Annotated in this window: 48 protein-coding genes and 2 tRNA genes (2 of these 50 only partly in view); 24 read left to right on the plus strand and 26 right to left on the minus strand. The window is 64.2% G+C overall.

From position 1 onward, the window contains the following. Nucleotides 1-87, plus strand: the final stretch of a protein-coding gene (locus tag AC5QPF_RS28885; protein ID WP_494961005.1) for an Abi family protein. The gene continues 651 nt to the left of window position 1, outside the view; the window shows 87 of its 738 coding nt (coding positions 652-738); the start codon falls outside the window, past its left edge; the stop codon is at nt 85-87. A 264-nt stretch (nt 88-351) separates the two neighbouring features. On the opposite strand, the gene AC5QPF_RS28890 is transcribed toward AC5QPF_RS28885, so the two are convergent. The 3 genes from AC5QPF_RS28890 to AC5QPF_RS28900 form a co-directional block, all read right to left on the minus strand. Next, complete coding sequence (locus AC5QPF_RS28890; protein WP_494961006.1) at nt 352-1,359, minus strand: AI-2E family transporter; 1,008 nt, start codon at nt 1,357-1,359, stop codon at nt 352-354. Nucleotides 1,360-1,483: 124 nt separating this feature from the next. Further along, complete coding sequence (locus tag AC5QPF_RS28895) at nt 1,484-1,768, minus strand: PsiF family protein (RefSeq protein ID WP_494961007.1); 285 nt, start codon at nt 1,766-1,768, stop codon at nt 1,484-1,486. Nucleotides 1,769-1,847: 79 nt separating this feature from the next. Then, entirely contained in the window at nt 1,848-2,738 is an 891-nt protein-coding gene (locus tag AC5QPF_RS28900) for an alpha/beta fold hydrolase (protein WP_494961008.1), read from the minus strand. Between the two features lie 132 nt (nt 2,739-2,870). Between AC5QPF_RS28900 and osmE the strand changes: the two genes are divergently transcribed. Both osmE and AC5QPF_RS28910 read left to right on the plus strand, forming a co-directional pair. After that, nucleotides 2,871-3,209 carry an osmotically-inducible lipoprotein OsmE gene (gene osmE, locus AC5QPF_RS28905; protein WP_494961009.1) on the plus strand — a complete coding sequence of 113 codons (339 nt, stop codon included), beginning with the start codon at nt 2,871-2,873 and terminating at the stop codon, nt 3,207-3,209. A gap of 92 nt (nt 3,210-3,301) precedes the next feature. Next, the gene (locus tag AC5QPF_RS28910) at nt 3,302-3,832 is read left to right on the plus strand and encodes a ferritin-like domain-containing protein (RefSeq protein ID WP_494961010.1); all 531 of its coding nucleotides are present in this window, start codon (nt 3,302-3,304) and stop codon (nt 3,830-3,832) included. Nucleotides 3,833-3,889: 57 nt separating this feature from the next. Here AC5QPF_RS28910 and AC5QPF_RS28915 read toward each other — a convergent pair whose 3' ends face one another. After that, the gene (locus tag AC5QPF_RS28915; protein ID WP_494961011.1) at nt 3,890-5,959 is read right to left on the minus strand and encodes an AsmA family protein; all 2,070 of its coding nucleotides are present in this window, start codon (nt 5,957-5,959) and stop codon (nt 3,890-3,892) included. A gap of 341 nt (nt 5,960-6,300) precedes the next feature. On the opposite strand from AC5QPF_RS28915, the gene AC5QPF_RS28920 reads away from it, so the two are divergent. The 3 genes from AC5QPF_RS28920 (at nt 6,301) to AC5QPF_RS28930 (ending at nt 8,780) form a co-directional block, all read left to right on the plus strand. Continuing rightward, nucleotides 6,301-6,849, plus strand: a complete 549-nt coding sequence (locus tag AC5QPF_RS28920; RefSeq protein ID WP_494961012.1) for a phage infection protein — start codon at nt 6,301-6,303, stop codon at nt 6,847-6,849. A gap of 132 nt (nt 6,850-6,981) precedes the next feature. Next, the gene (locus tag AC5QPF_RS28925; protein WP_494961013.1) at nt 6,982-7,611 is read left to right on the plus strand and encodes a TetR family transcriptional regulator; all 630 of its coding nucleotides are present in this window, start codon (nt 6,982-6,984) and stop codon (nt 7,609-7,611) included. Nucleotides 7,612-7,679: 68 nt separating this feature from the next. Beyond that, nucleotides 7,680-8,780: an AGE family epimerase/isomerase gene (locus tag AC5QPF_RS28930; RefSeq protein WP_494961014.1), complete on the plus strand. Its 1,101-nt coding sequence runs from the start codon at nt 7,680-7,682 to the stop codon at nt 8,778-8,780. Between the two features lie 94 nt (nt 8,781-8,874). Here AC5QPF_RS28930 and AC5QPF_RS28935 read toward each other — a convergent pair whose 3' ends face one another. From AC5QPF_RS28935 to AC5QPF_RS28965, 7 genes are all read right to left on the minus strand, one after another. Then, nucleotides 8,875-9,645 (minus strand): SDR family NAD(P)-dependent oxidoreductase, encoded by a 771-nt coding sequence (locus tag AC5QPF_RS28935; RefSeq protein ID WP_494961015.1) that lies wholly within the window; start codon nt 9,643-9,645, stop codon nt 8,875-8,877. Nucleotides 9,646-10,316: 671 nt separating this feature from the next. Continuing rightward, the gene (locus AC5QPF_RS28940; RefSeq protein ID WP_494961016.1) at nt 10,317-10,646 is read right to left on the minus strand and encodes a hypothetical protein; all 330 of its coding nucleotides are present in this window, start codon (nt 10,644-10,646) and stop codon (nt 10,317-10,319) included. Between the two features lie 181 nt (nt 10,647-10,827). Then, complete coding sequence (locus AC5QPF_RS28945; protein ID WP_494961017.1) at nt 10,828-11,544, minus strand: ATP-binding cassette domain-containing protein; 717 nt, start codon at nt 11,542-11,544, stop codon at nt 10,828-10,830. Further along, the gene (locus AC5QPF_RS28950; RefSeq protein WP_494961018.1) at nt 11,541-12,416 is read right to left on the minus strand and encodes an ATP-binding cassette domain-containing protein; all 876 of its coding nucleotides are present in this window, start codon (nt 12,414-12,416) and stop codon (nt 11,541-11,543) included. Before AC5QPF_RS28950 ends, AC5QPF_RS28945 begins: the two co-directional genes overlap by 4 nt. Further along, complete coding sequence (gene livM, locus AC5QPF_RS28955) at nt 12,413-13,702, minus strand: high-affinity branched-chain amino acid ABC transporter permease LivM (RefSeq protein ID WP_494961019.1); 1,290 nt, start codon at nt 13,700-13,702, stop codon at nt 12,413-12,415. The genes AC5QPF_RS28950 and livM overlap by 4 nt, the downstream gene beginning before the upstream one ends. A 2-nt stretch (nt 13,703-13,704) precedes the next feature. After that, a complete protein-coding gene (locus AC5QPF_RS28960) occupies nt 13,705-14,619 on the minus strand; it encodes an ABC transporter permease subunit (protein ID WP_494961020.1) in 915 nt (304 codons plus the stop codon). A gap of 160 nt (nt 14,620-14,779) precedes the next feature. Continuing rightward, entirely contained in the window at nt 14,780-15,916 is a 1,137-nt protein-coding gene (locus AC5QPF_RS28965) for a branched-chain amino acid ABC transporter substrate-binding protein (protein WP_458979340.1), read from the minus strand. A 461-nt stretch (nt 15,917-16,377) separates the two neighbouring features. Between AC5QPF_RS28965 and pncB the strand changes: the two genes are divergently transcribed. Both pncB and nadE read left to right on the plus strand, forming a co-directional pair. Beyond that, complete coding sequence (pncB, locus tag AC5QPF_RS28970; RefSeq protein WP_494961021.1) at nt 16,378-17,583, plus strand: nicotinate phosphoribosyltransferase; 1,206 nt, start codon at nt 16,378-16,380, stop codon at nt 17,581-17,583. Nucleotides 17,584-17,586: 3 nt separating this feature from the next. Then, nucleotides 17,587-18,414 carry an NAD(+) synthase gene (nadE, locus tag AC5QPF_RS28975; protein WP_494961022.1) on the plus strand — a complete coding sequence of 276 codons (828 nt, stop codon included), beginning with the start codon at nt 17,587-17,589 and terminating at the stop codon, nt 18,412-18,414. An 87-nt stretch (nt 18,415-18,501) separates the two neighbouring features. On the opposite strand, the gene azu is transcribed toward nadE, so the two are convergent. Continuing rightward, nucleotides 18,502-18,948 (minus strand): azurin, encoded by a 447-nt coding sequence (gene azu / locus AC5QPF_RS28980; RefSeq protein ID WP_494961023.1) that lies wholly within the window; start codon nt 18,946-18,948, stop codon nt 18,502-18,504. A gap of 350 nt (nt 18,949-19,298) precedes the next feature. Here azu and AC5QPF_RS28985 point away from each other — a divergent pair, with 350 nt between their 5' ends. Then, complete coding sequence (locus AC5QPF_RS28985; protein WP_494961024.1) at nt 19,299-19,886, plus strand: cytokinin riboside 5'-monophosphate phosphoribohydrolase; 588 nt, start codon at nt 19,299-19,301, stop codon at nt 19,884-19,886. Here AC5QPF_RS28985 and AC5QPF_RS28990 read toward each other — a convergent pair. From AC5QPF_RS28990 to rnr, 10 genes are all read right to left on the minus strand, one after another. Continuing rightward, on the minus strand, nt 19,871-20,773 hold the full coding sequence (locus tag AC5QPF_RS28990; RefSeq protein ID WP_494961025.1) for a transglutaminase N-terminal domain-containing protein: 903 nt from the start codon (nt 20,771-20,773) through the stop codon (nt 19,871-19,873). The two genes, AC5QPF_RS28985 and AC5QPF_RS28990, sit on opposite strands and share 16 nt — an antisense overlap. Beyond that, nucleotides 20,773-23,238 (minus strand): circularly permuted type 2 ATP-grasp protein, encoded by a 2,466-nt coding sequence (locus tag AC5QPF_RS28995; RefSeq protein WP_494961026.1) that lies wholly within the window; start codon nt 23,236-23,238, stop codon nt 20,773-20,775. Before AC5QPF_RS28995 ends, AC5QPF_RS28990 begins: the two co-directional genes overlap by 1 nt. Nucleotides 23,239-23,474: 236 nt before the next feature. Continuing rightward, complete coding sequence (locus tag AC5QPF_RS29000; RefSeq protein WP_494961027.1) at nt 23,475-25,781, minus strand: YgiQ family radical SAM protein; 2,307 nt, start codon at nt 25,779-25,781, stop codon at nt 23,475-23,477. A 106-nt stretch (nt 25,782-25,887) separates the two neighbouring features. Beyond that, nucleotides 25,888-27,285: a replicative DNA helicase gene (gene dnaB, locus AC5QPF_RS29005; RefSeq protein ID WP_330078048.1), complete on the minus strand. Its 1,398-nt coding sequence runs from the start codon at nt 27,283-27,285 to the stop codon at nt 25,888-25,890. Nucleotides 27,286-27,398: 113 nt separating this feature from the next. Next, nucleotides 27,399-27,845: a 50S ribosomal protein L9 gene (gene rplI / locus AC5QPF_RS29010; RefSeq protein ID WP_330078047.1), complete on the minus strand. Its 447-nt coding sequence runs from the start codon at nt 27,843-27,845 to the stop codon at nt 27,399-27,401. 21 nt (nt 27,846-27,866) lie between these two features. Beyond that, nucleotides 27,867-28,763, minus strand: coding sequence for a hypothetical protein (locus tag AC5QPF_RS29015; RefSeq protein ID WP_494961028.1), 897 nt, complete (start codon nt 28,761-28,763; stop codon nt 27,867-27,869). Nucleotides 28,764-28,799: 36 nt separating this feature from the next. Beyond that, nucleotides 28,800-29,030, minus strand: coding sequence for a 30S ribosomal protein S18 (gene rpsR, locus AC5QPF_RS29020; RefSeq protein WP_009403887.1), 231 nt, complete (start codon nt 29,028-29,030; stop codon nt 28,800-28,802). Nucleotides 29,031-29,058: 28 nt separating this feature from the next. Beyond that, nucleotides 29,059-29,484: a 30S ribosomal protein S6 gene (gene rpsF / locus AC5QPF_RS29025; protein ID WP_009403888.1), complete on the minus strand. Its 426-nt coding sequence runs from the start codon at nt 29,482-29,484 to the stop codon at nt 29,059-29,061. Between the two features lie 293 nt (nt 29,485-29,777). Then, nucleotides 29,778-30,524, minus strand: a complete 747-nt coding sequence (gene rlmB / locus AC5QPF_RS29030) for a 23S rRNA (guanosine(2251)-2'-O)-methyltransferase RlmB (protein WP_494961029.1) — start codon at nt 30,522-30,524, stop codon at nt 29,778-29,780. Next, nucleotides 30,521-33,133, minus strand: a complete 2,613-nt coding sequence (gene rnr, locus AC5QPF_RS29035) for a ribonuclease R (RefSeq protein WP_494961030.1) — start codon at nt 33,131-33,133, stop codon at nt 30,521-30,523. Before rnr ends, rlmB begins: the two co-directional genes overlap by 4 nt. A gap of 280 nt (nt 33,134-33,413) precedes the next feature. On the opposite strand from rnr, the gene AC5QPF_RS29040 reads away from it, so the two are divergent. Both AC5QPF_RS29040 and AC5QPF_RS29045 read left to right on the plus strand, forming a co-directional pair. Further along, nucleotides 33,414-33,500, plus strand: a tRNA-Leu gene (locus AC5QPF_RS29040). Nucleotides 33,501-33,576: 76 nt separating this feature from the next. Beyond that, nucleotides 33,577-33,663: transfer RNA gene (locus tag AC5QPF_RS29045), tRNA-Leu, on the plus strand. A gap of 109 nt (nt 33,664-33,772) precedes the next feature. Here AC5QPF_RS29045 and AC5QPF_RS29050 read toward each other — a convergent pair. From AC5QPF_RS29050 to AC5QPF_RS29065, 4 genes are all read right to left on the minus strand, one after another. Then, a complete protein-coding gene (locus AC5QPF_RS29050) occupies nt 33,773-35,266 on the minus strand; it encodes a surface lipoprotein assembly modifier (protein ID WP_494961031.1) in 1,494 nt (497 codons plus the stop codon). A 75-nt stretch (nt 35,267-35,341) separates the two neighbouring features. Further along, nucleotides 35,342-36,025 carry a Slam-dependent surface lipoprotein gene (locus tag AC5QPF_RS29055; RefSeq protein WP_494961032.1) on the minus strand — a complete coding sequence of 228 codons (684 nt, stop codon included), beginning with the start codon at nt 36,023-36,025 and terminating at the stop codon, nt 35,342-35,344. Nucleotides 36,026-36,223: 198 nt separating this feature from the next. Continuing rightward, nucleotides 36,224-39,340 (minus strand): TonB-dependent receptor domain-containing protein, encoded by a 3,117-nt coding sequence (locus tag AC5QPF_RS29060; protein WP_494961033.1) that lies wholly within the window; start codon nt 39,338-39,340, stop codon nt 36,224-36,226. A 173-nt stretch (nt 39,341-39,513) separates the two neighbouring features. Then, nucleotides 39,514-40,476: a helix-turn-helix domain-containing protein gene (locus AC5QPF_RS29065; RefSeq protein ID WP_494961034.1), complete on the minus strand. Its 963-nt coding sequence runs from the start codon at nt 40,474-40,476 to the stop codon at nt 39,514-39,516. Between the two features lie 158 nt (nt 40,477-40,634). Between AC5QPF_RS29065 and AC5QPF_RS29070 the strand changes: the two genes are divergently transcribed. The 13 genes from AC5QPF_RS29070 to AC5QPF_RS29130 form a co-directional block, all read left to right on the plus strand. Then, nucleotides 40,635-41,681, plus strand: a complete 1,047-nt coding sequence (locus AC5QPF_RS29070; RefSeq protein WP_494961035.1) for a methyltransferase domain-containing protein — start codon at nt 40,635-40,637, stop codon at nt 41,679-41,681. 4 nt (nt 41,682-41,685) lie between these two features. Then, a complete protein-coding gene (locus tag AC5QPF_RS29075) occupies nt 41,686-42,966 on the plus strand; it encodes an MFS transporter (protein WP_494961036.1) in 1,281 nt (426 codons plus the stop codon). Next, on the plus strand, nt 42,963-45,335 hold the full coding sequence (locus AC5QPF_RS29080; protein WP_494961037.1) for a decarboxylase: 2,373 nt from the start codon (nt 42,963-42,965) through the stop codon (nt 45,333-45,335). The genes AC5QPF_RS29075 and AC5QPF_RS29080 overlap by 4 nt, the downstream gene beginning before the upstream one ends. Beyond that, complete coding sequence (gene pigE, locus AC5QPF_RS29085; RefSeq protein WP_494961038.1) at nt 45,335-47,854, plus strand: prodigiosin MAP biosynthesis aminotransferase PigE; 2,520 nt, start codon at nt 45,335-45,337, stop codon at nt 47,852-47,854. Before AC5QPF_RS29080 ends, pigE begins: the two co-directional genes overlap by 1 nt. Nucleotides 47,855-48,030: 176 nt before the next feature. Next, nucleotides 48,031-49,203, plus strand: coding sequence for a molybdopterin-synthase adenylyltransferase MoeB (gene moeB, locus AC5QPF_RS29090; protein WP_494961039.1), 1,173 nt, complete (start codon nt 48,031-48,033; stop codon nt 49,201-49,203). 10 nt (nt 49,204-49,213) lie between these two features. Further along, the gene (locus AC5QPF_RS29095) at nt 49,214-49,624 is read left to right on the plus strand and encodes a Mov34/MPN/PAD-1 family protein (RefSeq protein WP_494961040.1); all 411 of its coding nucleotides are present in this window, start codon (nt 49,214-49,216) and stop codon (nt 49,622-49,624) included. A 23-nt stretch (nt 49,625-49,647) separates the two neighbouring features. Further along, a complete protein-coding gene (locus AC5QPF_RS29100; RefSeq protein WP_494961041.1) occupies nt 49,648-49,920 on the plus strand; it encodes a MoaD family protein in 273 nt (90 codons plus the stop codon). An 82-nt stretch (nt 49,921-50,002) separates the two neighbouring features. Next, complete coding sequence (locus AC5QPF_RS29105) at nt 50,003-51,802, plus strand: CoA transferase (RefSeq protein WP_494961042.1); 1,800 nt, start codon at nt 50,003-50,005, stop codon at nt 51,800-51,802. Next, entirely contained in the window at nt 51,799-53,448 is a 1,650-nt protein-coding gene (locus tag AC5QPF_RS29110) for an AMP-binding protein (protein WP_494961043.1), read from the plus strand. The genes AC5QPF_RS29105 and AC5QPF_RS29110 overlap by 4 nt, the downstream gene beginning before the upstream one ends. Before the next feature lie 3 nt (nt 53,449-53,451). Next, nucleotides 53,452-54,645: an acyl-CoA dehydrogenase family protein gene (locus tag AC5QPF_RS29115; protein WP_494961044.1), complete on the plus strand. Its 1,194-nt coding sequence runs from the start codon at nt 53,452-53,454 to the stop codon at nt 54,643-54,645. Then, on the plus strand, nt 54,642-55,820 hold the full coding sequence (locus AC5QPF_RS29120) for an MFS transporter (protein WP_494961045.1): 1,179 nt from the start codon (nt 54,642-54,644) through the stop codon (nt 55,818-55,820). The genes AC5QPF_RS29115 and AC5QPF_RS29120 overlap by 4 nt, the downstream gene beginning before the upstream one ends. Further along, nucleotides 55,804-56,862 carry a glucuronyl hydrolase gene (locus AC5QPF_RS29125; RefSeq protein WP_494961046.1) on the plus strand — a complete coding sequence of 353 codons (1,059 nt, stop codon included), beginning with the start codon at nt 55,804-55,806 and terminating at the stop codon, nt 56,860-56,862. The genes AC5QPF_RS29120 and AC5QPF_RS29125 overlap by 17 nt, the downstream gene beginning before the upstream one ends. A 149-nt stretch (nt 56,863-57,011) precedes the next feature. After that, nucleotides 57,012-57,435: the 5' end (the start) of an extracellular solute-binding protein gene (locus AC5QPF_RS29130; RefSeq protein WP_494961047.1), read on the plus strand. 590 nt of this gene lie beyond the right edge of the window; only the first 424 of its 1,014 coding nucleotides appear in the window; the start codon lies at nt 57,012-57,014; the stop codon falls past the right edge of the window.

Consider the following 57,435-nt stretch of genomic DNA (forward strand, 5'->3'; position numbering starts at 1 on the left):
ATGGCGCTGCCTGGACCGCTACTGCAGTCGTGGCTCCATACCCTGACCACAATTCGCAATATCTGCGCCCATCACGCTCGTTTGTAGAATCGCGAGCTGGGCATTCGGCCTGAACTACCGCGAACAATTTCCTTTCCGTGGCCACAGCACTTGCGTCAACCGGGCTCCCACGCCCGCGTTTTTACCGTCCTGTGTATCCTCAATCTGCTGATGCGTCAGGTCAGTCCGCATGCCAGTTGGGATCGCCGCCTCCAGGAACTACTGAACGAATTTCCCGAAGCCGACCTGCAAGCGATGGGCTTTCCGATCGGATGGAGCGACGATCCTTTCTGGAGGTAGCCGAAGCTCGGGTCAGACCAGCTCCACCCGCTTCAACTCACTCTTCAAATACGCGTAATAGATCGGCCCCGCCACCACCCCTGGCAGCCCGAACGCCGCCTCGAACACCAGCATCGCCAGCAACAGCTCCCACGACTTGGCACTGATCTGCCCGCCGACGATCCGCGCGTTGAGGAAGTACTCGACCTTGTGGATGACGATCAGGTAGCCCAGCGCCGCCGCCGCCACCCAGATCGACATCGACAGGCCGACGATGGTGATCAGGGTGTTGGACATCAGGTTGCCGATCACCGGCAGCAGGCCGAGCAGGAAGGTCAGCACGATAAGCGTCTTGGTCAGCGGCAGGTGCACGCCGAACAGCGGCAGCACTACGGCCAGGAACACCCCGGTGAACGCCGTGTTGAGCAGGGAAATCTTGATCTGCGCGAAGACGATGTTGCGAAACGCCTGGACCAGCAGCGACAGCCGCTCGAACAGCGCCGCCGCCAATGGCTTGCGTCGGGAAATGTCGGGAATGCGCTGCAAGGCGACGATGGCGCCGAGGATCATGCCGATCAGCAGGGTGACGAACATGTGCGCCGCGCCCTTGCCCACCAGCTGCAACTCGCCCAGGTGGGTCTTGAGCCAGTCGCCGATGGCCACCTTGAACTCGGCGGCACTGGCCGGCAGGTAGGCGTCGACGAACGGCGGCAACTGGCCACGGGCCTGGTCCACCAGGACCATGAAGCGGTCCAGGGAGGCCCCGGGGTTTTCCGCCTCGTGCAACAGGAAGCTGATGGCGCCGGCAAAGATCAGGGTCAGGGTGCTGACCACCAGGGTGCCCAGCAACGCCACCGCCAGCCAGCGCGCGCGCGGCCCGGCAATCACGTGCTGCAACTTCGGCGTGAGCATGTTCACCAGCTCGAACACCAGCAACCCGGCCAGCAGGCTGGGCAGCAGCTTGAGCGGCAGTACCAGCAACAAGCCGGCGAATATGATGATCCAACTGGCCAGCACGATCTGACGCTGGGTAAAAGTCATACAACCTCAGACAGCCAAGACGACAAAGGCGGCAGTCTGCCAGCGTTCGGCGCACAGGCATAGGGGCGGGCGTCGCCGGACGACGAGCCATTGCGCCAGGGCAATGGCCCGGGCCCGGCGGCGATCATTTTTTCTTCAGGCAGTCGCTCATGAAGGTCTTGCGCTCATCGCCCTTGAGCGCCTTGGTGGTGGCGTCGGCGTTGCAGGTCTTCATCTTGTCCTGCTGGGTGGCGGCGGGCTTGGCTTTCAGGCAGTCGCTCATGAACGCCTTGCGTTCGTCGCCCTTGAGCGCCTTGGTGGTAGCGTCGGCGTTGCAGGTCTTCATCTTCTCCTGCTGGGCGGTGGCCGCGAATCCTTGTGAAGCCATCAGCAAGCCCAGCACCAACAACGGCACATGCAGCATCTTCATGACGTTTCTCCTGAGCGCTGCGTGGATGGGCAGCGGTCACCGGAGTTTAGACAAGATTTCTTACATCCTTGCCCGCAGCTCAACAGCCGGCAGCCTTGAGGCGCGCGGCGTGTTCGGTGAACAGCTTGACCGGTTGCGCGCCCTTGCCCACGGCACCGAGGGACTGGTTGACGATATCCAGGTGGTCGAGGGGGAAGTCGTCGCCGATCACCTGGCCCAAGTGCGAGCTGAAACGGCCGACCATGCCGTCGCACTGGCCCGTTTCATGGACGAAGGTGCGGGCGAACAGGCGACAGAAGCGGTTGCTGCCGTCCAGGCGGTTGAGGCCGCGGTCGGTGATGCCCGGCTTGAGCACGCCGGACCAGGAGTAATAGCGCACCCCGTTGACCTCGGCCGGGCCTTCGCCACCCCAGGTGTCGGGCAGGCCCTGTGGATAAAGCTGGTTGAAGGCCGCCACGCCGGTGCGGGTCAGGGACAGGTGCGAGGCATGCACGTCGATGGGTAGCATCGGCCCTTTCCAGCCGGTTTCCAGCCAGCCCATCAGCAGCGCCAGGCCATGCAGCAGGGCCTTGAGCAGCCGTGCGCGAGGCGTGTGGCCGGGGAATTCCCGTTCGAAATAGTCCGCCAGCTCCGAACCGTGATTGGGCCCGGCGATGGAGGTGACCGAGGCCACCCAGTCCGGGCGTTTCGCCGCCACGTAGCGGGCGGTCAGCGCGCCTTGGCTGTGGCCGAGCAGGTTGACCTTGTCGGCGCCGGTGCGCTGACGCAGTTCTTCGACAATGCGCAGCAACTGTTCGCCACGCACTTCTGTGCTGTGCAGCGGCGATACCTGCACCGGATACACCTGCGCCCCGCCCCGACGTAGCGCGGCGATGATGCCGAACCAGTAGGGATAGAGCACCAGGCGCACGAAACCGAGCATGCCCGGCACCAACACCAGCGGATAACGAGTGGCAAGCGCTTGCGACATGGGAGCCCCCGGTCCATGGACGAGCCATCACCCTACAAGCGAAACGATGGCATCCGCAATCGAACTCCCGCTGCCGCTTGCGGTTCCAAATCCGTACCGGGCCATGACGGCCCACTACGAGAGAGTACGACCATGTACAAGCACGCCTTGGTAGCTCTTCTGGCCAGCGCCACCCTGATCGGTTGCAGCAGCAACCCGGAAAACCCCGTGGACTACGTCACCTATCGCGACCAGCCGCTGGTCAAGCAGGTCGAGAAAGGCATGACCATGCAGAAAGTCATCGCCATCGGCGGCAGCCCTTCGACGGTGATCGACCTGCCCCACGGCGGCACCTGCAACAACTACATCCTCAACAAGGAAGGCGCGCAGCAGCCCTACTATGTGCGTTTCGACGCCACCGGGCATGTCGACGACAAGGGCTTCAAGACCTGCGAGCAGCGTGAGAAAGACGATCACGCGGTACGCGGCTGATAAAACTTTCCAGCCGCTTCGCCACTCGTACCTGATGTAGCGACCGCGCCGGCAGAGCGCGGCGCCCCCCGTTTTCCAGCCTGGAGACTGTCATGAGCAACGTTACGTTGACCGATGTGAAGACCCTGCGCGAACGCGCGCGCCAGCATGTGGACCAAGGCGCGGTGACCGAAGGCTACAGCGCAGACCGTGAAACCATCCTGCGCCTGCTTAACGAGTCGCTGGCCACCGAATGGGTGTGCACCCTGCGCTACAAGCGCCACTACTACATGGCCAGCGGGATCAAGGCCAGCGTCGCCGCGGCGGAGTTTCTCGAACATGCCAACCAGGAACAGGAGCATGCCGACAAGCTGGCCGAGCGCATCGTGCAACTGGGCGGCGAGCCGGACCTGAACCCGGACAACCTGAGCAAGAACTCCCACGCGCAGTACGTGGCCGGGAAGGATCTGAAGGAGATGGTCCTGGAGGACCTGGTGGCCGAGCGGATCGCCATTGATAGCTATCGAGAGATCGTGCGCTTCATTGGCGACAGTGATCCGACTACCCGGCGAATCTTCGAGGACATCCTGGCTCAGGAAGAAGAGCATGCGGACGACATGGCGGATCTGTTGAAAGGACTCTGATTTCTCGATTGCCCTTGCTGGCCCTATCGCGGGTGAACCCGCGAGAGGGCCCTCGGATCATTTCACTGTCTTGGGTGCCTTCCCGGCCCGCATCTGCTCCAGCAACGGCGTACACCGATTCGGCTCATCCCCGCTGCTCGGTGCGATCAACGCCAGCAACCCAGCCGCCGGCCCCGCCACTACACCCAAAGCCACCATCCCCGCCCCACGCAACGCCAGCGGCACCGCCTGCACGCCAGCCGACGGCTTGGCGAACGAGCCACGCACATACAGCGGCGAGCGCAGGGAGAACAGACGCAGCCCCTTGGATTCAGGGTTGATCTTCAGGTCCAGTTGCTCGGTGGCGAAGTTGGCCGTGCCGGTCACGTAGATCACCGCATTCTCGGTATCGAACACAAACAACCGGGTGCTGGCCAGACCATCCTTGATCCCGACATCAGTCGCCGCGCAGTTGATCTTCACCTCGTTGTCGCCGAACAGCTTGCCGACCACGTAGTTGCCCACGTTCAACCCGGCAATCTCCATCAGACTGCGACTCACCGCGCCATCATTGATCAGCAGCTTCAGGTCGCCATTGGACGTGCCCAGCAACGCCGCGATCGAATTGCCGCGCCCGCTCAGGTCGGCATCGCCGTTGAGCGCGCCGAAGCTGGTCTTCATCGGCTCGAAGGTCGGGAACAACTGCTTGAGCTTCAGGTCGCGCGCGCTGAAGCGCACTCGGCCCTGCATCGGCGCGCTGCGGCCGTCGAGACGTACCAGCATGTCCAGCTTGCCACCGGCGACGCCGAAGGACAGCGGCTCCAGGCGCAACAGGCCGTCTTCGAGGAACACATGGCTGTTGAGGTCGGTGAACGGCAGTTCCTGGGTCTGCACGATGCGCTTGCCGGCGAAAGTGACATCGGCATCCATTGCCCGCCAGCGCTCGGTGCGGAACTCTTCCACCGGCAGGACCTTGTCCCCCGGTTGTTTCGCCGCACCGCCACGAGCCTTCTGCTGGGCATTGGAGTCGGCGCCGATCAGCGGCGCAAGGTCCTTGAACAGCAACTGGTTGGACACCAGCCTGCCGGTCAGCTTCGGCCGTGGCTGGCTTGCCGTGAAAGCAAGGTCGCCATGGATGTCGCTGTCGCCGATCTTGCCGTTGAAGCCTTCGTAACTGAACAGCGCGCCGCCTGGCTCGCGCAGCTTGGCGATCAGGTGGCCGTCAGTCTGGTACGGCGGGGTGTCCGGCAGGGTCACGCCGGTCAGCGGGTAGAGATTGCCCAGGCTGGCGCCAGAGAGTTTCAGCCGCAGGTCGAGGGCGCCAAGGTTGCGCGGGTCGGTCAGGGTGCCGGCGACGAGGGCGCGGGTCTTGGCGATGCTGACGTCGATCTGGACCGGGAACGGCTGGGTGGCGTCCTGCAGGGCCAGCAGGCCGCCGATCTTGCCTTCGCCGGTCAGGGCCTGCTCTTTGTAGGTGCCCTTGGCCTTGAAGCCGAAGGCATAGTCCTGGGCAGTGCCGTGCTCCTTCGCGGTCTTCTCGGCGGCGCTCTTGCCGACGATATCGCTGAACGGGATCGGCTTGCCCAGCGGGTCGACCAGCACCTGGACGTTTGTCTTCAGGGTGGCGTCATCGAAGGCTACCTGGCCCTTGTCGAAACCGATGGCACCAATATCCATGACCCACTTCGACGGCTCGGCCTGTTCTTCCTTGGGCCCGAAGTCGAACGTCCAGTTGGCCCGGCCATCGGCCAGGCGCTTGAGGCTGGCGGTGGGCAGCTTGAGGTCGATGCGCGGAATGACGATGCGTTGCGCCAGCAGCGGCAGCGGCGAGAGGCGGAAGTCTACCTGCTGCAGACCAACCATCTGCGGTTCCTTCAACCAGTCCGGGTTGCCCAGGGTGAGGTCCTCGGCAGTGAAGTGCGGCCACGGCACCCAAGCCCGCCAGCCCCCTTCCTCCGGCTCGCGACGCCAGTGCACGGCAAGGTTGCCGTTGATGGCGAAGGGCCGATGCAGGGCTTGCGACACCTTGTCGTTGAGGAAGGGCTTGGCCCGGTTCCAGTCGAAGGTGACGATGAAGATCACCAGCAACGCCAGCACCAGCACAAGGCTGGCGAGGGTCCAGGTGATGATTTTGGCGGGGCGCGTCATTGCACGATTCTCCAGTGACAGCAAGGCAAGGCAGCGTGCGTGAGCCACGCACTTGTACTTGGGACTGACGAAATGCCGAGGGGTTTTACTCGATCCGTCCTGTTGCGGGGATTTTTCCTGACGTCTTCGTCAGTTTTCCCATCGATCCGACGCGATGTTTCCAATCGAAACAGCCCGCAATTCCGACCAAGGCGCTCAGGAAAGGCCCGCGCTAGAGCGGCTGGCGGAATGTATCAATCCCGTTGATTGTTACCATTATCTTTATGAACTTTTCTATCCAATTTCCAAGAGTAGCATTGGCTTCGTACCCACTTTCCCACGCTCCACGAGGAGAACGAACCATGAAACGCCAACTGCTGCTTAGCCTGACCCTGTCCATCCTGGCCGCCAACGCCTTCGCCCTGCCGGCCGCCGACCAACACCTGTCCGCCGAAGCCCGTTCCAGCTCGGCCACCGTTTCCCAGCCGCTGAACACCCTGGCTGAAGGTGGTTCGGACCGCGCCATCGAACGTGCCAACCGTGTAGCCGAAGGCGGTTCCGATCGTGCCATCGAACGCGCCAACCGCGTTGCCGAAGGCGGTTCCGACCGTGCCATCGAACGTGCCAACCGCGTTGCCGAAGGCGGTTCCGACCGTGCCATCGAACGTGCCAACCGCGTTGCCGAAGGCGGTTCCGACCGTGCCATCGAACGTGCCAACCGCGTCGCCGAAGGCGGTTCCGACCGTGCCATCGAACGTGCCAACCGCGTCGCCGAAGGCGGTTCCGACCGTGCCATCGAACGTGCCAACCGCGTCGCCGAAGGCGGTTCCGACCGTGCCATCGAACGTGCCAACCGCGTCGCCGAAGGCGGTTCCGACCGTGCCATCGAACAAGCCCAACGGGTGAGCTGATGCCTATGCGCCAAAACAACAGCTACCCGTGCGCAACCCCTTCCCCTCCGAGGCCCGGTCAACTGACCGGGCTTTGTTTTTCCGGCCCCGGCCTTTAGAGTGCAGGCCTGTTTCACACGAACCGTACCTGCCATGCTGCCGCGCGCCGAACAGAAGCAACAGACCCGCCACGCCCTGCTGGATGCCGCCCGCCAACTGATGGAAAGCGGTCGCGGATTCGGCAGCATCAGCCTGCGCGAGGTGGCCCGCACCGCCGGCATCGTGCCCACCGGTTTCTACCGTCACTTCGAAGACATGGACCAACTGGGCCTTGCCCTGGTCCGCGAAGTCAACGAAACCTTCCGCCAGACCATCCGCATGGTCCGCCACAACGAATTCGAACTGGGTGGCATCACCGACGCCTCGGTGCGCATATTCCTCGACGTGGTCGCGGCCAACCGCGCGCAGTTCCTGTTCCTCGCCCGCGAGCAGTACGGTGGCTCGCAGCCGGTGCGCCAGGCCATCGCCCGTCTGCGCGAAGGCATCAGTTCCGACCTTGCCGCCGACCTCGGGCGCATGCGCCGCTGGCAGCATCTGGACGCCGATGCCCTGGCGGTGATGGCCGATCTGGTGGTGAAGACAGTATTTGCCACCCTGCCCGAGCTGATTGACGCCTCGGAACTGGCCCCCGGGCAGTTGAGCGCCCAGGCCAAGATCACCCAGCAACTGCGCTTCATCTTCGTCGGCGCACGGCACTGGCAGGGCCTCGGCAACCCGGGCTGATCCCGGCGCCACGGGGAAATTTCCTGCTACCATGCGCGCCAACGCAACGACCGCGACGAACCTTTTCCATGTCTGAACTCTCCCCTGTCCAGCCCGCCCTGCTCGCTGAAGTCCAGCACCACTTCGACCGGTGCATCGTGCCGCTGTGGCAAGGTCCTGGCTGGAACCCGGACATGGCCCTGCCGTTCGAGGCCCTCGATCCCGCCCATAAGCCACTGCCAGTGCAGCGCTACCGCGCCATGGCCTGTGCGCGCCAGCTCTATCTGTTCAGCAGCCGCATCGAGCAACCCGGCGCCAGCGAGCGTGCTGCGGCGCTGTTCCGCGCGCTGCAGCGGCACTTCCACGATGCCGAGCACGGTGGCTGGTTCTACAGCATCGACGCCGACGGCAAGCCGCTGGACCGGCGCAAGGACCTCTACACCCACGCCTTCATCATCTTCGCCTGCGCCCACTACTGGGCGAAGTCCCGTGACAGCCTGGTGGAATCGACCCTGAACGCCGCCCTCAGCGTAGTCGCCGAACGCTTCGCCACGGCCGATGGACTGTACGAGGCCAGCCTCGACGAGGATTGGGCAGACCTCGGCAGCGGCCCGTTGCAGAACCCGCTGATGCACCTCGCCGAAGCCTTCCTTGCCACGCTCGCGGTGCGCGAGGACGACGAGGCAAGCGATGCGCTGGTCGCCTTGAGCGAAGCCATGCAGGAGCACTTTATCGACCCGCAGCACGGGGTGATGCTGGAGAAACCGCGCGGGGCTGTGGATAACTGGTTCGAGCCGGGGCATCAGTTCGAATGGTTCTATCTACTGGAGACCTCACCGCTGCTCAAGGGCACGGCGCTGCATGGCTCGCTGGAACGGGCCTTCGGCTTTGCCGAGGAACGCGGAGTGAAGGATGGGGCGGTGCTGGCGATGCTCGATCCACAGGGAAATGTGCGTGATGCGACGCAGCGGATCTGGGCGCAAGCGGAGTATCTGCGGGCGTTGACGCTGCGGGCGGATGGGGCGGCAAGAATCCCCGCGCAGCTAGCGGTGTTGCGCAAGCAGTTCCTGCATGAAGGTGGCTGGTATGAGTGCCGGGATACCGAGGGAAAAGTGAGTCGCAGCGATATGCCGTCGACTACGCCTTATCACCTGGCGACCTGTCTGGAAGGACTGCAGCGCCTGGACTGACGCTATCGCTGGCAAGCCAGATCCCACAGGGGTTGCGGTGTACGCGGTCCTTGTGGGCAAGCTGGCGTGCCAGCGATGAGGCCTTAACGGGCAATCAGTCCTTCTTGCCGGACCTGTCGATCGAGAACCCTGCCCAATCCTGGCTCACCGGCATCAATTCCAGGTTGTTGATGTTGATATGCGCCGGCTGGTTCAGCACCCAGAACACCGTCTCGGCGATATCCTGCGGCTGGATCGGCTCCGCTCCCGCGTAGGTCGCGTCATAGCGGCCCTGGTCGCCACCAAAGCGCACCAGCGAGAACTCGCTCTCGCACAGCCCCGGCTCGATATTGGTCACCCGCACCCCGGTGCCGCGCAGGTCGCAGCGCAGGCTCAGGGAGAACTGCCCGACGAAGGCCTTGGTGCCGCCATACACATGGCTGCCCGGATACGGATAGTTGCCCGCCACCGAACCGACGTTGAGGATGGTCGCGCCACGCCCGTGGGCGATCAGCCGCGGCAGCAGCAGGCGGGTGCTGTACATCAGGCCCTTGATGTTGGTGTCGACCATGGTGTCCCAATCATCCAGGTCGCACTTCTGCGCAGGATCGGCGCCCAGGGCCAGGCCGGCGTTGTTGATCAGCCCGCGCAGGGTGGTGAAGGCCGGCGGCAGGTTAGCCAGCGCCTGTTCCATGGCTTTGCGGTCGCGCACATCCAGGACCAGGCCGTGCACCTCGGTCTTCTGCGCCAGCTCCGCGCACAGCGCGTCCAGCCGCTCCTTGCGGCGACCGGTCAGTACCAGCGACCAGCCCGCCTCGGCGAAACGACGGGCACAGGCTTCACCGAAGCCGGAAGTGGCACCGGTAATGAATACGGTGGAAGTCATGGAATTCTCCTTGGGTAGGCTTGCCCACAGGCAAGAGGACGGCAGGCCTTGCAGCATGCCCGGCGCACGGTGGCGCGGCAAGCGTTTGCGCACCTGTACAAAAAACGATCAATCCTCGCAACGCCTTGATCCATAAGGCTCAGCGTCAAGTATGCGCACCTTATCCACAAGGCTTTCCACGCCGATTGGGGGCAACTGTATAACTTTGCCGGTCGAGTTATTCACAGCCCGCCGCGCCCTACGCTGCGGTTTTTCCTTGACGACAGCGCGCTCCGGCCCGTTCGTCACGCAGCAACGCACTGGGGATAATTGCGGTACTGGCGCAAAGCCTGTAATTCCGCTGCCTGCCCGGGTCTTTCCAAGGCTTTCCCACAGATTTATCCACAGGCTCTGACGATGCATTGAAATGCGCTTCATTGCACAACTTCAAACTTGACAAACAGCCAGGGCGCAGCTTTTGAAGTTGCTGTTCAAATTTCGAACAGACGCCTGAAAGCCTTGTAGATAAAGGCCTCCAGCTAAGTACCACCAACTTACCCACAATCGCTTCCACATGAACCGTGGACAACTTCACCTCTATGCAAAACAACTGCTTGCAGTGACTTTCTGCCGCATCGCAAGCAGCTCTTGCGCTAACTTTTCCACATTCCTGTGGACAACCACGTGCGGGGTCATTGCACCTTGCGATTGGTGTCTTCGAGACGTCGCTGCAGCTCGCCGATCTGCCGTGACTGTTCGTCGACGGTCCGGCGCAGTTCCTGCAGGTCGCTGGCGTTCTGGTTGAGGGTGTCGCGCATCTTCTTCAGGTCGGCCACGCTGACCCCGGAGTCGTGCAGGGTGTGGCTCATGCCGGATTCGCGGTGGATCGCGGCGAGGTTGTCGGAAGACGAGGCGGAAGAGTCGATCTGGACCTTGGCGGCTTCCTCGGCCTGGGCGGTCAAGCTGCCGAACAGCAGGCCGCAGACGAGGAATGCCGGGGTGTACAGGGTACGGAGGGACATCGCATGGGTTCCTTGTGCAGCGTCGAAACGGTACACGGGGTACGACTGTCCGGGTTTGGCTTGAGTTCCTCGCAGACTGTAATGGCCTCATCGCCGGCAACGCCGGCTCCCACAAGGTTCAGCGGTGTCCGCAATTCCTGTGGGAGCCGGCGTTGCCGGCGATGAGGCCATCAAGAACAACTCAGTGCCCGCCGAGATAGGCGTTACGCACCTCCTCATTCACCAGCAACTCCTGCCCCGTCCCGGTCATGCGGATCTGCCCGTTGACCATCACATAGGCCCGGTCCGACAGCTTCAGCGCATGGTTGGCGTTCTGCTCGACGAGGAAGATGGTCATGCCGCTCTTCGCCAGCTCCCGCAGGGTCGAAAAGATCTGTTTGACCACGATCGGCGCCAGGCCCAGCGACGGTTCGTCCAGCAACAGCAGCTTGGGCCGGCTCATCAGCGCACGGGCGATGGCGAGCATCTGCTGCTCGCCACCAGACATGGTCATGGCCCGCTGGTTGCGCCGCTCCTTGAGCCGCGGGAACAGCTCGTACATGCGCTGCATGTCCTCGTCGGCATGCTTGTCGCCGATGGGGATGGTTCCCATCATCAGGTTTTCCTCGACGGTCATGTCGGGGAACACCCGCCGCCCTTCCGGCGACTGGGCGATGCCGTTGGAGGCGATGTAGTGCGAGGACTTGTGGGTGATGTCGGTGCCGCGATAGATGATCTTGCCCGCCGCTGCCCGCGGCTGGCCGAAGATCGACATCAGCAGGGTCGACTTGCCGGCGCCGTTGGCACCGATCAGGCTGACCGTCTCGCCCTCGTTGATGTGCATCGAGACTTTCTTCAGGGCCTGGATCGGCCCGTAGAACACATCCAGGTCCTGCAGTTCGAGAATGGGTGCGCTCATACCAGCTCCTCTTCGTCAGCACCCAGGTAGGCGGCGATCACGGTGGGGTTGTTGCGGATGTCCTGCGGCTTGCCTTCGGCGATGACGTTGCCGTGGTCGAGCACGACGATATGGTCGGAAATGCTCATGACCATGCCCATGTCATGTTCGATCAGCACCACGGTGATGTCGTGCTCGTCGCGCAGCACCCGGATCATCCGGCTCAGGGCCTCGGTTTCCTGCGGGTTGAGGCCGGCTGCCGGTTCGTCGAGGCAGATGATCTTCGGCCGCGTGCACATGGCCCGGGCGATTTCCAGACGGCGCTGCTGGCCGTAGGACAGCTCGCCGGCCAGGCGGTTGGCGCAGTCCACCAGGTCCACCACTTCCAGCCAGTAGAAGGCATGGTCGAGAGCATCGCTTTCGGCCTGGCGATAGGCCTTGGTGTTGAGCACCCCGGCCAGCAGGTTGCGGTTGACCCACATGTGCTGGGCCACCAGCAGGTTCTCCACCACCGACATCTCCCGGAACAGGCGGATGTTCTGGAAGGTCCGCGCCAGGCCAGCGCGGTTGACCAGGTGGGTACCGCCGAACATCTTGTAGCGCAAGCGGCTCATGAAGCGGCTCGGCGAGACGAAGTCGCCGAGCTGGAAGCGCTCGCCGAGCAGTTGGATCACGTTGGTACGCGAGCCGCGCACATTGAGCTCGATCTTGCCGCCACTGGCCTTGTAAAAGCCGGTCAGGCAGTTGAAGACAGTGGTCTTGCCCGCGCCGTTGGGGCCGATCAGGGCGAAGATGTCATTGCGCTTGACCTTCAGACTGACGTCGCTCAGCGCCTTGATCCCGCCGAACTGCATCATCAGGTTATCCACAGACAGAATCACGTCGTCGCTCATGGCGCCACTCCTTTACGCGGGACCACACCGGCGCGGCTGATGCGGATCAGCCCGCGCGGTCGCCAGATCATCATCAGCACCATCAGCACGCCGAACAGCAGCACGCGGTATTCGGAAAAGCTGCGCAGCAGTTCCGGAGCCACGGTCAGCACGAACGCGGCGATCACCACGCCCACCGTCGAGCCCATGCCGCCGAGCACCACGATCGCAAGGATCAGCGCCGACTCGAAGAAGGTGAACGACGACGGGTTGACGAAGCCCTGGTAGCTGGCGAAGAACACGCCAGCCAGGCCGGCGGTGGACGCCCCCAGGGTGAACGCCGAGAGCTTCACCAGCACGTGGTTGAGGCCCATGGAACGGCAGGCGATCTCGTCTTCGCGCAGGGCTTCCCAGGCCCGGCCCACCGGCATGCGGGTCAGCCGGTGCTTGATGTACAGCACCGCCAGCACGACGAGGAACAGCACCGCGTAGATGAAGATGAACTTGAGGTTGGCGTTGTATTCGAAGCCGAAGAACTCGTGGATCGGCACCCCGCCGTCCTTGGCCCGACGGCCGAACTCCAGGCCGAAGATGGTCGGCGACGGCACCGGCATGCCGTTCGGCCCGCCGGTGAAGGACAGCCAGTTGTTCAGCACCAGGCGAATGATCTCGCCGAAGCCCAGGGTCACGATCGCCAGGTAGTCACCGTGCATGCGCAAAACCGGGAAGCCGAGTATGCACCCCGCCAGCGCCGCGGCGATGGCCGCCAGTGGCAGCACGCTCCAGAAGCCCAGGCCGAGGTACTGGTAGCCCAGTGCCAGACCGTAGGCGCCAATGGCGTAGAACGCCACGTAGCCGAGGTCGAGCAGGCCGGCCAGGCCGACCACGATGTTCAGGCCCAGGCCCAGCAACACGTAGATAAGGCCGAGGATGACCACGGTCAGCAGGTACTTGTTGGCGAACACCGGGAAGATGATCGCAATGACGATCAGCGCCGGGATGATGTAGCGCAGGCGCGACTTGTAGTCCGGCGCCAGCACGTGCACACCGGAGCCACCACTTTCGAAGCCGTGGAGCATGCGCTGGCCGGCGGCGGTCTGCAGGAACAGGCTGATGACCATGCGGCCCAGCATCACCCCGCCCACCAGCCAGGCGACGCGGGTCGGCTCGGCATTGAAGCTGTAGCCGTCGAGGACCACGCCCACGACCGGACCGAACACGATCAGGGCGAGCAGGCCGGCGACGATGGTTTCCACCAGGGTGCGTTTGATATCGAAACCGGAAGAAGCAGTCTTGGCAGTGGACATGTTCACACCTTAGCCACGAGCGGGCGACCCAGCAGGCCCTGGGGACGGAAGATCAGGATCAGCACCAGCAGCGAGAAGCTGAACACGTCCTTGTAGTCAGAGTTGACCAGACCAGCGAACAGCGATTCGGAGATACCCAGGACAATCCCGCCGAGCATGGCGCCAGGCAGCGAGCCGATGCCGCCGAGCACCGCGGCGGTGAAGGCCTTGATGCCGATGATGAAGCCGGCATAAAAGTCGAAGGTGCCGTAGTTCATGGTGATCAGCACGCCGGCGAGGGCGGCCATCACCGCACCGATGACGAACACGTAGGAGATCACCCGGTCGGTGTTGATGCCCAGGATCGAGGCCATCTTGCGGTCTTGCTGGGTGGCGCGGCACATGCGCCCGAGCTTGGTGTACTTGATCACGTAAGTGAGCAGGGCCATGCCGGCGAACGCCGCGACGAGAATGAAGATCTTGGTGTAGGTCAGTTGCACGAAGCCGCTGCCGACGTCGAAACGCACGGCGCCTTCGAGCAGGGTCGGCACGCCTTGCTGGCGGGCACCCTGGCTGATCTGCGCGTAGTTCTGCAGGATCAGCGAGATGCCGATGGCACTGATCAGCGGTGCCAGGCGGGTGGAGTTGCGCAGGGGCTTGTAGGCGATGCGTTCGATGGTGAAGCCGTAGACCCCGGTGACGACGACGGTGAACAACAGGGTCCCCAGCATCAGCAGGGGGAACGACTCGATACCGAAATAGGCCAGCAATGCCAGGCTGATCGCCGCCAGGTAAGCGGAGATCATATACACCTCGCCGTGCGCGAAGTTGATCATGCCGATGATGCCATAGACCATTGTGTAGCCGATGGCGATCAGACCATAGACGGACCCGAGGGTCAGTCCATTGATCAGTTGCTGCAGGAAAATTCCATCCATAACGCAATCTCACGTATTCGAGATTGCACAAGCGCCGACTACGGCGGACCGCGGATGAAGCGGCCCTCGCAGCGCAGGGTTGTGCAGATCTACAAGAGGGGACAGGTACGGCGCATCGGGCAGCCGCCCGGGCGCAGATGGCCCGGGCCGGATGCCATTGTTATTTTTGTTTTTCCAGCTGGTGGTACTTGCCGTTGGCATCCCACTGGTAGACCACGTAGTCGGAGACGGTCAGGTCGCCCTTGCTGTCCCATTTCTTCTCGCCCATCACGGTTTTCACCGGGTTGGCCTTGAGCCACTTGGCGGCGTCCTCGCCCTTGTTGGACTTGGCGCCTTCGAAGCCCGCTGCCAGGGTCTGGATCGAGGCGTACGCGTAGAGGGTGTAGCCTTCCGGCTCGGTGCCGCCTTTGCGGAACGCTTCCACCACTTCCTTGCTGTCCGGCAGCAGGCGCGGGTCGGCGCCAAAGGTCATGTACACGCCATCGACGTATTGCGGGCCGCCTGCGGTGGCCACCAGTTCGTCGGTGACGATGCCGTCGTCGGACATGAACTTGACGTCCTTCAGGCCCTGCTCGCGCAGTTGGCGTACCAGTGGGCCGGCTTCCGGGTGCAGGCCGCCGAAGTAGACGACGTCGGCACCGGCGGCGCGGATCTTGGTGACCACGGCGCTGAAGTCTTTCTCGCCACGGGTCAGGCCTTCATACAGCACCGGCTTCACGCCGCGCTTCTCCAGTTGTGCCTTGGTCGCGTCGGCGAGGCCCTGGCCGTAGGTGTCCTTGTCGTGCAGGACCACGACCTTCTTGCCCTTGAGCACGTCGACAATGTAGTCGCCAGCGACGATACCCTGCTGGTCGTCACGGCCGCACATGCGGAACATGGCGCCCAGGCCGCGCTCGGTGACCTGCGGGTTGGTCGAGCCGGGGGTGATGGCGATGACACCAGCTTCGTCGTACACCTCGGAGGCCGGGATGGTCGAGGACGAGCAGAAGTGACCAACCACGCCGGCGACCTTGTCCTGGTCCACCAGGCGGTTGGCCACGGCCACGGCCTGCTTCGGCTCACACGCGTCGTCGCCCTTGACCAGGACGATCTTCTCGCCGTTCACACCGCCCTTGGCATTGATGGCATCGGCGGCAGCCTGGGCACCCTTCATGTATTGCTCGCCGAACGCTGCGTTGGCACCGGTCATCGGGCCCGCGACGCCAATCTTCAGATCGGCCTGGACATACGAAGAAACGCCCAGCGCCGTGGCCACGGCGAGAGCGAGAAAGCCTTTCTTGTAAAACGTCTGCGACATGTGGTGGTGCTCCTGATGTTTTTTTGGATTGGCACTACGACTTCAGCAACTTGTTTCAGCCATTTGCTCCGAGCAAGGGCCGTGCCATTGGTTTTTCATTCGGAAAAAACTCGACTCCAGGATTTCCGCCATGTCGCGGCGGTCTGGCTTTACGGGTCGTGCAACCGCTCGCCAGACACAAAGCGCCACCTTCCGGGAAGGTAAGGCGCAACCAGTACATGCCATCATTGCAACCCTGGTGCGTGTTTACGTGCAACCGCCCTGTAACAGCCTGCGTAACGGAACTGCACATCCGTGGTGCGCGACTGCTACAACAAGCACCATAAGAGGCTAGACCGTGCGGGAAAAATCGCCGCTATAGGTAGTCTGCTACCGAACGACCCGTGCGGATCGACGACTGCAACGCGATACACTGGCAAAATGAGTCGCCTTGATGGCACTCGCCGGAACTGGAGCCTTATATGAGCGAAAGCGCTTTCGCCGACCGCACCGTGCAAAGCCTGCTGGACACCGACTTCTACAAGCTGACGATGATGCAGGCGGTACTGCACAACTACCCCAACGTCGACGTCGAATGGGAGTTCCGCTGCCGCAATGGCGAGGACCTGCGCCCCTATCTGGGGCAGATCCGCGAGCAGATCGAGCGCCTTGCAGAGCTGAGCATCAGCGACGCGCAACTGGGCTTCCTCGAACAGATCAGCTTCATGAAGCCAGACTTCCTGCGCTTCCTAGGTCTGTTCCGCTTCAATCTGCGCTACCTGCAGATGGGGATCGAGAACGACCAGTTCTTCCTGCGCCTGCATGGTCCATGGCTGCATGTGATCCTGTTCGAGGTGCCGCTGCTGGCGATCATCAGCGAGGTGCGCAACCGCAATCTTTATCCACAGGTGCAGTTGAGCCAGGCCCGCGAACAACTGCTGCGCAAGTTCGACTGGCTGCGCGTCAATGCCGGCGACGACGAACTGGCCGAGCTGCAACTGGCCGACTTCGGCACGCGCCGACGCTTCTCTTATGGTGTGCAGGAAGAAGTGGTGAAGGTGCTCAAGGACCAGTTCCCGGCACGCTTCGTCGGCACCAGCAACGTGCACCTGGCATGGAAACTGGATATCAAGCCACTCGGCACCATGGCCCACGAGTGGATCATGGCCCACCAGCAACTCGGCCCGCGCCTGATCGACAGCCAGATCGCCGCTCTCGACTGCTGGGTCCGCGAATACCGCGGCCTGCTCGGCATCGCCCTGACCGATTGCATCACCATGGACGCCTTCCTGCGTGATTTCGACCTGTACTTCGCCAAGCTGTTCGACGGCCTGCGCCACGACTCCGGGGATCCGGTGCAGTGGGCGGAGAAAGCCATCGCCCACTACCGCAAGCTCGGCATCGATCCGATGACCAAGACCCTGGTGTTCTCCGATGGCCTGGACCTGCCCCGCGCGCTGCACATCTTCCGCGCGCTGCGTGGGCGCATCAATGTCAGCTTTGGTATCGGCACCAACCTGACCTGTGACATTCCCGGCGTGGCGCCGATGAGCATCGTGCTTAAAATGACCGACTGCAATGGCCAGCCTGTGGCGAAGATTTCCGACGAGGCCGCCAAGACCCAGTGCCGCGACCCCAATTTCGTCTCTTACCTGCGTCACGTTTTCCAAGTTCCCAGCGAGGAGTAACCCATGCAAGCCGTCCAGCGAGAGATCGCGCAGCAGCTCAAGGTCCAGCCGCCGTTCGCCGACCGCACCGCACTCGATGCCGAAGTCACCCGGCGCGTCGCCTTTATCCAGCAATGCCTGAAGAATGCCGGGCTCAAAGTCCTGGTTCTGGGCATCAGCGGCGGTGTCGATTCGCTGACCGCTGCGTTGATGGCCCAGCGCGCCGTCAACGAACTGCGTGAGCAGACCGGCGACCAGGACTACCGCTTCATCGCCGTGCGTCTGCCGTACCACGTGCAGCACGACGAACACGATGCCCAGGCGTGCATCGACTTCATCCAGCCGGACGAACTGCACACGGTGAACATCGCCCCGGCGGTGCGCGCCCTGGCTGCGGAGGTCAAGGCGCTGGAAGGTGGCAAGCCAGCCCTGGTGGACTTCGTCGTCGGCAACACCAAGGCGCGTATGCGCATGGTGGCCCAGTACACCATCGCCGGTGCCCGTGCAGGCCTGGTGATCGGTACCGACCATGCCGCCGAGGCAGTGATGGGCTTCTTTACCAAGTTCGGTGACGGCTCCTGCGACCTGGCGCCACTGAGCGGGTTGGTGAAGAACCAGGTACGGGCCATCGCGCGCAGCTTCGGCGCGCCGGAATCACTGGTGGAAAAAGTACCGACCGCCGACCTGGAAGACCTGGCGCCGGGCAAGCCGGACGAAGCGTCCCACGGCGTGACCTACGCGCAGATCGACGCCTTCCTGCACGGCGAGCCGGTGAGCGAGGAAGCGTTCGGAATCATCAAGCGGACGTACGAGAAGACGCAGCACAAGCGGGAAATGCCGTTCGCGCCGTGAAAAAAGCATCGCTGGCAAGCCAGGCTCCCACAAAATCTGTGGGAACCTGGCTTGCCAGCGATGAGGCCCTTGAGGCCGGTAGAGCAGTTACTTCAGAACGACAGCGCCCTTCATCATGGCGATATGGCCAGGGAAGGAGCAGAAGAATTGATAGCTTTCACCCGCCGCCAGCTTCGACACATCGAAGGTGGCCGAGCTGGTTTCGCCAGCGCCGATCAGCTTGGTGTGGGCGATGATGCGTGCATCGGACTCGTCCAGGTAGCCGCCGTCGAGGCCCTTGGACATGCCAGCGGTAGCAATGGCTTGCGAGTCGGCGGTCTTGCTGATCACCAGGTTGTGGCCCATGACGTTCTTCGGCAGGTTGCCGGAGTGGGTCAGCTCTACGGTGAACTGCTTGCAGCTCTTGTCTACGACGATTTCCTTGGTGGTGTAGGACATCTGGTCGGTGGAGTCGACAGTGACCTTGCAATCAGCGGCCATTACCTGGGCACTGGCAACGGTCAGCAGGGACACGGCAACGAGTTTGGCAAACATTGGTGAATCTCCATGGCAGGTTTTTTATTGAAATCAGACTGCCCCATTCCGCGCTTTGCGCTGCTGATATGGGTCAAGGGACAAGACCCTGAACGGGCAGTGAAATTCTTCTATGGTGTCCATCAAGACAATCAACGTGCCCATCATGCCCAAATCCTGAACGATGGGACAACCTCTCATTTAGGAGTAGTCCGACATGTTCATCAGTACTTTCATGCAAAGCTTGCTCGCCGCCTATGCCTCCGGCGCTACCGGCACGGCCTGCGAGTTCTCCCGCCCGGAATGATCCAGGACTTGGAAGCGCCGCCCCACCGCCTTACTCTGTGGCCGTTTTCGACCCGGAGAAAGTCATGTCCCTTCGTTCCGTTTGTGTGTTCTGCGGCGCCAGCACCGGCGTCACCCCGGCCTACCGCGAAGCTGCCGTCGCCCTCGGCCAGGCCATCGCCCGCCGCGGCCTGACCCTGGTTTACGGCGGTGGCGCCGTGGGCCTGATGGGCATCGTCGCCGATGCCGCGATGGCCGCGGGTGGTGAGGTGATCGGCATCATCCCGGTCAGCCTGCAGCGCGCCGAAATCGCCCACCCTGGCCTGACCCGCCTGGAAGTGGTCGACGGCATGCACGCGCGCAAGGCGCGCATGGCCGAGCTGGCCGATGCCTTCATCGCCCTGCCAGGCGGCCTCGGCACCCTGGAAGAACTGTTCGAAGTGTGGACCTGGGGCCAGCTCGGTTACCACGGCAAGCCGCTGGGCCTGCTGGAGGTCAACGGCTTCTACGAGAAGCTCACCGGCTTCCTCGATCATGTGGTCGATGAGGGATTCGTCCGTCCGCATCACCGCGCCATGCTGCAGGTGGACGCTGCCCCGGATGCCCTGCTCGATGCCCTGGACGCGTGGGAACCCCTGGCACCGCCGAAGTGGAAGGATCAACCGCCGAGCTGATCCAGCGGCAACACCGTCACCCGCACTTCCGGGTCGTGATGGCCACCGCCGAGGATCACTCCGCGCAGCGGCGAGACATCGGCGAAATCGCGGCCCCATCCCAGCGTGATGTGCTCCAGCGCCGGCAGCAGGTTGTTGGTCGGGTCGAAGTCCACCCAACCATGGCGCGGGCAAAACACCGATATCCAGGCATGGGAGGCGTCGGCTCCGATCAGCCGCGCCTGCCCGGGCGGCGGCCGGGTCAACAGGTAGCCGCTGACGTAGCGCGCCGCCAGTCCGCGAGAGCGCAGGCAGGCGAGCATCAGGTGGGCGAAGTCCTGACAGACCCCGCGGCGCCGCTCCAGTACCTCCAGCAGCGGCGTGGCGACCTGGGTCGCACCGGCATCGAAGGTGAACTCGCGGAAAATCTTCTCCATCAGTGCCCGAACGGCTTCCAGCAGCGGCACGCCGGCAGCGAAGCAGGGCTCGGAAAACGTCACGAACCGCTGCTTCAAGCGCACGAACGGCGATTCGAAGCGGTATCGACTGGCATCGAGCAATTCATCGGACAGGGCCTGCCGCCTATAGGCCAGGGAATCCCGCGCCTGCTCCCACGCAGGCGAGTCAGACAGCACGGGCAGGGTCCGGGGCAAGACCTCGATGCGTACCCGGGTGCTGACTTTGAGCTCGTCATGCTTGTACTCCAAGCCCAGGCGGGTCAGAGGGTTGCCGAACACATCCTCCTCGTCGCGACGCCGGGTCGGCAGCGGGCTCACCTCCAGCACGCGCTCCTCGCAGCGCTGCCAGGGACACTCCCGTGGCCACAGGTGCACCAGTTGCTGGGCCAGCGACACCGGGCTGGCATAGCGGTAATGGGTATCGTGGAGAATCTGGTAGCGCGCACTCATCAGGCGGACACCGTCTGCTGGCTGGAATCGACATGGGCGAAATGCTGCAGGGCCAGGCATTCGGCAGCTGCTTCGGCACCGTCGGCGACCTGTTCGAGCAGGGTCGCCAGCCCTGCCAGTACGGCCTCCAGGCTGGCCGCGCCAAACAACGGATCCTCCAGGCTGCGCAGGTCGAAACGCTTGAGACGCTCGGCCAGACCAACCAGCCCGGCGTCAACCGGACTGCGCAAGCGCTCCAGCGAACGCAGCAAGGAGCGCAGCTGGAACAGCACGCCATGAGGATTCTGCTCATCCAGCAGGAGCAGGTCCAGCACCGGGATCAGTTGCGCCACGGCCAGGTAACGGGAGCGATAGGTGATGCTGCTGTTGGCCAGTTCCAGCAGCCATTCCAGGCAGGATTGATCGGTCGCCGCCGGGGCCCGCAGGAAACCGGCGAGGCTGCTGCCCAGGGCATGCAGGCGCTCGATACGGCGCCCGGTCAGGAGGAAGCGCCAGCCCTCGTCGCGGGTCATGTCGTCCAGGGCGAAGCCGGAAAGCGCCGCCATCGACAGGATCAACCGGTTGAGGAAGTCCAGCAGTTCGGTAAAGTCGGCAGCGCGATCATCGAGGCGCTGCGCGTCCCGTTGCAGTGCGCTCAGGGCCTGCCAGTTCTCCCGAGACAGCTTGCCTCGCACCTGCCCCGCCGACCATTGCAGGCGCTGCAGGTTGGCCCGCAGGCTGAAACCCCAGTCCGGATCCAGCAGCGCCGTACGCAGCCGTGTGTCCAGGGTGCCTTCACGTGGCAACAGCTCCAGGCCTTCGGCCAGTTGCACCGCCGCCGCCAGTGCCTGTGGCGAGTCGCCGTCGAGGTAACGGCCGAGCAGGATCCGCAGCAGCCGCGCGCTGGCATCGCAGCGCTCGCAATAGCGGCCGAACCAGAACAGGTTTTCCACCACCCGCGAGGGCAGGTAGGGATCGGCACGGACCAGATCGGCCACGCCGAGGCTGCGGCTGACCTGCCACTGCTCACCACGAGCGGGGTGCTCGCCGAGGACCCAGGTGTCCTTGCTGGCACCGCCGCGCTGCATCGAGACCACTTCGGCATCGGCCTGCGCGGCCACCCGGGTCAGCCCCCCCGGCAATACACGCCAGCCCTCGGCACTGGCCACAGCATAGACGCGCACGCCCACGGGCCGGTCTTCCAGGCCGTTGTCCTGCCAGACCGGAGCTTGGGACAGTTGCGCCAACTCCTGGGCGACATAGGCGTAGGGACGTGCTCGCAGGCGTTCGGCCAGCGCCTGGCGCTGGACTGCGTCCAGATCCCGGCCCAGTAGCGGCTGGAAGCTCTGTGACGGGAACGCCGGCTTGAACAGCAGCTCCGGCATTTTCTCCAGCGCCTGGGCCAGGGCCGCCGGCTCGCCGCACCACCAACTGGCGATGGAAGGCAGGATCAGTTCCTCGCCCAGCAGTCGCTGGCTGATGGCCGGCAGAAAACCCGGCAGTCCCGGGGATTCCAGGACTCCGCTGCCCAGCGCATTGGCCACCAGCACCCTGCCCTGGCGCACCGCGTCCAGCAGGCCGGGGACGCCCAGGGCGGAGTCGGTGCGCAGTTCGAGGGGGTCGCAGAAATCATCGTCGAGCCGCCGCAGGATGGCATGGACCCGGCGCAGACCACCGAGGGTCTTGAGGTAGACGATGCCGTCGCGCACGGTCAGGTCACTGCCCTCCACCAGCGGGTAGCCGAGCTGGCGGGCGAGGAACAGGTGTTCGAACCAGCTTTCGTTGAAACGCCCGGGGGTCAGTAGCACCACCAACGGCGTTTCCCTTCCGCTCGGGGCCAACTGCGCAAGGCTTTGTTGCAGGGTGCGGAAGAAGCCCGCCAGGTGCTGCACATGGAGGTCGCGGTACAGCTCGGGAAATGCCCGGGAGACGACGGTGCGGTTTTCCAGGGCATAGCCCGCGCCGGAGGGGGCCTGGGTGCGATCGGCGGTGACCCACCAGCGTCCGTCCGGGCCGCGCGCCAGGTCGGCGGCGTAGATATGCAGCCAGGTCCGGTCGGGAACCTCGATGCCCTGGCAGGGCCAGAGGAAGTTGTCGTGGCCGAAGACCAGTTCGGCGGGCAACAGGCCTTCGCCGATCAACTGCTGCGGGCCGTAGATGTCCGCCAGCACCGCGTTCAGCAGCCCTGCACGCTGGGCGATGCCGCGGGCCAGGTGCTCCCATTCGGCAGCAGGGATCACCTGGGGCAGCAGGTCCAGCTCCCAGGGGCGGTCGGCGCCATCGGGATCGGCGTAAATGTTGTAGGTCACGCCGTTTTCCCGCAGTTGGCGGTTGACCAGGGACTGGCGCTGGCCCAGTTGCTGCGGGCAGCTGCGTTGCAGATGGGCGAGCAGTGCCTGCCAGTGCGGACGCACGCTGCCATCGAAGCCCAGCATTTCATGCCAGGTCGCGGGGCTTGGGGTCAGGGCATCCAGCAGGTCGGACATTGGGGCGCTCACAGGGGAGTTGTGGGCGGGATGCGGCAAGAGTTATGCCAGTGGCTTTGCAGTGAAAAATGATGGTGTCTGGTCTGGCCTCATCGCTGGCAAGCCAGCTCCCACAGGGATCGCGTGCACCGCAAAACCTGTGGGAGCTGGCTTGCCAGCGATGAGGCCCTCGGCACCTTGCACCGGAGAGGTGCAAGGAGGGGCGTCATGACGGGGCGCAAGCCCCGTCATGGGGCTTAGCGCGGCAGGACCGGCTGGCGCTTGGTCTTGCCTTTACCGCTCTTGCCACCCTTGGCCGCATCCTTGCGCGCCTTGGCCGCTTCCTGGTTGCGGGCGAAGGCGGCGGCCTTGGCCTGCTCGCGCTTGTCCCACGGCTTGGCGCCATCACTGGCACGCGGTGGCAGGCCGGTGTGCTGGGTAAGGATCTTCTGTTCCTTGGCCACCTTGTGGCTGCCCGCCGGGGTGGAGTTCTTGCGCCGAGCGCTCTGATAGCTGTCGGTGTCCGGTTGGTGCAGCGGGATCAACTGGTGCTTGCCAGGGCCGATCAGGTCGGCACGGCCCATGCGCTGCAGGGCCTCGCGCAGCATCGGCCAGCCCTTCGGATCGTGGTAGCGCAGGAAGGCCTTGTGCAGGCGGCGCTGCTCCTCGCTCTTGACGATGGTCACCCCTTCGCTCTTGTAGGTGACCTTGCGCAGCGGGTTCTTGCCCGAGTGGTACATGGCCGTGGCCGAGGCCATCGGCGACGGGTAGAACGCCTGCACCTGGTCGGCGCGGAAGCCGTTGCCCTTGAGCCACAGGGCCAGGTTCATCATGTCTTCGTCGGTGGTGCCCGGGTGCGCGGCAATGAAGTACGGGATCAGGTACTGCTCCTTGCCCGCCTCTTTCGAGAACTTCTCGAACATGCGCTTGAAGCGGTCGTAGGTGCCGATACCAGGTTTCATCATCTGGTTCAGCGGACCTTCCTCGGTGTGCTCCGGGGCGATCTTCAGGTAGCCACCGACGTGGTGAGTGACCAGCTCGCGCACGTACTCCGGCGACTCCACGGCGAGGTCGTAGCGCAGGCCCGAAGCGATAAGGATCTTCTTCACCCCCGGCAGGGCGCGGGCGCTGCGGTACAGCTTGATCAGCGACGAGTGGTCGGTGTTCAGGTTCGGGCAGATGCCCGGGAACACGCAGGACGGCTTGCGGCAGTGGGTCTCGATCTCGGTGCTCTTGCAGGCGATGCGATACATGTTCGCGGTCGGCCCGCCAAGGTCGGAAATGACGCCGGTGAAGCCTGGGACCTTGTCGCGGATCTCCTCGATCTCGCGAATGATCGACTCGTGAGAGCGGTTCTGGATGATCCGCCCTTCGTGCTCGGTGATCGAGCAGAAAGTGCAGCCACCGAAACAGCCACGCATGATGTTCACCGAGAAACGGATCATCTCGTACGCCGGGATGCGCTCCTTGCCGTAGGCCGGATGCGGGATTCGCGCGTAGGGCATGCCGAAGACGTAGTCCATTTCCTCGGTGGTCATCGGAATGGGTGGCGGGTTGAACCAGACGTTGACTTCACCGTGCTTTTGCACCATGGCCCGCGCGTTACCCGGGTTGGTCTCCAGGTGCAGCACGCGGTTGGCATGGGCGTAGAGCACCGCGTCGTTGCGCACCTTCTCGAAGGATGGCAGGCGGATCACCGTCTTTTCCCGGGTCATGCGCGGGCTTTCGAGGATCTGCACCACCTTGGCTTCGTTCGGGTCCTCGACCTCGCCCTTCTGCTGTTCGATGGCGCAGGCCTGGGTGTCCTGGGTGTTGACGTACGGGTTGATGATCTTGTCGACCTTGCCCGGACGATCGATACGGGTCGAGTCGATCTCGTACCAACCCTGCGGAGTGTCGCGACGGATGAACGCGGTGCCGCGGATGTCACTGATGTCCTCGATGCGCTCGCCGGCGGCCAGGCGCTGGGCGATGTCGACCACGGCGCGCTCGGCGTTGCCGTACAGGAGGATGTCGGCGCAGGCGTCGATCAGGATCGAATGGCGGACCTTGTCCTGCCAGTAGTCATAGTGCGCGATGCGGCGCAGCGAAGCCTCGATGCCGCCGAGGACGATCGGCACATGCTTGTAGGCTTCCTTGCAGCGCTGGCTGTATACCAGACTGGCGCGGTCAGGACGCTTGCCGGCCAGGCCACCCGGGGTGTAGGCGTCGTCGGAGCGGATCTTCTTGTCCGCGGTGTAGCGGTTGATCATCGAGTCCATATTGCCCGCCGCGACCCCGAAGAACAGGTTCGGCTCGCCGAGCTTCATGAAGTCGTCCTTCGACTGCCAGTTCGGCTGGGCGATGATCCCGACGCGGAAGCCCTGGGCTTCCAGCAGGCGGCCGATGATGGCCATGCCGAACGACGGATGGTCGACGTAGGCGTCGCCGGTCACGATGATGATATCGCAGGAGTCCCAGCCGAGCTGATCCATCTCCTCCCTGCTCATCGGCAGGAACGGTGCCGGCCCGAAGCATTCGGCCCAGTACTTGGGATAGTCGAAGAGTGGTTTGGCTGCTTGCATGTCAGTGACCGGTTTTTTTGGGAGGCGGGAAAATCACGGGCGCGGAGAATAGCACAAAAATTGACCAATTCCGACGCTGAAGGTCGGAATTGGTCAAGCGACGTTCTTATTCGTCGTCGTCGAAGTTGTAGCTGCCCGGCGCGAGGTTCTCGAAGCGGGTGTACTTGCCGATGAAGGCAAGGCGGATAAAGCCGATCGGGCCGTTCCGCTGCTTGCCAATGATGATCTCGGCGATGCCCTTGTGCTCGGTCTCCGGGTGATACACCTCGTCGCGGTAGACGAACATGATCACGTCGGCGTCCTGCTCGATCGCTCCGGACTCCCGCAAGTCGGAGTTCACCGGGCGCTTGTTCGGCCGCTGTTCGAGGGAGCGGTTGAGCTGCGACAGGGCGATGACCGGGCAGTTGAATTCCTTGGCCAGGGCCTTGAGGGAACGGGAGATCTCGGAAATCTCGTTGGTCCGGTTGTCGCCGCTGGAACCCGGGATCTGCATCAACTGCAGGTAGTCGATCATGATCATGGCGATGTCGCCGTGCTCACGCACCAGGCGGCGGGTCCGCGCACGCATTTCCGACGGGCTGATGCCGGCGGTATCGTCGATGAACAGCTTGCGGTCGTTGAGCAGGTTGACCGCCGAGGTCAGCCGCGGCCAGTCGTCGTCATCCAACTGGCCGGAACGCACCTTGGTCTGGTCGATACGGCCCAGGGACGAGAGCATACGCATGATCAGCGATTCACCTGGCATCTCGAGGGAGTACACCAGTACCGCCTTGTCGCTGCGCAGTACGGCGTTTTCCACCAGGTTCATGGCGAAGGTGGTCTTACCCATCGATGGACGGCCGGCGACGATGATCAGGTCGGCCGGCTGCAGGCCGCTGGTCTTCTCGTCGAGGTCGGTGTAGCCGGTGGACAGGCCGGTGATCTCGCTGTCGGAGTTGAACAGCGTGTCAATGCGGTCGATGGCCTTGGTCAGCAGTTCGTTGACCCCCACCGGGCCGCCGGTCTTGGGCCGTGCCTCGGCGATCTGGAAGATCTGCCGCTCGGCCTCGTCGAGGATTTCCTCGGCGTTGCGGCCCTGCGGGTTGAAGGCACTGTCGGCGATGTCGTTGCTGATGCTGATCAGTTGGCGCAGGGTCGAGCGCTCGCGAATGATCTGCGCATAGGCCTTGATGTTGGCCACCGACGGGGTGTTCTTCGCCAGCTCGCCGAGGTAGCCAAGGCCGCCGACCTGCGAGCTCAGGCCTTCCTTGTCCAGTTGCTCGTGCAGGGTCACTACGTCGAACGGGACGTTCTGGTCGACCAGCTTGTGGATGGCGCGGAAGATCAGACGGTGGTCATGACGGTAGAAGTCGCCGTCGGAGACTTGATCGAGCACCCGCTCCCAGGCGTTGTTGTCCAGCATCAAGCCACCGAGCACGGCCTGTTCGGCCTCGATGGAATGCGGCGGCACCTTCAGCGCGGCGGTTTGCAGATCATATTGCTCTGGGGCGGTTATCTCGTTCATGGCCACCTGGAAAAATCTGGGGTGTTGAAAAAGACAAAGGGCACGACCTGCGGTGCAGGATCGTGCCCGATGTTAACCGGCTGGTCCCGAGGGAGCCAGCAGGTCCATACAGCTTAGGCTGCGACGACGACCACGCGTACGGTGGCTTCAACGTCGCTGTGCAGGTGCACGGCTACGTCGTATTCGCCAACCTGACGGATGGTGCCGTTCGGCAGACGAACTTCAGCTTTGGCCACTTCAACGCCGGAGGCGGTCAGGGCGTCAGCGATGTCGTGAGTGCCGATCGAACCGAACAGTTTGCCTTCATCGCCAGCGGTAGCGGTGATGGTGACTTCCAGCTCGGCCAGTTGGGCAGCGCGGCTTTCAGCCGAAGCTTTCTTGTCGGCAGCTGCTTTTTCCAGCTCGGCACGGCGCTCTTCGAACGCAGCCAGGTTGGCGGCGGTAGCGGAGACAGCCTTGCCGAATGGCAGCAGGAAGTTACGACCGTAACCAGCCTTGACTTTAACTTTGTCGCCCAGGTTGCCCAGGTTGGCGACTTTTTCCAGCAGGATCAGTTCCATTTGGTATAAACCTCTTAACTTTTAACCTTCACCGTTCGCGGAGCCGTTATCGGCGTCCTTGGACGCCCCGCGTCCGCGAAAATCAATCAGGCTGTCGACAATGGCCAAAACCACGAGCAACGGATAAATCAGCTGCATGAACAGCAGCAACGTCACGTACAACCCGACCAGCCAGAACTTCGCCAGTCGCCCTTGCGCCACCAGGCCGTGCATCACGGCCAGTCCGGCGAAGACCAGCGGGATGGTGCACAGCGGTGTCAGCATCGCCAGTTCGGTACCGAAGTTCGGCCCGACCAGGATAAGCACCAGCAGCACCAACGCCACCGCCAGCGGCAGTCTCACGGCGCGAAACTCGCGACCGAAGCCTCCCGGGTTATACAACGCTGCCTGCCAGTAGCGACCCAACATCAGGGCCAGCACACTGACGGCCTGCAACAAGGCCGCGATCAGGCCGGTGAGCACCGGTGCGATCAGCCCTTCGAGGCGGCCCCGCTCTTCTACCGTCAATTTCTGGTAGATCCCGTCGAGCATCTGCGGAAGGATCTTGGCGATCTCTTGCGCGAGGGTGTCGATCGGTTCGCGGAACACAGAACCCAGAACGGCGCCATACACCAGGCCCAGGGCGATGCTGGACAACAGCACCCGGTTCCAGGAATGTCCGGCGCGCAACAACGCAGCCAGACCCAGCGTCCCCAGCAACACCATCAAGGTGCGCGGCTCGCCGAAGTACCACCAGGCCAACGCCGGCAACAACGCCCAGGCGAGGACCCCGGAGGCATCCTTGAAACCGCGCCGCAGGAACACCAGGCTCCCGGCGGCGGCACTCAACCAGAACAGCAGCGGCAATGCCGCACAACCAACCACTACCAGAGTGGCCTGCACGCGACCGCGCATGATGAAATCAGCCAGGGCCCGCATGCAATCTATCCTTTGCTACTTGTCGACGACCCGGTCTCAGCGGCCGTGGCTGTCGGTGTAGGGCAGCAGGGCCAGGAAGCGGGCGCGCTTGATAGCGGTAGCCAGCTGACGCTGATAACGAGCTTTGGTACCAGTGATACGGCTTGGAACGATCTTGCCGGTTTCGGATACGTAAGCTTTCAGGGTGTTGAGATCTTTGTAATCGATCTCTTTCACGTCTTCAGCAGTGAAGCGGCAGAATTTACGACGACGGAAGAAACGTGCCATGTAATAGGCTCCTCAAAAGATCCGTGGATTACTCGTCAGCGTTATCGCTGTTGTCGCTGTCATTGCTGTCGTCGCCTTCGGCGCTGTCAGCATGCTCAGGACGGTCACGACGCTCACGGCGCTCGCTGCGGTTTTCTTCAGCCTTGAGCATCTCGGACTGGCCGGTAACGGCTTCGTCGCGACGGATGACCAGGTTACGGATCACGGCATCGTTGTAGCGGAAGTTGTCTTCCAGCTCGGCCAGGGCCTTGCCGGTGCACTCAACGTTCAGCATCACGTAGTGAGCCTTGTGAACGTTGTTGATGGCGTAGGCCAGTTGACGACGGCCCCAGTCTTCCAGACGGTGGATCTTGCCGCCGTCTTCTTCGATCAGCTTGGTGTAACGCTCAACCATGCCGCCGACTTGCTCGCTCTGGTCCGGGTGAACCAGGAAGATGATTTCGTAATGACGCATGAATGCTCCTTACGGGTTGTAGTCTGCCGACAATGCGGTCAGACAAGGAGTGAATGACACTGTATGTCTTGTCCTGAACCAGGCACGCATGCCCGGGACAAGGCGCGCAATTGTAGAGAAGCGCGGTGGGACAAGCAAGGAGATTGGTGAAATATTGAGCAGCGTTGCCTAGCTCAAAATGTTGCCAATCCCCAAAAGCATCGCTGGCAAGCCTGCTCCCACAGGGTCTGAACCGCTCTTGAGTACGGTGGAGAACCTGTGGGAGCTGGCTTGCCAGCGATTGGGACAGCGAGTTACTTGCTGACGGAACGCTGCCTTACGGCCTCGAACAGGCAAACACCGGTCGCCACCGATACGTTCAGGCTGCTGACGCTACCGGCCATCGGCAGTTTCACCAGGAAATCGCAGTGCTCGCGGGTCAGGCGGCGCATGCCCTTGCCTTCCGCGCCCATGACCAGCACGGTCGGCCCGGTCATGTCCTGTTGGTACAACTCCTGCTGCGCCTCGCCGGCGGTGCCGACGATCCACAGGCCCCGTTGTTGCAACTTTTCCAGGGTCCGCGCGAGGTTGGTCACTGCCACCAGCGGGATCACTTCGGCGGCGCCGCAGGCGACTTTACGCACGGCGGCCGTCAAAGTCGCCGACTTGTCCTTCGGCACGATCACCGCCTGCACACCGGCGGCATCCGCGGTACGCAGGCAGGCTCCGAGGTTGTGCGGGTCGGTGACGCCGTCCAGCACCAGCAGCAGCGGCGCACCTTCGGTACGATCCAGCAGCTCGTCGAGCATCGCCTCGCCCCACACCTGGCTCGGGCTGACCTCGGCGACCACGCCCTGGTGCACGCCTTCGACCCAGGCGTCCAGCTCGCGGCGCTCAGCCTGGCCGACTGCCACGCGGTTCTCCGCGGCCAGAGCCAGCAGCGCCTGGATCCGCGGCTCGCTACGCCCCTCGGACAGCCAGATCTGCTTGACCCGCTTGGGGTGATGACGCAACAGCGCTTCCACGGCATGCACGCCGTAGATCTTTTCCAACTGACTCATGACTTGCCTTTGCTCTTGCGGGAAGTGGCACCGGACTTGGGCGGTCCCTTGCGGTGCTTGGTCGGCTTGTCCGACTTGCCGGACGACTTGCCCGAAGGCTTGCCGCTGGCATGGGCGTGCTTGGCATCGGCCATCAGCGCCTTCTTCATTTCCCGGCTCTTGCGCACTTCGGCGTTGTTCGCCGCGGCATGGGAGGAGAAATACGCCTCGGAAGTCTCGCCTTTCTTGGCTCGACGGGCCGGACGCTCTTCCTGGACAGGCTCAGCAGCCTTGGCCTTGGCACCCACGCCGATCTTCGCCGCCGGGGCCGGAGCCGCTGGCTCGGTCGAGCGCTGCTTGCGGCCGATCGGCGCCTTGAGAGCGTTCTCGGACATCTCGAAGTCGATCTTGCGCTGCTCCAGGTCGACGCGCATCACCCGCACTTCGACGGTGTCGCCGAGGCGGAAGCTGCGACCAGTGCGCTCACCGGTGAGCCGGTGGTGAACCGGGTCGAAGTGGTAGTAGTCGCCCGGCAGCGCGCTGACGTGGACCATGCCCTCGACATAGATGTCGGTCAGCTCGACAAACAGGCCAAAGCCCGTCACCGCAGTGATCACGCCCGGGAAGGATTCGCCAACGCGGTCCTTCATGTATTCGCACTTGAGCCAGTTGACCACGTCGCGGGTGGCCTCGTCGGCACGCCGCTCGCTCATCGAGCACTGTTCGCCCAGTTGTTCCAGGGTGTTCTCGTCGTAAGGGTAGATCCGTGCCTTGGGAATGCTCATCGCCCCGGCGCGCTTGACGTGCGGGGTCTCCTGGCGGGAACGGATCACACTGCGGATGGCGCGGTGCACCAGCAGATCGGGATAACGACGGATCGGCGAGGTGAAGTGGGTGTACGCCTCGTAGTTCAGACCGAAGTGACCATTGTTGTCGGCGCTGTACACCGCCTGGCTCAGCGAGCGCAGCATGACGGTCTGGATCAGATGGAAGTCCGGACGGTCGGCGATGTTGGCCAGCAGGGCCTGGTAGTCCTTCGGCGACGGACCGTCCTTGCCCTTGTGCAGGGACAGGCCGAGTTCGCCGAGGAAGGCGCGCAGTTTTTCCAGGCGTTCCGGCGGCGGGCCGTCGTGGACCCGGTACAGGGCCGGAATCTCGTGTTTCTTGAGGAACTCGGCGGTGGCTACGTTGGCCGCCAGCATGCATTCCTCGATCAGCTTGTGGGCGTCGTTGCGCACGGTCGGACGGATTTCCGCGATCTTGCGCTCGGAACCGAAGATGATGCGGGTTTCCTGGGTCTCGAAGTCGATCGCGCCACGGGTGTGACGGGCGGCCAGCAGCACCTTGTACAGCGCGTAGAGCTGCTTCAGGTCCGGCAGCACCTCACGGTATTCCTCGCGCAGGGCACGGCCTTCGCGGGTACGCGAATGTTCCAGCATGCTGCTGACCTTGTTGTAGGTCAGGCGCGCGTGGGAGTGGATCACCGCTTCGTAGAACTGGTAATCGACCATCTGCCCGGATTTGTTGATGGTCATTTCGCAGACCATCGCCAGCCGGTCGACGTGCGGGTTCAGCGAGCACAGGCCGTTGGACAGCTCTTCCGGCAGCATCGGGATCACCCGCTCCGGGAAGTACACCGAGTTGCCGCGGACCAGGGCTTCGGCATCCAGCGCCGAACCGAGGCGCACGTAGCTGGACACGTCGGCGATGGCGACATAGAGGCGCCAGCCACCGGAGAACAGGCGCAGCTTACCGAGGCTTTCGCAGTAGACAGCGTCGTCGAAGTCGCGGGCGTCTTCACCGTCGATGGTGACGAAGGGCAGGTGGCGCAGGTCGATGCGCTTTTCCTTGTCCTTCTCTTCCACTTCCGGCTTGAGCTTGCGGGCTTCCTTGATCACGGCCTCTGGCCAGACGTGGGGAATGTCGTAGCTGCGCAGGGCAACGTCGATTTCCATGCCCGGGGCCATGTAGTTGCCGATGACCTCGACCACATCGCCTTGCGGCTGGAAGCGCGGGGTTGGCCAGTGGGTGATCTTCACCTCGACGAACTGGCCGATCTTGGCACCGGCGTTGCGGCCTGGCGTGACCAGCACTTCCTGCTGGATCTTCGGGTTGTCGGCGGTGACGAAGCCGATGCCGCCTTCCTCGAAGTAGCGCCCGACGATGCTTTCGTGGGCGCGGGAGATGATTTCCACCAGCACGCCTTCGCGGCGGCCGCGGCGGTCGACGCCGGAAACCCGGGCCAGGGCGCGGTCACCGTCGAACACCAGGCGCATCTGCGACGGGCTGAGGAACAGGTCCTCGGTGCCGTCGTCGGGAATCAGGAAGCCGAAACCGTCGCGGTGGCCGGAGACGCGGCCGAGGATCAGGTCGAGCTTATCCACCGGGGCATAGGTGCCGCGCCGGGTGTAGATAAGCTGGCCATCACGCTCCATGGCGCGCAGGCGACGACGCAGGGCTTCGATCTGGTCCTCGGTCTGCAGGCCGAATTCCTCAACCAGTTGCTCGCGCGCAGCCGGCGAGCCTCGTTCGGCGAGGTGCTGGAGGATCAGCTCACGGCTAGGGATGGGGTTTTCGTATTTTTCCGCTTCACGAGCGGCCTCGGGATCGAGGGACTGCCAATCGGCCATTAGGAGGGGTTCACCTTGTCTATATAAGGGTTAGTTTGGCATAGCCGTATTGAAACCGGAAATTTCCGCCTTGGACAGCCCCGCCGGGAACGGCCTCTCGGGCGCGTCTTTGCTCAGGTAGATCAACGGCTTGAATTTTTTAAGATTTTTTTCGAATGGGGGTTTACAGCCCCAGGGGCCATCCGTATAGTGCGCACCACAGCGACGGACACCGTCGTTATAGTTGAGAAGCCGCACGATGTGAAGCCTTTGCAAGCATCGAAGCGAAATCAACGAAAATGCCCAGATGGTGAAATTGGTAGACACGCCAGCTTCAGGTGCTGGTGACCTTACGGTCGTGGAAGTTCGAGTCTTCTTCTGGGCACCAATTTCAAATTTCAGATCAGCGATCTGAAATTTATGCAACAAGCTACACTGTTAATGTTTCAAATGCTTCAACCTTTGCCCAGATGGTGAAATTGGTAGACACGCCAGCTTCAGGTGCTGGTGACCTTACGGTCGTGGAAGTTCGAGTCTTCTTCTGGGCACCATATTTCTAAAGAAACCCGCGAAAGCGGGTTTTTTTATGCCTGCGATTTACCCACACCGCCCTCCCCCAGCAGGAGCTGGCTTGCCTGCTCCTACAGGTCGGGTTGCACATCAAAAGGTCTTCTCGAACTTCAACGCCACTTCGGTCTGCCGGTAGCTGTACGTCCAGTCGATGCTGCTGTCGGTCCCCGTACGCTTGGCATACAGGCTCGGCACCACCCCGGCGAATGCCAGGCGCGGCACACTCAGGCTGGCAATGTAGATCTGCTGGCGATCCTTGCGCAGGCCGCCGAGGAAGGCATCGGGCTCGTCGTAGCGTGTGGTGCGGTACAAGCCGATCAGGCTCAGGTTCATTCCCACATCGAAGCTGTGGTACGCGCCGAGGCTAGCCATGTACTCGCGGTTGCTCGCGGTATCCGCGTCCTGGCTGCGACGGGTGTAGGTCACGCCACCGAACACCAGCGTCTGCGGATCAAGCAGGTACGACAGCGACGTTCCGATCTGGCGCTCATCGTAGTCATCAAAATAATCCCGTTGCTCGCCCTGGAAACGGAAATGCTTGTGCTGTGCCTGCACGCTGACCTGCAGGCGGTTGGTCAGGTTGTGCTTCCACTCCCCGCGCACGCCGCTGGCCTGGTACTTGGTGTGGTGGTCGGCGTAGTAGTTCTCGAACAGCGGGGTCAGCGAAACATCGTTCAGCGCGCTCTGGTAGTTGTACCCGGCGTAGAGCACGCTGGTGTTGTCGTCGTACCAGGTCTCGTTTTCCTCTTCCTCGTTATGCCGGTCGTAGTTGTTGCCATAGGTGAGGCCACGCACCAGCACATGGTGGTTGCCGGAAATCTGGAAACGTCGCTCGGCGGCGGCGTCATAGACCACGCTGGACGCGCTGATCGGCTTGGGCATCTGCCGGGTGTAGTCGAAGCAATCGAAGAACACCGAGCAAACCTGAGTCACGGTGGTCATGCCGTTGCCCTGGTTGATGTTGCTGTTGTGGCCAAAGCCCAGTGATGCCGAACCATGCCACTGGCGGCGCATGTCGATGCCCTTGCGGTACTCGCCGAGCACGCCCAGTACCTGCTCGGGCACGTCGCTGGCGGCGACCTCGGCGAACAGCGCCTCGGCCTCGCGGGTCTGGCTGTCTTCGAACAGGGTGCGCGCCAGCTCCAGGCGGGCGCGGACGAAACCGGGTTGCAGCTCATCAGCCCGCCGCAGGTGGGCGATGGCCTGCTTGTACTTGCGCTCGGAACGATCGATCAGGCCTTCGGCCATCTCTACCAGCGCCGCCTCATGGCCGGGCAACTGCCGGTAGCGCTCGACGAACTGGCGCACCTTGCCCCACTGCTGCAGGTTGATGGAGACATAGATGGCGGGCCCGAGGTCTTCGAGGGTGTTCTGCAGGCTGTAGGTCTGCCCCTGGATGGTGATCAGCGAGTCGTCGTTCTCGGCCGGGTCCGGCGCGCCAAGGTTGGCCCGCTCGCGCACGTCAGCGCTGCGGTCGATCTTGTTCAGCAGCAGACGGGTGTCGTCATCGTCGGCCAGCGACGCGGTGGACAACAGGGTCGAGAAACACAACAGGGCGACGCGCACCCGCAAGGACGGCAGCATGGTGATCGGTCCGGGACAGAAAGGAATAGGTCGGAAGGGGGAGCCGAAGCCCCCTCCTCCAATGACGCGAGGGTGTTACTGCTTGGCGCCGCCGAAGGCGACCTTGGTGCCGGTAGTGGTGTAGATACCCGCCAGGGCTTCGGCGTTGGCACCGTAGAACTGGCCCTGGATGTTGGTGCCACGAGCGAACGAACCGTTCGAGGCAATGGTGGTGCCCGCAAAGTTGATGGAACCCACGGTACCGGTGATGGAACCGCTACCCGCACCGTAGTTGGCGGTCAGCACGCCCGAGGTGACGCCAGCAGCGGTACCCGGGTTGTACTGGTTGATACCGACCACGTTGTACTTGGCGTTGACCAGGGTTGGCATGCTGGTGGTCGGGTTCTCGCCGACGAACCAGACGGTGCGGTCGGAGCTGGACATGTTGAGGTCGGTGCTATTGGTTGGTTGGGTACCGGTCTTGGCTGGCGCCCACTCGCCGAAGTAGACCTCGGAACCCGATACCTTGGCGATCACCTCGCCACCAAATTGCGGGTAGCCTGGAGAAGGCGCGGCTATCTGGCGGTAGGCGTAAACCTCGGTGTTGTAGGTAACCAGGTTCTTCCAGGTTTCCGAAGTGGTGACGCCGTTGAGCGGGTTGACGATATGCGCCGACGTCGTGCCATAGCCGCTCAGCACCGCATTTGTCTGGGCGATCGGACCGGCTTTGAAGCTGACGACAGCTCCGGTATTGGCAATACCGCCGGTAGTAGTCGGCATCGCGATACCCGCAGTTCCTACAGCCATCATGTTCGAGGCAGCAGCCTTGACATAATCGGAAGAGGATCCTCCGCTGACAGTCGCAGCAAATGCACCAGAAGTCGCAAGGGACAACGCAGTCACTACAAACAGTTTTTTCACAACGATCTCCTTGTCATAAGTTTGAACAACACTGTTTTTACGAAAACAGCAAAAAATCTAGAATCGCGCGGTGAGCCCCAGTTTGAGGGTGCGGCCTGGAGCAGGCATTACCGTTCGGGATAGCGGGTCGAGGTAATAGCGGTTGGTAATGTTGTTGACGCCAATATCAACATCGAGGTGTTCATTGACATGCAAGGTGGCGTAACTGTCGAACACCCAGATTGGATGCCATTCGTAGGGTTGGTTGACTCCCTGGACGAAGTTGAGGTTTTGATCGATCCACTTCTGCTCTTCCTTATTCTTGGCGCTACTGTGATAGACCATGCGCCCACCGACCTCGAGCTTTTCGTCAAACAACCGCACACCACCGTCCAGATTGATAGAGTATTGCGGTTGCAGGCTTGTCCGGGAAAATGTCGTCGGGAAGCCACCGGTAACGCACTCATCGACCGCTTTCCCATAGTAAGGATCAAGCGTATTGGCCATGTCCTTGTCGCAGAGTTTTTGATCAAGGCGATAACTGATAGCAAAGTTTGAATAGTAAACCCCGGTATCGAACCTGCTCTGAAGCTCGACACCGGACATTGTTTTCTTGTCGTACTGAATAATGTTGTAGGCAAAGTCCCTGTCTATGTAGTCGTGAATCTCGTTCTTGTAGTAGTTGATCCGAAAGTCGGCATTGCGCCATTCAGGAGCGAGGGACCGCAGATCATGCACATAACCAAACTCCCAGTTAAAGGCATGCTCAGGCCGAGGCGAACTCTGGATAAGCCCGATGCCCGTGGCCGAAAAAGTCTGCGCTTCTTCATAAAGGGTAGGAAACCGTACAAACTCGGTATAACGCGCATACACGCGTGCGTTATCCGTAACATGCAGCGTAATGCCCGCCATTGGAGCCCATGCACTGTCCTTGCGTTTCTTGGGCTTGGCCCAACGCTCCGCGTCGCTGGGCTGTTGATAGATGGGCAGCCCCATGTCTCCGCCAGCGATATAACGAGGTGCAGTCATGCCAGTGCCCTGTGCATTGGCCACTTGCTCGTCCAGATTGATCGTGCCGTTGGTGAACGGGTTTGCCGAACTCACCAAACGCTGGCCATCAGTAGGGATGTCCACCTTTTCCTTGGTATAGCGAATGCCATTGACCAACCCTTCGAGAAGGTACTCGTCAATGAGGATTTCAGTCGTTTCCTCATCCAGGCCCCAACTTTCAACCAGCGCTCGCGCGCCATCTACATACGCCTGGTTTTCCGCATCGCTCAGCATTCGTGAATAGGTGTATCGCTTGGCCACCACGGCTGCCTTGGTATCCCAGCCAGTTGCCTGCTCCTTCCTGTACTCATCCAGCGTCGTATCGAACGAGTTGTAGTCGCTGTAACGTGCCCCGGCATTGAAGCTCAGCCATGAGGTGGCAGCCCACTCGTTGTTGAACGTGAAGTTGTACTGCTCACGACGGCCGCCGCGGGGCCCCAAGTAGTTGGAGGCAAAGATGTAAGTGCTGCCGATGTCATCACTGGCGTTATCGGTCTGTTTGAGCTTTTCCTTGCTGAAGTCCCCGGAAAGGGTCAATGCCCAGGTGCCGGTCAGTTCCATGCGGTTAGAGACATTGACGCCCCAGCGATCGTGTTCGGTCATCTGCAACGCACGAGAAAACAGACTGAAACGCCCGTCGGTATTGGGCAGCTTTTCCGGCATGGCAGTCTGGCCATTGCACTGACCGACGCTGTACTTGCAGCGGACGTAGTTATCCCAGGCCTTGTCGCTCAACGTCGCGTCTTCGATGGAAAACACCTGCTCGCCATTCTGGTAGCGCTTGGCATCGCTCTTGGTCATCCAGAACCCGGCCTGCATGTCGAGCCAGCGGTTGTCTTCAGGATTCCATTTGTAGCTGAGCGAGAAGGTGTCCTGGTCGACCTCGCTGTAGGGCAATTGGAAGCCGATATTGCTGCCGGCCTCTACCAGCTTGGTGGTCTCGTTGATCAGGTACGGCATGGTTTCGCCGAACTCCAGATCACTGTGCATGTAGCTCAGCTTCAGGCTTTGCTCGTCGGAGAGGTAGAAGGTGCTCTTGAGCAGGGTCGTGCGCATTTCATTGGAGGTGCCAGAGACTTCCGCCCCAGGCTTGTAGAAGCTGGCCAGGTAATTGCCGCTGGTGTCACCGATGGTGGGAGAGTTGACTTCGGCCGCCTTGGCCTTGTCGTACCAGCTTTCGGTTTCGTAGCGCTCGCTGCCCTGCTTGCCGCTGTAGTAGTTGCCCTTCTTGCGATAGCTGTAGGCCGCCAGCAGGTCGAAGTTCTCCTGACGGGTCGCCGCCGCGATGCGAAAAGCGTTGTCCTCGAAGTCGAAATCGTTGGAGCGGGACGATTCGTGCGGGGTATACATCGCGCCGCCGCCGTTGGCGAAATAGACGTACTGACCCGAGACGTATGCCCCTTCGATATCACGGTAGTCCCGCCCGAGGTTGTTCATCCCGTCCTCATAGGGCTTTACCGAATTACTCGCCGTTTCGGTCTTGAGCTCCAGTCCATAGCTCTCCCCCGGCTTGACGATGTCCTCGGCATCCAGGGTGCGAATCTCCACGGAACCACCGATGCCGCTTTTCACCCCGGGCGTCATCGAGGGGCCCTTCTCTACCGAAATGCCGCCGATCAGGTTGGGGTCGACATAGTTGCGGTTGGACACCCCGGCAGAGCCCAGCCAAACCGAGGTGGACTGTTCGGTGCCATCGACGGTCACCGGGATCCGGCCCTCACCCTGGATACCGCGAATGTTCGGATCCAGCGCGCCGCTGTTGCGGGATTCACCGCTGTAGACGCCATTCAGTCCCTTGAACAGGTCCGCCACGTTGGCGCCCTTGTAGCGCTCGATATCCTCCTTGCCGGCGTACACGCTGGACACGTCCTTGCGATAGACATCGCTGCGGCCCTTGTCGTCCGTCTCCTCGTACTCCGCCTTAACCTCCTGCGCCTCCAGCACCTGCAGCCCCTTCTGCGAGGTTCCGGACTTGCTCATTTCCTCTTCGTAGCCGGCTGGCAGCTCGATCTCGATCGGCCCCATGTTCGGCGTGGCTGACGCTTTCTCTTCGCCCAGGGCGGCGGCGCTGGACAGCGCCAGGAGGATCGACCAGGCCAGCGGCTTGAGGCGCATGGACGACGGTGGTGTGGTGGAAAAGGACATGACGAGACCCGTGTTTATCTGTGCGTGGCAGTTTCATGACCGCTCTTCGGCGGCGAAGTGATACTACCGATAAACGCAAATGAATCTCGTTTAGATTGATATGCGAGAAGCTGAAAAATGTATGCGCGGAAGAAGAGGACTCAGCTCCTAAAGGGGACCGAGCAACTATGTCCTCAGCGCTTCCTGCCAAAGATCGACTTCGGCGCCCGCCCGAAATACCGGGTAAAGGCCACCGTGAAGTTGTTCGGGTACTTGTACCCCACCTGCCACGCCGCCTGCGCCACCTGCTGGCCGGACTCGAGCAAGGTCATGGCCTTGCGCATCCGCAGGTCGAGCAGCATGCGCGCCGGGGTGGTGTCGAACAGATAGCGGAAGCCTTCCTTCAACTTGTGCTCGTTCATACCCACGCTGGTGGCCAGATACTCGACGGTCAGCGGCGTGTGCAACTGCTCGCAGAGGATGTTGCGCGCCCGCTCGATGCGTTCGATCTCGCTGGTGCTCAGGGGCGAGGCGTTGCCGTCCTGCGGCGCCAGCAGGTTGAACTGTTCCGACAGCAGGCTGAGCGTATGAATGTGCAGGTCGAGGCGGTTGGACGGGTTCAACATGCCGGGCTGCAGATAGCGCACCAGTGCCGCGGCATGGGCCTGGGCGGCCTTGGAGCTGGCGCGGTAATCGATGCGCTGCAGGCGCCCGCTGCCCAGTACCTGGGCAGCGCGCTCTTCACCGACGTACTTGCACAAGGTCGCCTGGTCGATCACCACCCGCAGCTGCGACGCCGTCTCGTTGGCCTGGTAACGCCGCTCGCCAGGGGTGGCACGGAACGCAGTGATGGTCGTCTGCCCGGCCTGAAAGGCGAGGTTGCTGCCATCCTGGCCAATAAAACCGGATTTCCCCTGCAAACCGATGGTCACCACCATCACGTGGCCGTCATGGGGCCCGCAGGTTTCCTCGATCAGCGTACGCACCGGGTGATAGTGCAGGCGCCCCAGCGAAAGCCCCTGCTCCAGCTGCAACAGCTCGGAATAGCAGTTGCCCACATCCTCGGCCAATTGCATGCGCAAGCGCCCGTCCGCGTGGACCGAACGCTGCCGGGGGTGATCGAGGCCGAGACGGCAGCTCCCTTTCATTGTGCTCATGACGACATCCCTGCAATCGGCGAGCGGCGCTTCGCATAGGAACGGCTCCGGCTCGCATACTTAACATAAATGATTCTCATTTAATATATATCACCTTTTTCAGTGATTCGGCCACGGCCTGTTTCGTTAAGAACAAGTGGCATCTACAGGGAGTTCACGTGCCTCGACAGTCTCATCAGGATCTGACCAGCCCCCATCCCCTGCAATCGTGCTGGGACCTGCAACTCGCCGGCCTGGGCGCCGACGCCTTGCAGGTCGCCCTCGAATGCGCGCTCTTCGATCATCTCGGCGAGCCGCTCAGTGCCGCCGCACTGGCCGCCCGCCTGAGCCTCGACGCCCCCAGCACCGCCTACCTGCTGGAACTGCTGTGGAGCCTGGACCTGCTCGAACGCGACCAACAGCAACCACCGCGCTACCACAACCAGCCCCTCGCCGACCTTTACCTGCGCACCGAAGCCAGCGCCTACTGCGGCGATGCCCTGCAGTTCCGCCATCGAGTCATGCGCCAGACCGGCACCCAACTCGGCGACTACCTGCGCCACGGCGTGACCCGCCCGCCCATGACCTGCGCCGCCATCGCCAAGGCCTGGGCCGACGCCGCGCGCCTGCAGATCGCCCAAGAACAGCGCGCGGTGACCCGCGAGGTCGCCTGCGCCCTGATCGACAGCCTGCCCGAAGCCCCGCACCTGCACCGCCTGCTCGACCTCGGCGGCGGCCCCGGCCTGGTGGCCATTGCCCTTGCCGAGCACCTGCCCGACCTGCACGGCGTGGTCTTCGAGTATCCGCAGGCCGCCGATGTGGCCCGGGACAACATCGTCGCTGCCGGATTGACCACGCGCCTGCAAGCCATCGGCGGCGACCTCAATGAAGACGACATCGGCAGCGACTACGACCTGATCTGGTGTTCATCGGTCCTGCACTTCGTCCACGACCTGCCTGCCACCCTGCGCCGTCTGTATGCCGCCCTGCGCCCCGGCGGCGTGCTGCTGTGCTGCCAGGCCGAAGTGCCGCGCGAGCGTCAGGCCGCGGCGCAGGTCCTGCCCTATTACCTGCACATGCGCTTGCAAGGCCGCCATGTCCTCGCCGAAGGCGAGCTGGCCAACGCCCTGGAAAGCCTCGGCTTCAGCACAGTGCAGCAACTCAACGGCCTGCGTTTCCCGGTGACCCCGGTGAATGCGGTCATCGCCCGCAAACCCCAGGAATGATTCGATGAACCGTGGACGTATCGCCGGCCTGCAAGTGCTGTTCGGCTGGCTCAACCTGGTGCTGGCCGTGCCCAGCATTTACCTGATGTTCGGCATGCCGTTGGTGATGCGTCAGTACGGCTGGAGCGGGACCGAGATCGGCCTGTTCCAGCTCGCCGGCTTGCCGGCGGTGTTCAAGTTCCTCCTTGCCGTCCCCGTGCAGCGGGTGCGCCTGGGCAAGGGCCACATGGTCCACTGGATGCTCCTGCTCGGCGCCGCACTGCTGGTGCTGTACTGGCTGATCGGCCGGCAGAACCTGATCGAGCAGCGCATGCCGCTGTTCGTCATGACCTTCGCCATCAGCATCATCGCCACCTGGATGGACGTCCCGCTCAACGCCCTGGCGGTGCAGTGGCTGCCACGCAGCCAGCAGTTGCGCGCCGGCAGCATCCGCTCGGCGGCGCTGTTCCTCGGCGCCATCGTCGGCGGTGGCGCGATGTTGCTGATCCAGGCGCGCCTCGGCTGGCAGGCACCCTTCCTGATCATGGGCGCGGGGCTGGTGCTCGGCGTCCTGCCGTTGCTCGCCCTGCGCCACAAACCGCAATCCGAAGAAGCCGTGCAGCCGGTACAGGCCGGCTTCGTCGCCGACTGGGTGAGTTTCTTCAACCAGCCGGCGGCACGCCAGTGGACCTGGCTGCTGCTCACCGCCTTCCCCTTCATCGGCGCTGCCTGGCTGTACCTCAAGCCACTGCTGCTCGATAGCGGCATGCCTATGCAGGAAGTGGCCTGGGTGGTGGGCGTCGCCGGCGGTGTCACCGGCGTCATTTTCAGCTTGATCGGCGGGCGCCTGATCGGCGTGCTCGGCACCGCCCGGGCAATCCTTCTCTATCTGCTCGCCGCACTACTGTCCCTGATCCTGCTCACCGTCAGCGTATGGCTGCAGCTCGGCCAGCCCTGGCTGATCGCCAGTGCCCTGTGCCTGGCCGCGAGCATGGGCGCGGTGTCGGCGCTGATGTTCGGCCTGACCCTGTTCTTCAGCCGCCGCCAGCGCACCGCCAGCGACTACGGCCTGCAATCGAGCCTGTTCGTCATCACCCGCCTCGCCGCCCCAGTGGCCGCCGGACTATTGCTGGACCGCCTGGGCCAGGCCGGCATGCTCGCCTGCCTCAGCGCCGGTCTGCTGCTCGCCCTGCTCCTGGCCTGGCGGGTGCGCCACAGCATCGCCGGCAGCGCCGAGGCACTGCTGACCAAAGAACATCACGCCGCCATCGGCGTGACTTCCATCGTCACCGAGGGCAAACCATGACGCCACGTACCGTCGGCATCTGCCTGGTCAGCCGCGACCGCGCGCTGCAGGAGGATGTGCAAGCAGTGCTTGACCGGCTCAACCACTGGTTGGGCCATGAAACCTCGCTGCTCAACCAGCACTGGCCGGACAGCGACCCACGCTGCCTGTATCGCCAGGTCGCCGGCCAGGCCGAGGCCTATGTCCGCGAGCACACCAGGGGCCAGCAGCTGTACCTCGACCTGCAGGTCTTCGCCGATGCCGAAGATGCCCGCCAGGCCCTGGTCAGCGCCGACAGCGACAGTGACTACGTGCTGTTCGACAGCCGCCACCTCGATGCCCTGCCCGACGCCGATCCGCTGGTCGAGCTGCTCGCCGCCCAGCCCGAGGCCAAGCGCTCGCCCGCCTCGGCCCTGCTGCTGTGCGCCGAAGCGCAACTGAGCCACTGGCTCGGCCGCCTCGGCGGCAACCGCCTGCTGCGCGTACCCCACGGCGCCGAGGCGCTGCGCCGCGCCGACCTGTTGCGCCTGTTCATCGATCACCTGGAACACGCCTACTTCAATCGCCTGCTGGCACGCACGACGTTGCAGTCCGACGAGCCGGTCGCCCTCGCCCGGGATATCCAGCAGCGCATGGACGCGCGCTGGGGCGAGCAGTGGGACTGCCATTTCTTCACCGGTTCCATGGTCTCCGGCTTCATCGATTCCATGGGCGCCCTGCTGCGCGACAGCGGCCGCGGCTTCTCCACCGCCAGCAACGAACACGCCCTGGCGGTGAGTGCCCTGGCCGGCTGGCAGTTGTACCGCCGCGCCTACGTGATCGTCATGACCTCGGGCATGCTCGACGAACTGCGCGGCACCCTGGCCAACCTCAAGCGTGCCGGGGCCCCGGGGCTGGTGGTCTGCGCCGATTCGCCGGAGTCGGTGTGGTTCGCCTTCCAGGGCACCCTCGATCAGGACAACGACGGCCACCGGGTGATCGCCGCACGTGGCCTGTGGCAGCAGTTCATCCGCCGCCCGGAAGATGCCTGTGCCAGCGTCGAAGCCGCCTTCGCCGCCCTCGATGAAAGCCCGGCGCCGACCTTCCTGTTTGCCACCCAGGGAGTGCTGGAATCCCGCGTGCAGGCCGAACCACAGGCGCCGCAAGCCCCCCTGGCGCCACCCGCCAGCGACCTCGACGACAGCCAGCGCGCCGCCCTCGATGCAGTGGTCGACGTGCTCAACAACGAGCCCGCGCGCATCCTTTGGCAATGCGGCCGCCTCAGCGAGGAAGAGCGCCGGCGCGTGCTGGACCTGGCCCGGCGCAGCGGCGTGGCCCTGGCCGACAGCATCATCGCCCCCGGCAGCGTGTGCGCCTACCAGGACCAGGAACTGGTGCTCAACTACCTTGGCCCGCTGTCCATGTACGGCTTCAGCCGGCGCATCCACGCCTTCCTCGAACAGCCGGACGCCGACGAAGGCAAGCCGTGGCTGTTCTTCCTCAAGAGCAAGATCGACCAGTCGGCCACGCCCTACTCCGAAGGCCGCCTGAAGCGCCTGTTCCACATCGTCCAGGTCAACCGCCGGCGCGAGCACATCTCGCCGTTCACCGAGGTAGCGCTGGAGCTGCCGCTGGGCCGTGTGCTGGATTACCTGGAGCCGCGCCTGAACGTGCCGCCGGCCTTGTTGCAGGCCCGTCGCGAGCGCCTGCAACGCCTGCAGCGCACCCGCGAGGCGCTGCCCAGCGACCAGATCGAAACCCTGCCGATGACGCCGAATTTCTTCTTCCATCGCCTGGGCCAGCTGCTGGGCGAGATGATCGAGCGCGACGGCTATCGCTATACCGGGGTCTACGACGTCGGCCGCTGCAGCCTCTCGGCGATGCGCAACCTGCCGCGCACCGACGCCGGATTCTCCGGCTGGTACGGCCGCGCACTGATGGGCGATGCGCTGATGTCGCTGCCCTACATCGCCCTGAACAACGAGCGCCATGTGCTGGCCTTCATCGGCGACGGCGCCCGCGCCCTGGTCCCTGATATCGAGCAGCGCCTGGCCATGAGCCTGGCCAGTTCGGCGGACGCCGCACAGCGCAACGTCACCGTGCTGTACCTGGCCAACGGCGTGCTGTCGATGATCCAGACCTACCTCGACAAGCGCTACGCCTGCCACGGCGCGGCCCAGGTCAACGTGCCGCTCAAGGAAGGCCTGCTGCGCGATGAACAGGCCTTCGGCCCGATCACCGTGTGCCGCGCGCGCCTGCTCAGCTTCTGTCCCGACACCCTGCGCCAGGCCCTCAGTGCCCCTGGTCGCCTCAACTTCTTCGACGTCTGGCTCGGCCACAACTCGGAGGGCGACGGCTTGAGCCTCGTCTCCGAGACGGCCTGGAGCCGCCTCAACGCAGAGAGCCATTGATGAAATTCGGATTCATTGCCCACCCTACGTCCACCGGCCTGCTGCACCAGGTCAAGCTGATCGACCTGCTCGACCGCACCCTGGAAGAACAGGCCTGGGGCTACGACCCGGAGCGCTGGCGCCAGCGCAACCTGGTGCCCTTCGTCGACTTCGGGCGCATCGTCAGCGCCTGCGGCGCCGAGTGCTCGGGCATCCTGCAGTTCATGCCGCTGACCGCCGAGCAGATGCTGCGCCAGCCGCGGGCCATCACCGAACGCGTGCTGCAAGGCGTCAACACCCTCAAGGCGGAAGGCGCGGACCTGGTCGGCCTTGGCGGCTTCACCGCCATCGTCGGCAACCGTGGCCTGGCCACCATGGAGCAGGCCGAGGTCGCGGTGACCACCGGCAACTCCCTCACCGCCTACGCCGCCTACGTCAACCTGATGGACAGCCTCAGCCTGCTCGGCGTCGCCCCGGAAAACGCCGAAGTCGCGATACTCGGCTACCCCGGTTCGATCGCCCTGGCCGCCGCGCGCCTGCTCGCCGAGCAGGGCTGCCGCCTGCGCCTGGTACACCGTGGCAACCAGCGCCAGGCCGAAGCGCAACTGGAATACCTGCCGGCGCAGTACCACCGCCAGGTCAGCCTGCACGACAGCATCGAGGACTGCTACGCCAGCGTGCGCTTCTACGTCGCCGCCACCTCCAGCGGCGGCCTGATCGACCCGCGCAAGCTGCTGCCCGGCTCGGTGGTGATCGACGCCGCGCTGCCCAAGGACGTCATGGACGTACCCCACAACCGCCGCGACATCCTCCTGGTGGACGGTGGCCTGGTCTCGGCCAGCCCGGCGGTGCACCTGGGTATGCGCACCATGGGCCTGGAGCCCAAGCGCAGCATGAACGGCTGCCTCGCCGAAACCATGATCCTGGCCCTGGAAGGCCGCGCCGAGCCATTCTCCATCGGTCGCGAGCTGCCGGTGGAAAAGGTCCTGGAAATAGGCGCCATCGCCGCCCGCCATGGCTTCACCCCGTCGCCGATGGCCGCCGCCGGCGAAGCCCTGCATGCCGACGACTTCGGCCGCCTGCGTCGTCATCACCATGGCCAGCGTCCCGCCGTCGCCAGCGACGCCCGCCACGACCCACAGCACCTACGCCGCGAAGTGCTGAACAACTTCGGCGAGCACATCAACCCGGTGCTGCGCGAGTTCTACCAGTTCAACCATATCGAGCGGGTGTTCAGCCATGGCGAAGGCTGCTGGCTGACCGATCTCGACGGCCGCCGCTACCTGGACTTCGTGGCCGGCTACGGCTGCCTCAACACCGGGCACAACCACCCGGCCATCAGCCAGGCCCTGCAACGCTACCTGCAGGAGCAGTTCCCGACCTTCATCCAGTACCTGTCCGCGCCACTGCACGCCAGCCTGCTGGCCAAGCGCCTGGCAGACCTGGCACCAGGCGGACTGTCACGGGTGTTCTTCAGCAACTCCGGGACCGAGGCGGTGGAAGCCGCGCTCAAGCTGGCCCTGGCCGCCAGCGACAAGCGCACCGTGCTGTATTGCGACAACGGCTACCACGGCAAGACCCTTGGCGCCCTCTCGGTCACCGGCCGGGCCAAGCACCGCACGCCGTTCGAGCCGCTGCTGCCGAACTGCGACAGCCTGCCCTTCGGCGACCTCGACGCCCTGCGCCAGCGCCTGGAGCAGGACGACGTGGCGGCGCTGATCATCGAACCGATCCAGGGCGAAGGGGGCGTGATCCTGCCGCCGGAAGGTTACCTGGCCGGGGTCCGCGCGCTGTGCGACGAGTTCGACTGCCTGTGGATCCTCGACGAGATCCAGACCGGCCTGGGCCGTACCGGCAAACTGTTCGCCTGCGAATGGGACGACACCGCGCCGGACATCATGGTCCTGTCCAAATCGCTGTCCGGCGGCCTGGTGCCGATCGGCGCGACCCTGTCCCGCGAGTCCGTGTGGAAGCGTGCCTATGGCGACATCGACACCTTCGCCCTGCACACCTCGACTTTCGGCGGCGGCAACTTCGCCGCAGCGGCGGCCCTGGCGGCGCTGGACGTGCTGGAGCACGACGGCCTGATGAACAACGCGGCGCAGGTCGGCGCGCACCTGCAGCAGGGGCTCAAGGAGATCGCCGGGCGCTATCCGTTCATCAAGGCGGTGCGCGGGCGTGGGCTGATGCTGGCCATTGAGTTCCACAACAGCATGGCCGGTGGGCTGGAAGCGCTGGTGCGGGAGATGGCCGGACGCATTCCGGGGCAGGCGGCGGCCACCTGGCGCATGCTCTCGGGCAAGGCGCGGCGGCATCTGGAAGCGGCGATGGAAGAGCTGGAGCAGAGCCTGGAAGACATGTTCGTCCTGCGCCTGATGACCAAGCTGTCGGAGGAGCACGGCATCCTCACCTTCGTCACCGCCAACAACAACCGGGTGATGCGTATCCAGCCGCCGCTGGTGCTCAGTGTTGCCGAGGCTGATCGCTTCCTCGGGGCGTTCGCGGCGGTGTGCGAGGACCTGGCAACATTCGAGTCCTGAGTCGACGGTTCCGGCCTCATCGCTGGCAAGCCAGCGATGAGGCCGGAACAACCACAGCGAATCTCATAGTTTTTCCGCGCCCTTCCATACGAATCCCCCGTTCTGGCGGATTGAAACCTCTCCTTACACAATTGAAAATAATTCCGGTTCGTATCTACTGAATGGAAGAAAGCGATATGACTTTACCGCCGCTGGTAGAACCCGGTGCCGAGCTGACGCGCGAGGAAGTGAACCGCTACAGCCGCCACCTGCTCATCCCCAACATGGGTGTCACCGGACAACGCCGCCTGAAGAACGCCAAGGTGCTGGTCATCGGCGCCGGCGGACTGGGCTCGCCCACCCTGCTCTACCTCGCCGCCGCCGGTATCGGCACCCTCGGCGTGATCGACTTCGACCGGGTCGACGAATCCAATCTGCAACGCCAGGTGATCCACACCGTGGACAGCATCGGCGACCTCAAGGTGGAAAGCGCCCGCCAGGCCATCGCCCGCCTCAACCCGCTGGTCAAGGTGATCACCCACAGCGATCGCCTCGAACCGGAGATGGCCGTGGAGCTGTTCTCCAGATACGACCTGATCCTCGACGGCACCGACAACTTCGCCACCCGCTACCTGGTCAACGATGCCTGCATCCTCGCGGACAAGCCGTATGTCTGGGGCTCGATCTTCCGCTTCGAAGGCCAGGCCTCGGTGTTCTGGGAAAACGCCCCGGACAACCGCGGCCTCAACTACCGCGACCTGTACCCGGAGCCACCACCACCGGAACTGGCCCCGTCCTGCTCCGAAGGCGGCGTGCTCGGCGTGCTGTGCGCGGCCATCGCCTCGATCATGGCCACCGAGGCGATCAAGCTGCTGACCGGCATCGGTGATCCGCTGCTGGGGCGTCTGATGGTCTACGACGCCCTGGAAATGAGCTACCGCGAACTGCCGATCCGCCGCCTGCCGAAGCGCCACTCGGTCACCGCGCTGTCCGACTACCAGGCCTTCTGCGGCCTCAACCGCCCCGCCCCGGTCAACGAGATCGAGGTGCCGCTGATCAGCGCCCTGCAACTCAAGTCGCTCAAGGACGGCGGCAAGCCCCCGGTGATCATCGATGTCCGCGAGCAGACCGAATGGGACATCGTGCGCATCGAAGGCGCCCTGCTCATGCCGAAGTCGGCGGAGGTCGCACAACAGATCCTCGAGCGTTTCGGCCACGACACCGAGCTGGTCATCACCTGCAAGTCGGGCATGCGCTCCAGGGCGGTCTCCACCGACCTGCGCAAGCTCGGCCTGGACAAGGTACGCAACCTCGAAGGCGGCGTGCTGGCCTGGGTCCGCGACGTCGAGCCGGCGCTGCCGACCTACTGAGGACCCGGCCATGCCCCTGCGCATCACTCGCGCCGCCCTGGACCGGATCCTCCACCAGGCGGCCGTCGAACACCCGCTGGAAGCCTGTGGACTGATCGCCGCGCCGAGCGCGGAGCCGGTCGCCACGCGGGTGATCCCGATGCGCAACCAGGCCGCGTCCGAAGACTGGTTCAGCTTCGATCCGCGCGAGCAACTGCGCGTGTGGAACGAACTGGACGAACGCGACGAGGAATGCCGCGTGCTCTATCACTCGCACACCGCCAGCGAAGCCTGGCCGAGCCGCGACGATATCGCCCACGCCCAGGACCCGGCGCTGCACTATCTGATCCTGTCCACCTGGCCCGGCGCCAGGCACCGGGTTCGCAGCTTCCGCATCGTCGAAGGCCGCGTATTCGAAGAACAGCTGTCCATCCAGGAATGAGACATCAACCAAAGGAGATTCACATGTCGGTTTCAGTCATGGTTCCAACCCTGCTGCGTCCGCTCACCGATGGCCAGAAGAAGGTCGAGGCGCAAGGCGAGACGGTAGGCCACGTCATCGACCACCTCGACAGCCGCTACCCGGGCATCAAGGCCCGCCTGGTGCACGAGGACGAGGTGCACCGCTTCGTCAACATCTACGTCAACGACGATGACATCCGCTTCGCCGCCGGCCTGGCCACCAGCATCGCGCCGGGCGACAAGCTGACCGTACTGCCTGCCGTCGCCGGCGGCTGAGGCCAGAACGCCGTTTCGCGATCCACGCCCCGCGAAACGGCCCGCACCACCCGGACTCCGATCCACCTCCGAGGTATCCATCATGTCCCGAATCCTGGATGACGCCAGCCTGAGCTGGCGCAGCGGCCCCTGCCTGCCCGCCTGGCAGGGCCTGGGCGCCGCCCTGCAACGCCAGGGCGACTGCCTCGGCCTGCGGCATGCCGACGGCGCCGCCGATGGTCCGGCGCTGCAACTGCTGCACCCCGATCTGCAACCGCTCCAGACCCGCTTCGCCGGCCTTCCGGCGCTGCCCCTGGAGCTGTCCACCGAATTCACGCTCCAGGCCACCTGCGGTCTCATGTCGGTGCACGGCCGCGCCAGTGGCAGGCTCCAGGCCCTGGGCGTGAACTATCTCTCCACCCTCAACGCCGCCCTCGCCTGGCAAGGCAGCCTGGCGGCCGCCTTGGGCCAGCTGCGCGGTGGTCGTTTCAGTGATGTGACCCTTCAACCCGCCGCCGGCGCCCTGCTCAGCATCGGCCAGTACCTGGCCGGCGCCACCGCTCCGGAAGACGCCGAACGCCTGCTGCCCGGCGCCGACGATGCCCTGGCCCGGCCACCGTTCCTTTCCGCCGATGGCGTGCTGTTCGAACTGGAAACCCTCGACAGCCAGCCGTGGCGGCGTTTCTGGAATGTCCTCGGGGTCAGCGACACCATCGCCGGCAAGGCCTGGCAGCGCTTCCTGCTGCGCTATGCCCGCGCCGTCGCGCCGATCCCGGCCGAGTGCCTGGACGCCCTCGCCGCGCTGCCGCTGGCCCGCATCCAGGCCATCGCCGACGAAAGCGGCATGGCTCTGGTGCCAGTACGCGACCCGGCGCAACGTCGCGCCGACAACGATTACCCGATCAGCGCCAGCGCCCCCTGGCAACTGCAACGGGGCCCGCGCAGCAAGGCCGAACGCGGTGCAGCGCCCGAGCGCCTGCCGCTGCAAGGCATCCGCGTGCTGGAATCCTGCCGGCGCATCCAGGGCCCCCTGGCCGGCCACCTGCTGGCCCTGCTCGGCGCCGAGGTGATCCGTCTCGAACCGCCGGGCGGCGACCCGCTGCGCAACATGCCGCCGTGCGCGGATGACTGCTCGGTGCGCTTCGACGCGCTCAACCACCTGAAGGACGTGCGCGAGGTGGACATCAAGTCCGCCGCCGGCCGCGCCGAGCTCCATGAGCTGTGCCGCGATGCCGACGTGTTCCTGCACAACTGGGCCCCGGGCAAGGCCGCCGAACTGCAACTGGACGCCGCCGACCTGCACCCCACCCGGCCATCGCTGGTCCACGCCTACGCCGGTGGCTGGGGCGATGCCCGGGTCGATGCGCCGGGAACCGACTTCACCGTGCAGGCCTGGTCCGGCGTGGCCTCGCGCATCGCCAGCGCTTCCGGCACCCGGGGCGGCACCCTGTTCACCGCCCTCGATGTGCTCGGCGGGGTGATCAGCGCCCAGGGCATCTGCGCCGCCCTGCTCGACCGCGAGCTGCACGGCCATGGCTCCCAGGTACACAGCTCGCTGCTGGGCGCCGCCGACCTGCTCCTCGATACCCGTTGCGACACCCCCGAACCGCTGCTGCAAGGGCTGTTCCGCACCGCCGACGGCGTGCTCGCCCTCGACTGCCAGACCCGCCAGCAACACCAGGCGCTGGCCCGTCTGCTCGGCGGCAACGCCGATCCGTGCCGCCTCGACGTGCACCTGGCCCAGCAAGGCACCAACCACTGGGTCGATGCCTGCCTGGAAGCGGGCATCCCCGCCAGCACCGCCCATGAAGACCTCGCCCTGCTCGCCGCCGATCCGCGCCTGGCGCCGAGCCTGGCCCAGCGTGCCTACCGTTCCGTTCAATCTCCGTGGAGTTTCCGATGAATACTGCCGGCATCATTGACCTCGTCCCCCTGCACACCCGTCGTCGCTGGAGCGAAGACGGCAGCTACCCGAACCAGGATGTCTTCAGCCTGTTCCGCCAGCGCGCCAGCGAAGCGCCGGACAAGGCCGCGGTACTCTCGCCGGACGACACCGTCAGCTACGGCCAGTTGCTCGACGCCACCCTGCGCATGGCGGCCAGCCTGCGCCGGGCCGGCATCGTCGCCGGTGATGTGGTGGCCTATCAGCTGAGCAATACCTGGCGCTGCTGCGCCATCGACCTCGCGGTGGCCGCGCTGGGCGCCATCGTCGCGCCGTTCCCGCCGGGTCGCGGCAAGCTGGATATCCAGTCGCTGGTACGCCGCTGCGATGCCCGCGCCGTGATCGTGCCGCAGGAATACGCCGGCATCGACCTGTGCGACGTGATCGAATCGCTGCGCCCGACCCTGCTGTCGCTGCGCATCCTGATCGTCGACGGCGAGCCGCGTGCCGGCTGGTCGACCCTCGATGCCCTGCTCGACAGCCCGCCGATCGATGATGCTGCCCTGCCCAGGGTCTGCCCGGATTCGCCGGTGCGCCTGCTGGTGTCGTCCGGCACCGAGTCCGAACCCAAGCTGGTGGCCTACTCGCACAACGCCCTGGTGGGCGGACGCGGACGCTTCCTGCAACGCATCAGCGACGACGGCGCGGCCTTCCGTGGCCTGTACCTGGTGCCGCTGGGTTCGTCGTTCGGCTCCACCGCCACCTTCGGCGTGCTCTGCTGGCTCGGCGGCTCGCTGGTGGTGCTGCCGCGCTTCGACGTCGCCGAGGCGATCAAGGCCATCGCGGAACTGCGCCCGAGCTTCATCCTCGGCGTGCCGACCATGCTCCAGCGCATCGCCGCCGACCCGGCCCTGGCGGATATCGACAAGTCCAGCCTGCGCGGCCTGATCTGCGGCGGCTCGGTGATCGACGAAGCCACCGTGCTGCGCTGCACCGAGCACTTCGGCTGCGGCTTCATCAGCCTGTACGGCTCGGCCGACGGGGTGAACTGCCACAACACCCTCGACGATCCGATCGACGTGGTGCTCAACAGCGTCGGCAAGCCGAACCCGGCGGTGTGCGAGATCCGTATCGTCGATGACCTTGGCCGCGAGCTGCCCCAGGGCGATGTCGGCGAGATCACCGCCCGCGGTCCGCTGAGCCCGATGCAGTACGTCAACGCCCCCGAGCTGGACGAGCGCTACCGCGACCCCGAGGGCTGGGTGAAGACCGGCGACCTCGGCTTCATCAATCCGCAGGGCTACCTGGTCCTGGCCGGGCGCAAGAAGGACATCATCATCCGTGGCGGCGCCAACATCAGCCCGGTGCAGATCGAAGGGCTGGTCATGGGCCACCCGGACGTGGTCACCGTGGCCTGCGTGCCGGTGCCCGACCCGGACCTAGGCCAGCGCGTGTGCCTGTGCGTGACCCTGCGCGAAGGCGCAGCGAAGTTCGCCCTGGCGGACATCACCGGCTTCCTGCGAGAGCAGGGGCTGGAAGTCAACAAGCTGCCGGAATACCTGCGCTTCTACCGGCACCTGCCGCTGACCCCGGCGGGCAAGATCGACAAGCGTGCCCTGGCCGATGATGCCGCCGGCCTCGTCGAACCCGCGCGCCAGGTGGGCTGAGCCATGAGCAACGAAAACAACGAGCGGGCCCAGCGGGTCCGCCACTTCGTCGAACAGCAGATCCTGCCCCGGGAGCTGGAACTGGGCGCCTATGACAAGGCCGCCGCGGTGCTGGCCGCCGAGCTGCAGGTCAAGGCCCAGGCCGCCGGGGTGTTCGGCAACTTCTACCCCGGCAGCCCGATCACCCGCCTGGTGGATTACCTGGCTGTGGCCGCCGAGGAAGGCCGCAGCGAATTCGCCCCGGCGATCCTCGGCTGCGACGCCACCCTCGACACCTGGATGCTCGACCGCCATGCCAGCGCCGAGCAGCGCGAACGCTTCCTGCTGCCGCTGCTGCGCGGCGAGCAGGTGCCGTGCTACGCCATGTCGGAACCGGACAGCATCGGCTCGATTCCCGCCACCATGGGTAGCCGCGCCGACTGGCACGGCGATCACTGGCGCCTGAGCGGGCGCAAGTGGTTCATCTGCCGCGCCGCCCGGGCCGACTTCGCCACGGTGATCGCCCGGACCGGTGACGGCCCGGTGGGCACGGCGCTGTCGATGCTGCTGGTACCCACCAACAGTCCCGGCTTCCAGTTCATCCGCCCGCTGGCCCTGCTCGGGCGTCAGCAGGGCCAGGGCGAACTGCGCTTCGAGGAGGTGAAGGTCGCGCCGCAACAGGTACTCGGCGAACCCGGTCAGGGCATCGCCCTCATGCAGCGCCGCCTCGGTCTCGGCCGCCTGCTGCGCGCCGCGCACTGGCTGGGCCTGGCCCAGCGCTGCTTCGACGATCTCTGCGCACGGGTGCATTCGCCGCGCGGCGAGCTGGCGCGGCTGGGTGACAAGCAGCTTGTTCGAGGAAGGGTCTACCAGGTGTACCGCGATATCGCCGCCGCCCGCGGCCTGCTGCGGGACGCGGCGGACAAGTTCGACCTTGGCGTGGCCAATGCCATCGAGGTCAATCTGGCCAAGCTGGCGGCCTCGGACGCGCTGTCCGGCGCGGTCGACTCGTCGATGCAGATCATGGGCGCCGAGGGCCTCAGCGAGCTGTCGCCGTTGTCGGGGATATACCGCCATGCGCGGACCACGCACATCCTCGACGGCACCGATGACGCGCTGATCAGCACCCTCGGCCGCGACCTGCTGGCCGCCACGGCACCGGGCAAGACCTTCGACAGCCGCGCGCCGTCGCTGCAACTGGGCAAGGTGACGCCATGAAAAAGCACGTCGCCCTGGCCGCGTTGCTCACCAGCGCCATGGGCATGCCGATGATGATCTTCTACGCCCTCGGCGTGCTCGGCCCGCAACTGATCGCCGACCTGCATATCGACCGCGAACAGCTCGGCTGGCTGACCACCAGCGCCTTCGGCCTGGCGGCGCTGCTGTCGCCCTGGGCCGGGGCGCTGGTGGCGCGGATCGGCTCGCGCAACGGCTTGCTGGCGCTGTTCCTGCTGGTAGCGCTGTCGTTCAGCCTGATGGCGGTGCTGCCGGGGTTCGTCGGGGTGGTCATCGCCCTGTCGTTCTGCGGCGTGGCCCAGGCCCTGGCCAATCCCGCGACCAACCAGGCCATCGCCCAGACCGTCGATGCGCCGAAGGCGGCGCTGGTCGGCACCAAGCAGGCCGGGGTGCAGTTGTCGGCGCTGATCGCCGGGCTGGCCCTGCCGTTCCTCAGTGCCCTGATCGGCTGGCGCCTGGCGCTGGCCTGCTGGGTGCCGGTGGCGTTGCAGTTCGCCTTGTGGGTGCCGGGCCGGGTGGCTGCGCCGGCACCGGGTCCGCGTCCACCGCTGCGGGTAGCGAAGGCCAACGGCTGGTTGCTGCGCCTGATGGCGATCCAGGCCTGTGCCGGGTTGTGCCTGTCGGCGTTCATCACCTTCTTCGGCGTGTACGCCAGCAGCCTCGGCGTGGGCGCCTCGACCATCGGCCTGATGGTCAGTGTATTCGGGCTGATGGGCATTCTTTCGCGGCTGCTGCTGACGCCGCTGGGTTCGCGCCTCAAGGACGAGACGACGTTGCTCGGCGGGCTGTTCCTGTTCGGCCTGGGCACCGTGCTGGTGCTCCAGCAGGCCCTGCCCGAGCGGCACTGGCCGCTGTGGCTGGGGGTGATCGGCATGGGCCTGAGCCTGGTGGCGAGCAATGCCGTGGCCATGAGCATGCTCCTGCGCGATGCCCGCTTCGGCGGCGTCGCGAGCAGCGCGGGGATGCTCTCGCTGGGCTTCTTCGGCGGTATCGCCGTGGGCCCGCCGGTGTTCGGCGTCCTGCTACGCCAGCCGGGTGGTTTCTCGGCGGCCTGGACCCTGCTGGTGTTCGCCCTGTGTCTCGGCGCCATCTTATGCCGCAACCTGTATCGCGCCCGTCGTGGCGAGGAGGCCCGTCCCCATGCCGGCACAGCGTAAACGCCAGGCGGTGGTCAACGCCCTGTTCAAGCAGCTCGACGGGATTTCCCGGCAGTGCGGCGAGCAGTTCCCGCTATACCGTCTGCCCCGGGAGCGCAAATGGAAGCTCTCGCGGCGCGGCTCCTGGCTCGGCGGGTTCTGGACCGCGCTGTGGTGGCGGCGCGCCGCATACACCGAGCTCAGTGAGGATCTGGATCAGGCGGTGTTCTGGAGTCGCCAGTTGGTCGCCCAGCTGGACGAGCCGAGCCTGAACCGCAGTTTCGTGTTCTGGTACGGCGCGGCCCTTGGCGGGCGCCTGGCCCAGGATCAATCGGCACGGGAGCTGGCCTTGCGTGCCGCCGACGCCCTGGCTCGGGATTTCTGCCCGGAGATCGGCGGCTGGCCGCTGGGCCCCGGCATGGGCGGCGGCGACAAGGGCAAGGCGACCCTCAATATCGATGCCCTGGCACCAACCCTGGCGTTGATGCACCTGCAGGGTGACGGGCAGCAGCGGGAGATGGCGCGCAGTCATCTGGCGCTGTGCCTGCGGACCCTGCGCACCGGGGACGGCGCCTGGGCCAGTCATGCTCATCGCGATGAGCAAGGCCGTTTCCAGCGTGGCCCGGCAGGCGAATGGGCACGAGGACAGGCCTGGGCCATGCTCGGGCTGGCCGAAGCGGTGGGGATGTATGGCGGCGAGTATGCCGCACCGGCGCGGGAAGCCTGCGCATACTGGCTGCGGCGCTGGGGTGAGGCGGCCGGCAAAGGCAACCTGACGCCGGCGGATGCCGATCCCTGCGCGGTGGCAATCGCTTCGGTGGCGTTGCTGCGCTTGTGGCAGTGCCTGCCGGGGATGAATGACTGGCGAGATCAGGCCTGTCGGCAGATCGAGGCGTTGCTGTCGAGCGAGGTGCAACAGGGGTGCTTCGTTGGGCATTACTACCGGACCGGGGAGCAGGAGCAGTTGGTGGAGTCGGCGTGTGCCACCTTTTTCCTGGTCGAGGCGTTGATGACCCAGGATCGGATCCTGGCTTCGCACGGTGGTATCGCTGGCTGGAATTGAGGGTGTTGCTGATGGCCTCATCGCGGGCAACAAGGACGACATCAAAATCCGATAGCCAGCTCATGAAATTCCCGCCATCCGGCCACTTGAGAAACGATTTCGTTTACCATTGTTTCCAAATATGTAGCCGTAAGCGAGGAACCACCCGCATGACGATCCGCCGTACTCCGATTCTGCGCAGCCTGGCCATCTCCCTCCTTGGCCTGGTACTCACCGCGCCGGCCGCCATGGCCGCCGATCCTGTGACCCTGACGCTCTACAACGGCCAGCACAAGGAAATCGGCGAAGCCATCGCCAAGGCCTACGAGGCCAAGACCGGCATCCATATCAATATCCGCAAGGGCAGCAGCAACCAGCTGGCCAGCCAGGTCATCGAAGAAGGCGACCGCTCCCCTGCCGACGTGATCTACACCGAAGAATCGCCACCGCTGAACAACCTTGGCGAGCTTGGCCTGCTGGCGAAGATCGACCCGTCGACCCTCGAAGTCCTGCCCAAGGAATTCGTCGCCGCCAACGGCACCTGGATGGGCGTGACCGCGCGTACCCGCGTGGTGGCCTTCAACCCGAAGAAGA

The organism is Pseudomonas sp. Con_6 (genome assembly GCF_059379395.1).

Bases quoted from the DNA above. Each gene is read 5' to 3' on its own strand.
- AC5QPF_RS28890 (WP_494961006.1), bottom strand. From the start codon at position 1,359: ATGACTTTTACCCAGCGTCAGATCGTGCTGGCCAGTTGGATCATCATA.
- AC5QPF_RS28895 (WP_494961007.1), bottom strand. From the start codon at position 1,768: ATGAAGATGCTGCATGTGCCGTTGTTGGTGCTGGGCTTGCTGATGGCT.
- AC5QPF_RS28900 (WP_494961008.1), bottom strand. From the start codon at position 2,738: ATGTCGCAAGCGCTTGCCACTCGTTATCCGCTGGTGTTGGTGCCGGGC.
- osmE (WP_494961009.1), top strand. From the start codon at position 2,871: ATGTACAAGCACGCCTTGGTAGCTCTTCTGGCCAGCGCCACCCTGATC.
- AC5QPF_RS28910 (WP_494961010.1), top strand. From the start codon at position 3,302: ATGAGCAACGTTACGTTGACCGATGTGAAGACCCTGCGCGAACGCGCG.
- AC5QPF_RS28915 (WP_494961011.1), bottom strand. From the start codon at position 5,959: ATGACGCGCCCCGCCAAAATCATCACCTGGACCCTCGCCAGCCTTGTG.
- AC5QPF_RS28920 (WP_494961012.1), top strand. From the start codon at position 6,301: ATGAAACGCCAACTGCTGCTTAGCCTGACCCTGTCCATCCTGGCCGCC.
- AC5QPF_RS28925 (WP_494961013.1), top strand. From the start codon at position 6,982: ATGCTGCCGCGCGCCGAACAGAAGCAACAGACCCGCCACGCCCTGCTG.
- AC5QPF_RS28930 (WP_494961014.1), top strand. From the start codon at position 7,680: ATGTCTGAACTCTCCCCTGTCCAGCCCGCCCTGCTCGCTGAAGTCCAG.
- AC5QPF_RS28935 (WP_494961015.1), bottom strand. From the start codon at position 9,645: ATGACTTCCACCGTATTCATTACCGGTGCCACTTCCGGCTTCGGTGAA.
- AC5QPF_RS28940 (WP_494961016.1), bottom strand. From the start codon at position 10,646: ATGTCCCTCCGTACCCTGTACACCCCGGCATTCCTCGTCTGCGGCCTG.
- AC5QPF_RS28945 (WP_494961017.1), bottom strand. From the start codon at position 11,544: ATGAGCGCACCCATTCTCGAACTGCAGGACCTGGATGTGTTCTACGGG.
- AC5QPF_RS28950 (WP_494961018.1), bottom strand. From the start codon at position 12,416: ATGAGCGACGACGTGATTCTGTCTGTGGATAACCTGATGATGCAGTTC.
- livM (WP_494961019.1), bottom strand. From the start codon at position 13,702: ATGTCCACTGCCAAGACTGCTTCTTCCGGTTTCGATATCAAACGCACC.
- AC5QPF_RS28960 (WP_494961020.1), bottom strand. From the start codon at position 14,619: ATGGATGGAATTTTCCTGCAGCAACTGATCAATGGACTGACCCTCGGG.
- AC5QPF_RS28965 (WP_458979340.1), bottom strand. From the start codon at position 15,916: ATGTCGCAGACGTTTTACAAGAAAGGCTTTCTCGCTCTCGCCGTGGCC.
- pncB (WP_494961021.1), top strand. From the start codon at position 16,378: ATGAGCGAAAGCGCTTTCGCCGACCGCACCGTGCAAAGCCTGCTGGAC.
- nadE (WP_494961022.1), top strand. From the start codon at position 17,587: ATGCAAGCCGTCCAGCGAGAGATCGCGCAGCAGCTCAAGGTCCAGCCG.
- azu (WP_494961023.1), bottom strand. From the start codon at position 18,948: ATGTTTGCCAAACTCGTTGCCGTGTCCCTGCTGACCGTTGCCAGTGCC.
- AC5QPF_RS28985 (WP_494961024.1), top strand. From the start codon at position 19,299: ATGTCCCTTCGTTCCGTTTGTGTGTTCTGCGGCGCCAGCACCGGCGTC.
- AC5QPF_RS28990 (WP_494961025.1), bottom strand. From the start codon at position 20,773: ATGAGTGCGCGCTACCAGATTCTCCACGATACCCATTACCGCTATGCC.
- AC5QPF_RS28995 (WP_494961026.1), bottom strand. From the start codon at position 23,238: ATGTCCGACCTGCTGGATGCCCTGACCCCAAGCCCCGCGACCTGGCAT.
- AC5QPF_RS29000 (WP_494961027.1), bottom strand. From the start codon at position 25,781: ATGCAAGCAGCCAAACCACTCTTCGACTATCCCAAGTACTGGGCCGAA.
- dnaB (WP_330078048.1), bottom strand. From the start codon at position 27,285: ATGAACGAGATAACCGCCCCAGAGCAATATGATCTGCAAACCGCCGCG.
- rplI (WP_330078047.1), bottom strand. From the start codon at position 27,845: ATGGAACTGATCCTGCTGGAAAAAGTCGCCAACCTGGGCAACCTGGGC.
- AC5QPF_RS29015 (WP_494961028.1), bottom strand. From the start codon at position 28,763: ATGCGGGCCCTGGCTGATTTCATCATGCGCGGTCGCGTGCAGGCCACT.
- rpsR (WP_009403887.1), bottom strand. From the start codon at position 29,030: ATGGCACGTTTCTTCCGTCGTCGTAAATTCTGCCGCTTCACTGCTGAA.
- rpsF (WP_009403888.1), bottom strand. From the start codon at position 29,484: ATGCGTCATTACGAAATCATCTTCCTGGTTCACCCGGACCAGAGCGAG.
- rlmB (WP_494961029.1), bottom strand. From the start codon at position 30,524: ATGAGTCAGTTGGAAAAGATCTACGGCGTGCATGCCGTGGAAGCGCTG.
- rnr (WP_494961030.1), bottom strand. From the start codon at position 33,133: ATGGCCGATTGGCAGTCCCTCGATCCCGAGGCCGCTCGTGAAGCGGAA.
- AC5QPF_RS29050 (WP_494961031.1), bottom strand. From the start codon at position 35,266: ATGCTGCCGTCCTTGCGGGTGCGCGTCGCCCTGTTGTGTTTCTCGACC.
- AC5QPF_RS29055 (WP_494961032.1), bottom strand. From the start codon at position 36,025: ATGCCGACTACTACCGGCGGTATTGCCAATACCGGAGCTGTCGTCAGC.
- AC5QPF_RS29060 (WP_494961033.1), bottom strand. From the start codon at position 39,340: ATGTCCTTTTCCACCACACCACCGTCGTCCATGCGCCTCAAGCCGCTG.
- AC5QPF_RS29065 (WP_494961034.1), bottom strand. From the start codon at position 40,476: ATGAGCACAATGAAAGGGAGCTGCCGTCTCGGCCTCGATCACCCCCGG.
- AC5QPF_RS29075 (WP_494961036.1), top strand. From the start codon at position 41,686: ATGAACCGTGGACGTATCGCCGGCCTGCAAGTGCTGTTCGGCTGGCTC.
- AC5QPF_RS29080 (WP_494961037.1), top strand. From the start codon at position 42,963: ATGACGCCACGTACCGTCGGCATCTGCCTGGTCAGCCGCGACCGCGCG.
- pigE (WP_494961038.1), top strand. From the start codon at position 45,335: ATGAAATTCGGATTCATTGCCCACCCTACGTCCACCGGCCTGCTGCAC.
- moeB (WP_494961039.1), top strand. From the start codon at position 48,031: ATGACTTTACCGCCGCTGGTAGAACCCGGTGCCGAGCTGACGCGCGAG.
- AC5QPF_RS29095 (WP_494961040.1), top strand. From the start codon at position 49,214: ATGCCCCTGCGCATCACTCGCGCCGCCCTGGACCGGATCCTCCACCAG.
- AC5QPF_RS29100 (WP_494961041.1), top strand. From the start codon at position 49,648: ATGTCGGTTTCAGTCATGGTTCCAACCCTGCTGCGTCCGCTCACCGAT.
- AC5QPF_RS29105 (WP_494961042.1), top strand. From the start codon at position 50,003: ATGTCCCGAATCCTGGATGACGCCAGCCTGAGCTGGCGCAGCGGCCCC.
- AC5QPF_RS29110 (WP_494961043.1), top strand. From the start codon at position 51,799: ATGAATACTGCCGGCATCATTGACCTCGTCCCCCTGCACACCCGTCGT.
- AC5QPF_RS29115 (WP_494961044.1), top strand. From the start codon at position 53,452: ATGAGCAACGAAAACAACGAGCGGGCCCAGCGGGTCCGCCACTTCGTC.
- AC5QPF_RS29120 (WP_494961045.1), top strand. From the start codon at position 54,642: ATGAAAAAGCACGTCGCCCTGGCCGCGTTGCTCACCAGCGCCATGGGC.
- AC5QPF_RS29125 (WP_494961046.1), top strand. From the start codon at position 55,804: ATGCCGGCACAGCGTAAACGCCAGGCGGTGGTCAACGCCCTGTTCAAG.